61 protein-coding genes, 1 tRNA gene and 2 pseudogenes are annotated in these 57,671 nt (G+C 41.2%); 48 read left to right on the forward strand and 16 right to left on the reverse strand.

The window, feature by feature from the left end; translation table 11 throughout:
* Both H538_RS25090 and H538_RS0112395 read right to left on the reverse strand, forming a co-directional pair.
* Positions 1-560 (reverse strand): annotated as a pseudogene (locus tag H538_RS25090) (hypothetical protein); the annotation flags it as partial.
* A gap of 237 nt (positions 561-797) precedes the next feature.
* The gene (locus tag H538_RS0112395) at positions 798-1,019 is read right to left on the reverse strand and encodes a spore germination protein (protein WP_026677876.1); all 222 of its coding nucleotides are present in this window, start codon (positions 1,017-1,019) and stop codon (positions 798-800) included.
* Between the two features lie 411 nt (positions 1,020-1,430).
* Between H538_RS0112395 and H538_RS0112400 the strand changes: the two genes are divergently transcribed.
* The 10 genes and pseudogenes from H538_RS0112400 (at position 1,431) to H538_RS0112440 (ending at position 8,029) form a co-directional block, all read left to right on the forward strand.
* Complete coding sequence (locus H538_RS0112400; RefSeq protein ID WP_026677877.1) at positions 1,431-1,751, forward strand: PadR family transcriptional regulator; 321 nt, start codon at positions 1,431-1,433, stop codon at positions 1,749-1,751.
* Positions 1,752-1,809: 58 nt separating this feature from the next.
* Complete coding sequence (locus H538_RS0112405) at positions 1,810-2,151, forward strand: DUF1048 domain-containing protein (protein WP_026677878.1); 342 nt, start codon at positions 1,810-1,812, stop codon at positions 2,149-2,151.
* A 167-nt stretch (positions 2,152-2,318) separates the two neighbouring features.
* Complete coding sequence (locus tag H538_RS0112410) at positions 2,319-3,080, forward strand: ABC transporter ATP-binding protein (protein WP_026677879.1); 762 nt, start codon at positions 2,319-2,321, stop codon at positions 3,078-3,080.
* Position 3,081: 1 nt separating this feature from the next.
* A complete protein-coding gene (locus tag H538_RS0112415; RefSeq protein WP_026677880.1) occupies positions 3,082-3,831 on the forward strand; it encodes an ABC transporter permease in 750 nt (249 codons plus the stop codon).
* Positions 3,832-4,080: 249 nt separating this feature from the next.
* Positions 4,081-4,890 carry a class I SAM-dependent methyltransferase gene (locus tag H538_RS0112420; protein WP_026677881.1) on the forward strand — a complete coding sequence of 270 codons (810 nt, stop codon included), beginning with the start codon at positions 4,081-4,083 and terminating at the stop codon, positions 4,888-4,890.
* Positions 4,891-4,965: pseudogene (locus tag H538_RS27135) on the forward strand (ABC transporter permease); the annotation flags it as partial.
* Positions 4,966-5,414: 449 nt separating this feature from the next.
* The gene (locus H538_RS0112425) at positions 5,415-5,960 is read left to right on the forward strand and encodes an SMI1/KNR4 family protein (protein WP_026677882.1); all 546 of its coding nucleotides are present in this window, start codon (positions 5,415-5,417) and stop codon (positions 5,958-5,960) included.
* 133 nt (positions 5,961-6,093) lie between these two features.
* Complete coding sequence (locus H538_RS0112430; protein ID WP_026677883.1) at positions 6,094-6,501, forward strand: NUDIX hydrolase; 408 nt, start codon at positions 6,094-6,096, stop codon at positions 6,499-6,501.
* Positions 6,502-6,719: 218 nt separating this feature from the next.
* Entirely contained in the window at positions 6,720-7,199 is a 480-nt protein-coding gene (locus H538_RS0112435) for a GNAT family N-acetyltransferase (protein WP_026677884.1), read from the forward strand.
* A gap of 230 nt (positions 7,200-7,429) precedes the next feature.
* On the forward strand, positions 7,430-8,029 hold the full coding sequence (locus H538_RS0112440; protein WP_026677885.1) for a dienelactone hydrolase family protein: 600 nt from the start codon (positions 7,430-7,432) through the stop codon (positions 8,027-8,029).
* Between the two features lie 47 nt (positions 8,030-8,076).
* On the opposite strand, the gene H538_RS0112445 is transcribed toward H538_RS0112440, so the two are convergent.
* From H538_RS0112445 to H538_RS0112465, 5 genes are all read right to left on the reverse strand, one after another.
* Positions 8,077-8,529 (reverse strand): SgcJ/EcaC family oxidoreductase, encoded by a 453-nt coding sequence (locus tag H538_RS0112445; RefSeq protein ID WP_026677886.1) that lies wholly within the window; start codon positions 8,527-8,529, stop codon positions 8,077-8,079.
* Between the two features lie 14 nt (positions 8,530-8,543).
* A complete protein-coding gene (locus tag H538_RS25095; protein ID WP_051291465.1) occupies positions 8,544-9,122 on the reverse strand; it encodes a PadR family transcriptional regulator in 579 nt (192 codons plus the stop codon).
* A 423-nt stretch (positions 9,123-9,545) separates the two neighbouring features.
* Positions 9,546-10,142: a TetR/AcrR family transcriptional regulator gene (locus H538_RS0112455; RefSeq protein ID WP_026677887.1), complete on the reverse strand. Its 597-nt coding sequence runs from the start codon at positions 10,140-10,142 to the stop codon at positions 9,546-9,548.
* Positions 10,143-10,193: 51 nt separating this feature from the next.
* Positions 10,194-11,669 (reverse strand): FAD-dependent oxidoreductase, encoded by a 1,476-nt coding sequence (locus tag H538_RS0112460; protein ID WP_026677888.1) that lies wholly within the window; start codon positions 11,667-11,669, stop codon positions 10,194-10,196.
* A gap of 1,016 nt (positions 11,670-12,685) precedes the next feature.
* Positions 12,686-13,093, reverse strand: coding sequence for a DUF1259 domain-containing protein (locus H538_RS0112465; RefSeq protein ID WP_026677889.1), 408 nt, complete (start codon positions 13,091-13,093; stop codon positions 12,686-12,688).
* A 237-nt stretch (positions 13,094-13,330) separates the two neighbouring features.
* Here H538_RS0112465 and H538_RS0112470 point away from each other — a divergent pair, with 237 nt between their 5' ends.
* Positions 13,331-14,932 carry a GMC family oxidoreductase gene (locus H538_RS0112470; protein WP_026677890.1) on the forward strand — a complete coding sequence of 534 codons (1,602 nt, stop codon included), beginning with the start codon at positions 13,331-13,333 and terminating at the stop codon, positions 14,930-14,932.
* A 336-nt stretch (positions 14,933-15,268) separates the two neighbouring features.
* Here H538_RS0112470 and H538_RS0112475 read toward each other — a convergent pair whose 3' ends face one another.
* Entirely contained in the window at positions 15,269-16,228 is a 960-nt protein-coding gene (locus H538_RS0112475) for a helix-turn-helix transcriptional regulator (protein WP_026677891.1), read from the reverse strand.
* Positions 16,229-16,324: 96 nt separating this feature from the next.
* Between H538_RS0112475 and H538_RS0112480 the strand changes: the two genes are divergently transcribed.
* The 5 genes from H538_RS0112480 to H538_RS0112505 all read left to right on the forward strand — a co-directional run bounded on the left by H538_RS0112480 (position 16,325) and on the right by H538_RS0112505 (position 21,685).
* The gene (locus H538_RS0112480) at positions 16,325-16,801 is read left to right on the forward strand and encodes a GyrI-like domain-containing protein (protein WP_026677892.1); all 477 of its coding nucleotides are present in this window, start codon (positions 16,325-16,327) and stop codon (positions 16,799-16,801) included.
* Between the two features lie 21 nt (positions 16,802-16,822).
* On the forward strand, positions 16,823-17,287 hold the full coding sequence (locus H538_RS0112485) for a hypothetical protein (RefSeq protein ID WP_026677893.1): 465 nt from the start codon (positions 16,823-16,825) through the stop codon (positions 17,285-17,287).
* 612 nt (positions 17,288-17,899) lie between these two features.
* On the forward strand, positions 17,900-19,480 hold the full coding sequence (locus tag H538_RS0112495; protein WP_051291467.1) for a spore germination protein: 1,581 nt from the start codon (positions 17,900-17,902) through the stop codon (positions 19,478-19,480).
* A gap of 4 nt (positions 19,481-19,484) precedes the next feature.
* Complete coding sequence (locus tag H538_RS0112500; protein WP_026677895.1) at positions 19,485-20,585, forward strand: GerAB/ArcD/ProY family transporter; 1,101 nt, start codon at positions 19,485-19,487, stop codon at positions 20,583-20,585.
* A complete protein-coding gene (locus H538_RS0112505) occupies positions 20,582-21,685 on the forward strand; it encodes a Ger(x)C family spore germination protein (protein WP_026677896.1) in 1,104 nt (367 codons plus the stop codon). Before H538_RS0112500 ends, H538_RS0112505 begins: the two co-directional genes overlap by 4 nt.
* Before the next feature lie 271 nt (positions 21,686-21,956).
* On the opposite strand, the gene H538_RS0112510 is transcribed toward H538_RS0112505, so the two are convergent.
* Together H538_RS0112510 and H538_RS23800 are read right to left on the reverse strand one after the other, a co-directional pair.
* Positions 21,957-23,132, reverse strand: coding sequence for an MFS transporter (locus tag H538_RS0112510; RefSeq protein ID WP_026677897.1), 1,176 nt, complete (start codon positions 23,130-23,132; stop codon positions 21,957-21,959).
* Positions 23,133-23,186: 54 nt separating this feature from the next.
* Entirely contained in the window at positions 23,187-23,771 is a 585-nt protein-coding gene (locus tag H538_RS23800; protein WP_035350775.1) for a TetR/AcrR family transcriptional regulator, read from the reverse strand.
* A 266-nt stretch (positions 23,772-24,037) separates the two neighbouring features.
* Between H538_RS23800 and H538_RS0112520 the strand changes: the two genes are divergently transcribed.
* The 6 genes from H538_RS0112520 (at position 24,038) to H538_RS0112550 (ending at position 27,728) form a co-directional block, all read left to right on the forward strand.
* Positions 24,038-24,385: an ArsR/SmtB family transcription factor gene (locus H538_RS0112520; protein ID WP_026677898.1), complete on the forward strand. Its 348-nt coding sequence runs from the start codon at positions 24,038-24,040 to the stop codon at positions 24,383-24,385.
* A 28-nt stretch (positions 24,386-24,413) separates the two neighbouring features.
* Positions 24,414-25,469 (forward strand): ACR3 family arsenite efflux transporter, encoded by a 1,056-nt coding sequence (arsB, locus tag H538_RS0112525; protein WP_026677899.1) that lies wholly within the window; start codon positions 24,414-24,416, stop codon positions 25,467-25,469.
* Between the two features lie 14 nt (positions 25,470-25,483).
* Positions 25,484-25,906 (forward strand): arsenate reductase (thioredoxin), encoded by a 423-nt coding sequence (gene arsC / locus H538_RS0112530; RefSeq protein WP_026677900.1) that lies wholly within the window; start codon positions 25,484-25,486, stop codon positions 25,904-25,906.
* Positions 25,907-26,024: 118 nt separating this feature from the next.
* Positions 26,025-26,345, forward strand: coding sequence for an ArsR/SmtB family transcription factor (locus H538_RS0112535; protein ID WP_026677901.1), 321 nt, complete (start codon positions 26,025-26,027; stop codon positions 26,343-26,345).
* A 67-nt stretch (positions 26,346-26,412) separates the two neighbouring features.
* On the forward strand, positions 26,413-26,808 hold the full coding sequence (locus H538_RS0112540; RefSeq protein ID WP_026677902.1) for an ArsI/CadI family heavy metal resistance metalloenzyme: 396 nt from the start codon (positions 26,413-26,415) through the stop codon (positions 26,806-26,808).
* 560 nt (positions 26,809-27,368) lie between these two features.
* A complete protein-coding gene (locus H538_RS0112550; RefSeq protein ID WP_026677904.1) occupies positions 27,369-27,728 on the forward strand; it encodes a hypothetical protein in 360 nt (119 codons plus the stop codon).
* 212 nt (positions 27,729-27,940) lie between these two features.
* On the opposite strand, the gene H538_RS0112555 is transcribed toward H538_RS0112550, so the two are convergent.
* Positions 27,941-28,312 carry a winged helix-turn-helix transcriptional regulator gene (locus H538_RS0112555; protein WP_026677905.1) on the reverse strand — a complete coding sequence of 124 codons (372 nt, stop codon included), beginning with the start codon at positions 28,310-28,312 and terminating at the stop codon, positions 27,941-27,943.
* Between the two features lie 231 nt (positions 28,313-28,543).
* On the opposite strand from H538_RS0112555, the gene H538_RS0112560 reads away from it, so the two are divergent.
* The 8 genes from H538_RS0112560 to H538_RS0112600 all read left to right on the forward strand — a co-directional run bounded on the left by H538_RS0112560 (position 28,544) and on the right by H538_RS0112600 (position 37,880).
* Complete coding sequence (locus H538_RS0112560; RefSeq protein ID WP_407636395.1) at positions 28,544-29,716, forward strand: MFS transporter; 1,173 nt, start codon at positions 28,544-28,546, stop codon at positions 29,714-29,716.
* Positions 29,717-29,735: 19 nt separating this feature from the next.
* A complete protein-coding gene (locus tag H538_RS0112565) occupies positions 29,736-30,581 on the forward strand; it encodes an aldo/keto reductase (RefSeq protein WP_026677907.1) in 846 nt (281 codons plus the stop codon).
* 824 nt (positions 30,582-31,405) lie between these two features.
* Positions 31,406-31,993: a YdeI/OmpD-associated family protein gene (locus H538_RS0112575; RefSeq protein ID WP_026677908.1), complete on the forward strand. Its 588-nt coding sequence runs from the start codon at positions 31,406-31,408 to the stop codon at positions 31,991-31,993.
* 173 nt (positions 31,994-32,166) lie between these two features.
* The gene (locus H538_RS0112580) at positions 32,167-33,585 is read left to right on the forward strand and encodes a PQQ-dependent sugar dehydrogenase (RefSeq protein ID WP_026677909.1); all 1,419 of its coding nucleotides are present in this window, start codon (positions 32,167-32,169) and stop codon (positions 33,583-33,585) included.
* A gap of 170 nt (positions 33,586-33,755) precedes the next feature.
* Positions 33,756-34,589: an SPL family radical SAM protein gene (locus tag H538_RS0112585; RefSeq protein WP_026677910.1), complete on the forward strand. Its 834-nt coding sequence runs from the start codon at positions 33,756-33,758 to the stop codon at positions 34,587-34,589.
* A 546-nt stretch (positions 34,590-35,135) separates the two neighbouring features.
* Positions 35,136-35,843 (forward strand): DNA alkylation repair protein, encoded by a 708-nt coding sequence (locus H538_RS0112590; RefSeq protein ID WP_026677911.1) that lies wholly within the window; start codon positions 35,136-35,138, stop codon positions 35,841-35,843.
* 79 nt (positions 35,844-35,922) lie between these two features.
* On the forward strand, positions 35,923-36,438 hold the full coding sequence (locus tag H538_RS0112595) for a GNAT family N-acetyltransferase (protein WP_026677912.1): 516 nt from the start codon (positions 35,923-35,925) through the stop codon (positions 36,436-36,438).
* 152 nt (positions 36,439-36,590) lie between these two features.
* Complete coding sequence (locus H538_RS0112600; protein ID WP_026677913.1) at positions 36,591-37,880, forward strand: methyl-accepting chemotaxis protein; 1,290 nt, start codon at positions 36,591-36,593, stop codon at positions 37,878-37,880.
* A gap of 439 nt (positions 37,881-38,319) precedes the next feature.
* Here the strand turns inward: H538_RS0112600 and dinB are convergent, their stop codons facing one another.
* Positions 38,320-39,552 carry a DNA polymerase IV gene (gene dinB, locus H538_RS0112610; protein WP_026677914.1) on the reverse strand — a complete coding sequence of 411 codons (1,233 nt, stop codon included), beginning with the start codon at positions 39,550-39,552 and terminating at the stop codon, positions 38,320-38,322.
* Between the two features lie 210 nt (positions 39,553-39,762).
* Complete coding sequence (mleCBF, locus tag H538_RS0112615) at positions 39,763-40,605, reverse strand: CBF family alpha/beta fold macrolide esterase (RefSeq protein WP_026677915.1); 843 nt, start codon at positions 40,603-40,605, stop codon at positions 39,763-39,765.
* Positions 40,606-41,225: 620 nt separating this feature from the next.
* Between mleCBF and H538_RS23805 the strand changes: the two genes are divergently transcribed.
* The 3 genes from H538_RS23805 (at position 41,226) to H538_RS26125 (ending at position 42,172) form a co-directional block, all read left to right on the forward strand.
* The gene (locus tag H538_RS23805; protein WP_035350779.1) at positions 41,226-41,453 is read left to right on the forward strand and encodes a spore germination protein; all 228 of its coding nucleotides are present in this window, start codon (positions 41,226-41,228) and stop codon (positions 41,451-41,453) included.
* A gap of 238 nt (positions 41,454-41,691) precedes the next feature.
* Entirely contained in the window at positions 41,692-41,964 is a 273-nt protein-coding gene (locus H538_RS0112630) for a hypothetical protein (RefSeq protein WP_026677917.1), read from the forward strand.
* The gene (locus tag H538_RS26125; RefSeq protein WP_154657973.1) at positions 41,954-42,172 is read left to right on the forward strand and encodes a hypothetical protein; all 219 of its coding nucleotides are present in this window, start codon (positions 41,954-41,956) and stop codon (positions 42,170-42,172) included. Before H538_RS0112630 ends, H538_RS26125 begins: the two co-directional genes overlap by 11 nt.
* Before the next feature lie 90 nt (positions 42,173-42,262).
* Here H538_RS26125 and H538_RS0112635 read toward each other — a convergent pair whose 3' ends face one another.
* A complete protein-coding gene (locus tag H538_RS0112635) occupies positions 42,263-43,339 on the reverse strand; it encodes a diguanylate cyclase (protein WP_026677918.1) in 1,077 nt (358 codons plus the stop codon).
* Positions 43,340-43,467: 128 nt separating this feature from the next.
* Between H538_RS0112635 and H538_RS0112640 the strand changes: the two genes are divergently transcribed.
* The 4 genes from H538_RS0112640 to H538_RS0112660 all read left to right on the forward strand — a co-directional run bounded on the left by H538_RS0112640 (position 43,468) and on the right by H538_RS0112660 (position 47,922).
* Complete coding sequence (locus H538_RS0112640; RefSeq protein ID WP_026677919.1) at positions 43,468-44,367, forward strand: SDR family oxidoreductase; 900 nt, start codon at positions 43,468-43,470, stop codon at positions 44,365-44,367.
* A 552-nt stretch (positions 44,368-44,919) separates the two neighbouring features.
* Positions 44,920-45,735, forward strand: a complete 816-nt coding sequence (locus H538_RS0112650; protein WP_026677920.1) for an SIR2 family protein — start codon at positions 44,920-44,922, stop codon at positions 45,733-45,735.
* A 260-nt stretch (positions 45,736-45,995) separates the two neighbouring features.
* On the forward strand, positions 45,996-47,213 hold the full coding sequence (gene lhgO / locus H538_RS0112655; protein WP_026677921.1) for an L-2-hydroxyglutarate oxidase: 1,218 nt from the start codon (positions 45,996-45,998) through the stop codon (positions 47,211-47,213).
* 19 nt (positions 47,214-47,232) lie between these two features.
* Positions 47,233-47,922, forward strand: a complete 690-nt coding sequence (locus tag H538_RS0112660) for a FadR/GntR family transcriptional regulator (RefSeq protein WP_026677922.1) — start codon at positions 47,233-47,235, stop codon at positions 47,920-47,922.
* Positions 47,923-48,066: 144 nt separating this feature from the next.
* On the opposite strand, the gene H538_RS0112665 is transcribed toward H538_RS0112660, so the two are convergent.
* On the reverse strand, positions 48,067-48,987 hold the full coding sequence (locus H538_RS0112665; protein ID WP_026677923.1) for a DMT family transporter: 921 nt from the start codon (positions 48,985-48,987) through the stop codon (positions 48,067-48,069).
* 471 nt (positions 48,988-49,458) lie between these two features.
* On the opposite strand from H538_RS0112665, the gene H538_RS0112670 reads away from it, so the two are divergent.
* The 11 genes from H538_RS0112670 (at position 49,459) to H538_RS0112720 (ending at position 57,056) form a co-directional block, all read left to right on the forward strand.
* Entirely contained in the window at positions 49,459-50,358 is a 900-nt protein-coding gene (locus H538_RS0112670; protein WP_026677924.1) for an EamA family transporter, read from the forward strand.
* Positions 50,359-50,424: 66 nt separating this feature from the next.
* Positions 50,425-50,661 carry a hypothetical protein gene (locus H538_RS0112675; RefSeq protein WP_026677925.1) on the forward strand — a complete coding sequence of 79 codons (237 nt, stop codon included), beginning with the start codon at positions 50,425-50,427 and terminating at the stop codon, positions 50,659-50,661.
* Between the two features lie 230 nt (positions 50,662-50,891).
* A complete protein-coding gene (locus H538_RS0112680) occupies positions 50,892-51,350 on the forward strand; it encodes an Lrp/AsnC family transcriptional regulator (protein ID WP_026677926.1) in 459 nt (152 codons plus the stop codon).
* A gap of 36 nt (positions 51,351-51,386) precedes the next feature.
* Positions 51,387-52,049, forward strand: a complete 663-nt coding sequence (sdaAB, locus tag H538_RS0112685) for an L-serine ammonia-lyase, iron-sulfur-dependent subunit beta (protein WP_026677927.1) — start codon at positions 51,387-51,389, stop codon at positions 52,047-52,049.
* Between the two features lie 18 nt (positions 52,050-52,067).
* The gene (sdaAA, locus tag H538_RS0112690; RefSeq protein WP_026677928.1) at positions 52,068-52,967 is read left to right on the forward strand and encodes an L-serine ammonia-lyase, iron-sulfur-dependent, subunit alpha; all 900 of its coding nucleotides are present in this window, start codon (positions 52,068-52,070) and stop codon (positions 52,965-52,967) included.
* A gap of 210 nt (positions 52,968-53,177) precedes the next feature.
* Positions 53,178-53,468 carry a hypothetical protein gene (locus tag H538_RS0112695; protein ID WP_026677929.1) on the forward strand — a complete coding sequence of 97 codons (291 nt, stop codon included), beginning with the start codon at positions 53,178-53,180 and terminating at the stop codon, positions 53,466-53,468.
* Between the two features lie 159 nt (positions 53,469-53,627).
* The gene (locus H538_RS0112700) at positions 53,628-54,254 is read left to right on the forward strand and encodes an FMN-dependent NADH-azoreductase (RefSeq protein ID WP_026677930.1); all 627 of its coding nucleotides are present in this window, start codon (positions 53,628-53,630) and stop codon (positions 54,252-54,254) included.
* A 75-nt stretch (positions 54,255-54,329) separates the two neighbouring features.
* On the forward strand, positions 54,330-54,503 hold the full coding sequence (locus H538_RS26130; protein WP_154657974.1) for a hypothetical protein: 174 nt from the start codon (positions 54,330-54,332) through the stop codon (positions 54,501-54,503).
* Positions 54,504-54,554: 51 nt separating this feature from the next.
* Positions 54,555-54,631 (forward strand) — tRNA-Leu (locus H538_RS0112710).
* Between the two features lie 243 nt (positions 54,632-54,874).
* A complete protein-coding gene (locus tag H538_RS0112715) occupies positions 54,875-56,311 on the forward strand; it encodes a DHA2 family efflux MFS transporter permease subunit (RefSeq protein WP_026677931.1) in 1,437 nt (478 codons plus the stop codon).
* A gap of 268 nt (positions 56,312-56,579) precedes the next feature.
* Positions 56,580-57,056: an N-acetyltransferase gene (locus H538_RS0112720; protein ID WP_026677932.1), complete on the forward strand. Its 477-nt coding sequence runs from the start codon at positions 56,580-56,582 to the stop codon at positions 57,054-57,056.
* A 49-nt stretch (positions 57,057-57,105) separates the two neighbouring features.
* Here the strand turns inward: H538_RS0112720 and rraA are convergent, their stop codons facing one another.
* Positions 57,106-57,582 (reverse strand): ribonuclease E activity regulator RraA, encoded by a 477-nt coding sequence (gene rraA, locus H538_RS0112725; RefSeq protein ID WP_026677933.1) that lies wholly within the window; start codon positions 57,580-57,582, stop codon positions 57,106-57,108.
* Positions 57,583-57,671 lie beyond the last annotated feature (89 nt).

The raw sequence follows: 57,671 nt of genomic DNA on the forward strand, positions 1-57,671 counted from the left end.
GCTTCCGGAATATAGTCAGGCAAGTACGTCTCATCAAGCTCCGTCAAAGAAGGCGCCTTCTCCTTACGTATATATTCGTTTTTTATAGTTTTTATTGGATTAGTTTCTAAAAAAGAAGTAGTTTCCGGCTCGGATTTTGCCTCTGTTTCGCTTATAGGACATGGGATTTCGGGAGTTGGCCGATCCTTCATGTTCTCCTCAAGCGGTGCGTCATAGCGATGGAAAACAAAAACATTATGGGCATACCCGCCCTTTTGACGGAGCGCATGATGAACGGATAAAATGCCTAATTTTTTCGCTTTGCGGAGCATACGTTCGAAAGTGGAGCGGGAAATGCCGCCTTTTTCTTTATGGGATGCGGAAACAAGCGTGCCAATTTTCGCATTGCACACGCCAATCACTTTCACGCTATACTTTGTCAGCTGGTGAAACGCGATCAACTCGCTTTTTGAAAACGCCGTTCGATGGTCATCAAGAAACCGCCAAATATGTTCGTTAAATTCCTTCACCGTTTTAAACTCGCTTAATAGTTGATACTTTTCAATGTATCCAGATTTCATCGCCATCTTCCTCCCTAAATAATCTCTCATCTTGTAAGTAGAGAGTTAGGCGAAAAAAGAGGCATACGTTTTAAAAAATTTGAGGTGACCGGTGAACCGCTCTCTTTTGAAGAAGTTCATAAAATAGAGGAGTGATGTAAAAATCCCCTCGAACTTCCAGAAGGGATTACGTTCAGGAAAGCGATTTCAGGTTTTGCAGCTTTCGAAGATCTTGAATGCGCGGTGAAAAACCTCGCATTAGATGCCACCTGTAACATCAGCATCAATTACTTCATTATCTACGGTGGCTGTGGAGTTAACAAAAGAAGAGGTTTTTAGAAAATCTCCGGTTACAGCGCTACCAGATCCAAGGTAAGATTTCGCTGTATTTTTTGGATTAATATGTCTCGTATCCCCGAAATTTACGGTTCCGTCTCCTACAGTCGTAATTTTTATTTGACCTACAACAAGCGAAGGCATGTGATTCGCCCCTTTCTGAAAAATTCTTAGGTCAATGCCTATTCTAAAATATGCTCAACAATTGATTAAGGTGAAAGGGAAATCATTTGTATTCAAATGATTAGAAAATGCGCATTTTACCTGTAATACGGCAAAACCTTTGGAAGTTCTTCTTTAAATAGGTTTCAATACTTCCGTGTTATGATACCGACACCGCTGAATAAAGATGTTGCAAAAATGTTTTTAAGAAAAGTAGTTGACATCACTCCTACTCAGTGTTACGATATACATGTAATAAGCATTACTGAATAGTGTGATCCTCAAAAGCTATTCAGTAAAAATTTTCCCTGGTACTAAGTTATACAGAATATAAGTCAGACAAAATAGAGGGGGTTCTGACCATGAAAATTTAACGGAAAGGAGGTTCTGACCATGGAGAATTTAACTGAAATGCTGAAGGGCGTGCTGGAAGGCTGCGTGCTCGAAATCATCAGCCGCCATGAAACCTACGGCTACGAGATTACCCGCCGCTTGAACGAGCTCGGGTTTACCGAAGTCGTGGAAGGGACGGTCTACACCATCCTCGTGCGATTAGAAAAGAAAAAACTTGTGAACATCGAAAAGAAACCGTCCGATATGGGGCCGCCCCGCAAGTTTTACTCACTTAATGAGGCTGGCCTCCAGGAACTTGAGTTGTTTTGGAAAAAGTGGGATTTTGTATCCTCAAAAATCAACGTCTTAAAGTCCATCTAGCTTCATAAAAATAGTGGAGTGTCTGGTTGGGCTTTACAACAAAAGGAGGAAAAATAACATGATGGAATTCTTCAAAAAAATGATTGGTGATAAAAAAGAATACAAGATGATGATGGCACGGGTTGAATCCCTGCCAGAGGACTACCAGTACGTATTTAAGAAAATCCAAAACTACATGTGGAATTTCTCAGCGGGCAACGGGATGGATATGTTGCGCATGCAGTATGAATTAATCGATTTGTTTGAAGCCGGTGCGGCAGAAGGCAGACAAGTGCTGGAGATTACCGGGGATGACGTGGCTTCCTTTGCCGACGAACTCGTGGCCAACGCGAAAACCTATGTCGCCAAGTATCGAGAAGAGTTGAACGAGAGCATCATGAAACGATTGGGAAAAAAGTGAATCAATAGATCCTACCGACTGAATAGCTGGTTACAAATGTGAATGGTCACTTCGTTATTCAGTCATATTTTTAATCCGGTATTCAGTTATACAGGTTATCGGTGAAACTAAATAGCGGAGTGAGGCAACCTGACTCCGCAAGACACTTTTATAAGGAGGAAAAAAAGATGAGCAATGCGGCGATTTCTGTAAAAGGGTTAAAAAAATCTTTTAAAGACAAGGAAGTTTTAAAGGGGGTGGATTTTGAGGTGCGGCGTGGCGAAATTTTCGCGCTGCTGGGCTCAAATGGAGCGGGCAAGACGACGACGGTCAACATTCTCTCGACGCTGATGAAGCCCGATGGCGGTGAAGCCGCTATTTGCGGCTATGACGTCCAGCGTCAGCCGGAGCATGTTCGAAACAAGATCAGCCTGACAGGGCAGTTTGCGGCTTTAGACGGCATGCTTACAGGAAGGGAAAACATGATGATGATCGCCAGGTTGCGGGGAGTTTCCAATCCCGCTCAAGTCGCCGACAATCTGCTTGCAAGATTCAGCCTGCTTGAGGCGGCCAACCGCCGGGCGGATAAATATTCCGGTGGGATGAAGCGCCGTCTTGACATTGCCATGAGCCTGATCGGGACGCCGGCAGTCATTTTTCTCGACGAGCCGACAACAGGGCTTGACCCTGAAGCGAGGATCGAAGTCTGGGAGACCGTCAAGGAGCTTGCCGGCGGCGGCACGACCATCTTGTTGACAACCCAGTACCTGGAGGAAGCCGAACAACTGGCGGATCGAATTGCCATCCTGCATGGCGGAAAAATTATCACGACCGGTACCCTTGCCGAACTCAAAGAGAAGTTCCCGCCAGCGAAAGTGGAGTATATCGAGAAGCAGCCGACATTGGAGGAAATTTTCCTCGCGATCATCGGCAAAAAGGAGGAGATGTAAAATGAAAAGTAGAACAGGGGTATTACTAGGACGTTTAATGCGCAACATCATGCGCAGCCCGGATACGATTATCACGGTGGCGATTACGCCGATTATGATGATGCTGCTGTTTGTCTACGTATTTGGCGGAGCCATAGAGACAGGAACGGACAACTACGTCAATTATTTATTGCCGGGAATCTTGCTGATGGCTATCGCATCAGGCGTTGCTTATACTTCCGTGCGGCTGTTTACGGATGTAAAGAGCGGGCTGATGGCGCGCTTCATTACCATGCCTATCAAGCGCTCGTCGGTATTGTGGGCTCACGTGCTGACCTCGCTTGTTTCCAATGCGCTTACGATCGTGGTCGTGATCCTCGTCGCGCTCTTGATGGGCTTCCGTTCCAACGCCGGTATTCTCGATTGGCTCGCGGTAGCCGGGATACTTGGTCTGTTTACGCTGGCGCTGACATGGCTGGCGGTCATTCCCGGATTGACAGCAGGATCTATGGAAGGGGCGACAGCCTACTCGTACCCGCTAATTTTCCTGCCGTTTATCAGTTCGGCCTTTGTCCCTACCGAAACCATGCCAAAAATTGTCCGTGCGTTCGCCGAGAACCAGCCTGTGACTTCCATCGTGAATGCGATTCGTGCTTTCTTATATGAAGGGTCTGTCGGCAACGATATCTGGATCGCGCTTGCCTGGTGCGTCGGCATCATGGTCATCGCTTACATCTTTGCCAGCAAAGCATTTAAACGCCGGTTAGGGTAAGTGCACCATGACGGTACAGCGGATAGCAGCCTTATGGGCTGCTTTTTTTATTTACATTTGCTCTTTGGCCTTTCGAAATGTAAACCTAAACTTCCAGCCAAACGGGACACCCGAATCTTCCCGGTGAAAGCAGAATCGGCAAGACAGCCAGTCAGGGGTATGTTTGTAAAAAATAAAGTCGTTTAAGAAGGATTGTATAACTTTTTGTCGAATTGAACCAGAATCAAATAGAGAAAATAGGTGGAATTTATGAGTAAGGTGATTAGCTATTATAATCAATTTGATGAGTGGGCAAGACTTGATCGTGAACCGATAGAATTCCAGGTGAATTGGCACTATATAAAAAAATATCTGCCAAGAGCAGGTCATGTTCTTGATAATGGTGCTGGACCAGGAAAATACTCAATGGAGCTTGCTAAAGAAGGTTACAAAATAACATTAACCGATTTAACACCAAAATTAGTTGAAACTGCAGAAAATAAGGCAAAAGAGCTTGATTTAGAAGGACAATTTAATGGTTTTTATACAGCTGATGCAAGAGAACTTCATATGCTTAAAGATGAACAGTATGATGCATCATTAATGCTTGGTCCTATGTATCATTTACAGGTAGAAAAAGACCGTATTAAGGCAGTTGAAGAATTACATAGGGTGACAAAGAAGAATGGTATTGTTTTTATCGCCTTTATGCCAAGAATTAGGCACGTACTTACATCGCTTTTATTTCCTGAGAACTGGAAGCCAAACGATAATATGGATACCATTTTTGAATTTTTTCAATCAGGTTGCTTTAATCATGCAGATGAGGGACGTTTTACGGGTGCTTACTATTTTAATATTGCAGACATCAATCCTTTTATGGAAGCACAAGGATTTGAAACTTTGGAGTTAATAGGTTCTAATGTAGGGGCAATTTTGAATAAGGATAGTTGGAATTATTGGAGAAACAAGGGTGAGCAAGAGATGAAAAAAATTATCAATTTCATTAAAGAAAGAGCATCGGATCCTTATATTCTCGGAATATCCACTCACTTGCTTTATATTGGGAGAAAAAAGTAACTTGCCTGGTGCGTCGGCATCATGGTCATCGCTTACATCTTCGCCAGCAAAGCATTTAAACGCCGGTTAGGGTAAGTGCACCGCGGATTAGCAGCCTTATGGGCTTCTTTTTTTATTTACATTTGCTCTTTGGCCTTTCGAAATGTAAACCTAAACTTCCAACCGGCGGGACACCCGAACCTTCCCGGTGAAATCAGAATCGGCAAGACAGCCAGTCAGGGGTATCCTATTATGACAAATGAACATAACCATACAAAAATGATGAATTCGACAACTACAAAATGGAAAAAGTTTTAAAAATGGCCAAGTTCCAAGGAAAAGTGATTAGAAAAAATTTATCAAATGGTATGATAAGAATATGGGAAACCAAAATGGAGCTGGAATAAACTTGAAATACACCAAAACGACCACTACATTTCGGAGGAGATAACAGCATGGGTAACTTATTTCCTTTAACAAAGCTCTTGCATAAAGAAGTTACTCATTGGTGGTATGGATATTAAATGGATTATGAGAGGTGGCTCATGGGCAGTTTAATTCAATCAACTTTAAATGGTTTAAAAGAAAGATTGAGATTAGGGAATGGAAAACTAATCTTACAATCTGAAGGTGGGGAAGTCGGAGAAGTTATATGTGAATTCAATGAGTCTACTAACCAAGAAAATATCTTGTCATTTGAAAAAAACACAGGATGGAAATTACCTGATGACTATAAGGACTTCCTTCTTCTTCATAATGGAGCAAATATCTTTGATGATCCTGAATATGGCGGCGGATTAGAACTATATCGTTTAGAAGAAATCAAAAACATTCATGAAGAGATGGAATTTCCTAACCATTGGTGTCCTATTGGCTATTATCAAAATGTAACAGGATATGTTTGTATCGACACTATGCAAGCAAACGGAAGAAAATCAAACTACCTTTTGTTTGTGGATCTAATTGAGCTGGATGATCCGACTCGTCTTAATTCAAACTTTGAAATTTGGTTGGATCGATTTGTAGTGTCCCAGGGTGGCGTTTTTTGGGAGTGGCCGATTTATACTGCTAAAAACTATTATAGAGACTAGCCATTAAAGCCTGCTTTTTATAAACAAACTGGTGAAATGTCTGATGAGATTATACGGCCTGAAAAAAAGAGATATGCTTGTTCAGGACTTGGAATAATTAGATTAGTATATTTATATAATGTGAGGTTAAAAAATGACAACACCAAAACATATTGTCTCAGCGGCAACCGTTGTACTTAATGAGCAAAATGAAATGTTATTAATTAAAGGTCCCCGAAGAGGGTGGGAAATGCCCGGCGGCCAGGTTGAAGAAGGAGAGTCACTGAAGGATGCTGCAATCAGGGAAACAAAAGAAGAAAGTGGTATAGAAATTGAAGTGATCAAATTTTGTGGGATATATCAAAATGTAAGCGGTTCTATATGTAACACATTGTTTTTAGGAAAACCAATTGGTGGAGAGCTGACAACTTCTCCAGAAAGTTTGGAAGTAGGTTTCTTTCCTATTGAAAAAGCTTTGGAAATGGTAACCTGGCAAACTTTCAGGCAAAGAATTGAATATTGTTTAAACGAAAAACTTCATCCCTTTTACGTCGAATTTTAATTAAAGTTTTAGTAAAAACACCATGAAAGAACGAACGGCAACTCCATTTTTCTTGGGTGGGTGCTTACCCTTCATAGAGGGCGACTGGAGGCAAGTGCCTTAATTTTCGCTGCCAGATTTGGCGGCTTTTTTTGTCCTAACAGGGGCGGGCTATTGGAAGAAGGAATAATGAGAGACTTGTGGAATAATACAATACATAAATTAGGTGGTGAAGTTGGATGGACATACGATTGGAAAAAGCAACAAAAACAGATGCGGAGGCCATTTTTGATATTCAAGTAAAGGCGTTTAAACCGTTATTGGAAAAATATAAGGATTACGATACAAATCCTGCTAATGAAACAATAGATAGAGTACTAACAAGGATCAATCATCCTAATGGAGGATTTTATAAAATACTGTTCGATGATGTCCTTGTAGGGGCGATTTGCGTGTTTTGGAGAGAAGAGACACAATTCTGGATCAGTCCAATGTTTATTTTGCCTGAGTACCAAGGGAAGGGGATAGCTCAGAAAGCGCTCCGTTTACTAGAGGAGCTCTTTCCGCAAGCAACGACATGGGAATTGCGGACGATTTTAGAGGAAAAACGCAACTGTTATTTGTATGAAAAAATGGGTTACAAACAGTTAGAAAACTGGAAACAGAGCTTAAATGAAAAGGCAACACTTGTTCATTACAAAAAGAGTGTTACTTCTTAATCTCTAATGTTTCGGCCTTTTTTGTTTGTCGTGACAGGAACGCACTCGTGGTCGGATTTAAATAGCAGGACGGCAATTTTCCCTCCTCGTAGTTGCCAAATAAGCAACGGGAGGGAGAAAGCCCTTTGTCCAATTGCCTTTTTATATGAACCGGCTTAATGATCTTCAGGCTAGTTCACTAGTACACTATTAATGTATAATATGAGGAAACATTCATTGTGAGGTACAAGGTGTTAAACATACAGAATAATTCGGACACTGCCATCATTGTTGTTCATGAAATTTATGGACGTAACCAGCATATGAATTATATTTGTCAATCGTTATCAGAAAAAAAATTTGATGTCATTTGCCCCAATTTATTAAAACAAGAAGTCCCTTTTGATTATTCCCAGGAGGATATCGCATATCGCAATTTTATGGAAAATATAGGTTTTGACTATGCTACGGAAAAAATTAAACGATTAGTATTAGATACAAAAGACAACTATCAAAAGATTTTTATTGTCGGATTTAGTGTGGGAGCAACTGTTGCCTGGCTGTGTAGCGAGGAAGAATCTCTTAACGGAATTGTCGGATACTATGGTTCTCGAATTAGGAATTACATGGAAATCAACCCATTATGTCCGACAATGTTATTTTTTCCGCAAAAAGAGCCATCATTTAATGTTGACGAGTTAATGGTATCATTAGAAGAAAAGAAAATCGAGATACATAAATGTAACGGACAACATGGGTTTAGTGACCCTTTCTCCCCAAATTATCATGCCGCTTCAGCAAAGGCGGCTTTCAATAAAATGGCTGATTTTTTTCAAAAATATGAATCATGATAAACTGTGGATACTGCCAAAAGCAGCTTCTGGCAGTATCCGTGTTTTTACTTATTCTTTTTGCCTTTTTTCATCAGCCATTTCATAAAAAAGTTGGGCTCTTTTATCCGACAGTTGTGAAAAGAAGTGATCTTCCATTTTCCGTTTTGTTTAACTACGACATTGGTATTAATGGATTCTCTTTTCTCAGAATAATTTTTTTGGCCTGGCATTTTCGTATTTCCTATGCAGTGGACTATAGCCAGTTCATCATTAAGAAAACGAATGTTCGTGATCCGCCCCTTCATTTGTGACCCTTTTAATACGCCATCAAATAATTCTTGATGGGAACTCTCCACTTCTTTCCGTCCTTTTAGATGCTGTCCGAAAAAAGTAATATAGTCCACATCTTCCGTAAAGCAATTCGCAAATGCAGTTCCATCCCCGTGACTCCACGCCGAAAACAATTCATTAAACAAAACATTTATTTCTTCTTTTTCCGCTGTCCATACTTGTGTCATTTGAATGCTCCTTTCTATTTTCGTTTTTCAATGCTCATCATAATCTGTTCTTTTAAATGAGTTGCCCATTGCCTTTCCAGATTCCATTGCTCTCTATTCAGATGCATTAAACTCTCGATCGTCCTGTAAAACGAAGAATCTTGAATGGACTTCACTTGTTCAGGATTCTCATCAAATTCTACTTGCTGTGCTTTAATATGATCAATGGCTGTTTGGCAATAGGTTATATAGTGATTAACTAAATAGAGTTGATCTTCATCGCTTAAGAAGTCCAAGTTAATGGATTTTATGTGGAAAATTTTTTGATAATTCCCGAGATTTTTTTTGGTATCCATCATTAACTCGTAAAAACGATCTCTCCCTTTTTTCGTTATTTCAAACGTACGAGATGGCCGATCCGTCGGAAAAGGGACAGTGTCCGGGTCGGCGGCTTCTTGAATCAAACCGGCTTTTTCTAACTTGCTTAATAATGTTGAAAGCGTGCCTCTGCTTACTTGTTCCCATGGGCCAATCGTGTCATTCGATATTTTGGAGATCAAATAAGCATGTAATGGAAATTTCATTAATAACGAAAGGACAAGAAGTTCATACATCCATAATCAAGCTCCTCTTTTTAGTTTTTTTAAAACGGTTTTAATAAAACTATATGCTGCTTTTTTATTTTTGTCAACTGAAAAATGAAAAAAGTTACGCATTCTTTTAAGCAAATGAGCTTTCTTGATGTTTCTAACGTTGAAAAATCGCGGCTGTTTGGCCTGAAAAATTACAAAAAACGCTATTGTTTCCGTAAATGAATTAGGAAAAATAGCGTTTTTTTAAATAGGTGACGTAAACTTATTGAGCATGCGTTTCTCTTGCTTTTCAGAAACGGCTCATTCATTAATGTTTAGCTTGAAGGGTCTTATAACACATGTAATTGTTTAAAAAAGCGTGCCAGTGGCGGATGTAGGGAGGGTCTATTGGGCAAGGAACTTCGACCAATTGTTACCGAATCCCCCTTTTTTGTGTGCAATCTATCACGAACGGGCAATCAGCCGCAGCAGCATATCGGCTTTCGGAATCCGATAGTCATCAATCCCGCTCGAATTGATGACCATGATGCCGGAAAGTACCGATAAATAACAGGCAATTAGCTCTCTTGGATCACCTTCCAGGAATTCTCCGGCCAGTTGGCCCTCCTGGAATAACTGAAGCAACCTATCGATAAAAGTATCCATCGAATACTGTTCGAGAAGCTGCTTAACCTTCTCGGGCACACCGTCCGATGTACGCGCCTGGTGAATGAGCATGAAGTACGGTGCGCCACTTTCGTCGAGAATTTCGGCCGTCAATGCCTTAATTTTCTCGATAGGTGTGCCCGACAGTTCATAGATGCTTTGGATGGCCGCTTCCGTTTCGGCCATCGCTTCTTCAACAAGCGATATGAACAATTCATCTTTCGATTTGAAATAATGGTAAAGCAGCCCGTTGCTGATGCCCGCGGTTTCCGCTATCATGCTCATCTTCGCGCTAATGATGCCTTTACGGGCAAAAACCTGGATGGCGGCCGCCTTAATTTGCTCTCTTCGTTCATCGCGGATTTGATGCAATTGTTCGTCATTTAATGGTGCCAATGTCGTGTACTCCTTTTCGACTATAGTAAGATCTACTACCAGTATATCAAATCAGTTCAAATTGAACGGTGTTTCCGAAAACCGTGGAAGCCACTCATCCAGTATCGTCTCAACGGACCGTCGATCTTTCGCCGTAAGCCCGGACAGCAGCCGCTTTCCTTCAGTCGATGCGGACAGAACCTGGACTGCTGTCTGCGGGTTGAATATGTGGCGGGGGGATACTGACAACGTGTTCACAGCCCAATAAAGCCCGTAGAGCTTCCAATCAGGTTTAGTTATAGCATGCTTAAGGTACAGCTCCATATACTCCCGGCTAAACGCATTCCCGGCGCGAGTATCTGAACCTTCGTATTCGACGCCTTCCCACTGCAGATCGGCTGTGCAATTCAGCCAGAAGGCAGGCTCGATCGCTTCTTTAATTTTGCGAAGAACGCCGTGCTCCCAGTCGGGCTGGAAATCGAAGCCTCTTTCTACCAAACAGGCTTCCAGTATTTCTGCACTGATCGCGGCGACGGTCATGCCCTGGCCGAAGATCGGGTCGTATATACAGTAAGCGTCTCCCAGGACGAGCAATCCGGAAGGCCATCGGCTCATTTGCTCGTAGCGATGGCAGTACAACTCCGGAACCCGGAAACCCCGGGGAGCGGTGATCGGTTCCAGATCGCGCACGATTTCCGCAATGATCGGGCTTGGAAGCTGTGCTACTGCCTGTTCAAACTCGGCAGCATCTGTCGGAGGATAGATCCCGCCCGGGCGGTAGAGCAGCACTTCGGCGATCTGGTTCTCAATAAAGGAGAACACACTTGTATAAGTACCGCTTTCAGGCTGGCCTTGAAGGTTAATAACGTCCCATTTGTCGATCAAATGCGTTAGATGTGAAGGCACTTTATACCGGCGGGTGCTGTAACCGAGCGAAACCTTCAACAGATCCGGCTTCGGTACCTCGTATCCCAACTCGTTAAGCCATGCCGAAAGTTTAGAAGAACGTCCGCTTGTATCGATCACAAGATCGGCGATGAGCGTTTTCTCCTGCCCTGATTGATCGCGATCTCTAGTCAGAACGCCGGTAATCGCTGATCGATCAGGGGTCGTTAACAACCGGAGTACATCGTGTTTAGTCAGGATGTGCACGTTAGGAATAGCTTTTACGCGTTGGCGTATAACCCATTCCAACACTGCTCTGCTGAACTTTATGTCATTCCGTTCATACTTCATTTCAAGGGTCCCGTGCTGGTTCATGAAATAAACGGTTTTGTTAAAAGATGAAGGGGAACCTTGTGCTACCAAATCTTGCTCATATCCTGGAAACAGCCGTTCGGTGATCAACTTTCCGCGTGCCGTGAAACGATGTGGATGAAAAGCCTGTGGAGTGCCCGGACGAAGGTCAGGCTCAGAGGGATAGTCATCTTTTTCGACGATCAGCACCTCTTTGTAATGGTCCGAGAGTACTCTTGCGGTCATTAATCCGGCCATACCTCCACCAATGACGATGGCATTGCTTATGTTGGGATTTGTTGTCACAGTCATCATTCCTCCTGATTTTAGATTGACTTAGTCAGTCAATTGCTGTACAAAAAATTTTTTTCAGTATGAACAAAGTTCTGTAGCTAATATTTTTTTTGATTGACTCAATCAGTCAATTTAATGTTATACCAACATTCTGGTGCTGTCAACTGTATTTTCGCAAATTAGGCAACATAAAATCCATTTTGATTTGTTATTCAAGATGGATTTTTTTGTGATTTTCTAATATAGTGTGGCACCTAAGGCAGGACGATTAGGAACTTTGTGTATTACGGAACCGCTGGAATAACGATGTTCTGTAAGCGGGCCGGTTAATCAATCGAGAAGAATTCTTCTTATATCGGTTAGGTGATAGGCCTGGCAATGCATATGATAGATTGAGAGAAGGAGTAATCCTTTTTTTCAATTAGGGTGATATGATTATTGGAACTTCTTTAAAAGAACTGGTACAGTTAATAGAATTAGCCGAAGAAGGCGTACTAGCTCAGGTTTAATTTGCATGCCGCCGCTTAGGCCGTCATCGATGATTGTAGGATAATAAATGCCGAAGTGGAAAGAATTTTTTCCACTGCGGCATTTCAACGGGATAGATAACTAACTAGTGCCCTTTCAGCTTTCTAGAATTCGCTTGTAAAAAAAATAAAAAAATAGAAGCAAAAACAGGATCAAATGTGGTAGTGTGGTGCTATTTTCATGGCATTTGGACAATAAACAGTTGATTTCCGACAATAAATCGTTTCCATCGGACAATAAATGGCCTGTGTCGGACAATAAAATGAGTAGTTTTTTTGCTTATTGTCCAAAAGTAAGATGTTATTGTCTAAACCGGATGACTTATTGTCCAAATACGAGCATTTATTGTCCGAGAACGAAATCATTTTACATCATGTAACGATTCGTGATCGTTTTTCCTCATTTCACAGATCTAACGAGGTGTTCTTAAAATAACGAATACTGAAAACTATTTTTCTAGAAGGGGCACTAGTATTGAGAAGGCGATTGATAAATTGCCCTTATGGTTATCCCCTTAAAACTCTAAATGCTTCCCGAACTTTTCTAGCAAATTCTAATGGAGGCTCAACGGATTCAAAATGCATATACATCGCCCGCGGCTCTTCAAATAACCAGTGGTTGTGCAATGCAGTGACAATGATATTTCGTTTGCGAAGCTCACTCATTAAAGGATTAGCTTCCTCTTGCAACAGCACGGTTTCACCTAAGTTTAATGCCCTGCCATTTCTATCAACATCTTCAAACGAAAAAAATTGAGGAATCACTAATGGAGATTTAGCGCGGCGCCCAAGAATAGTAAAATTGATGTTGCGGAATTTTTGTACAAGACAAACGCCATTTTCATCTAAACTCCCCATTCCGCCAAGAATTCTAGCAAATTCCTGACAAAGTCTTTTTCGGCTTTCCCAAGTCATTAGGCTTGCTCACTTCCTATGTTCTTATTTTGAAGGTAACTATTATAGGGTTTCCCTTCATCATAGACTATGAATTTAGCAAGGAATCGGAAATGGACAAGGGTGTAGTAGCAAAAATTTTGCACTAGATGATTAACTAGAGTACGGCCGATAACTATAGCTTTAACCGTTTGACGTAAAATTTCTTCCTATACAGGATGACAACGTCATAAGCTGAAAAGTAAGGGGGGATATAGAATGGAACGGATTCATGAAAATAATGAAAATTTGGCATTTGATTACATTGTCATAGGAACCGGCCCAGCTGGCGCGGTGATTGCAAAGACGCTTAGCGATCATAAAAAAACGTCCGTTCTTGTTTTAGAAGCGGGAGAAAATAACGACAAAGATCAACCGATTAAGGATTCAACAGTTGCACCCGAACTTGAGGAGCATTTTTTTCCGCAATACTTTTGGCAAGGTGAAGGGGTTCCTCAGGAAGGACTTGATGACCGCTCGTTTGAATGGACGACTGGCAGGCTCTCAGGGGGCGGGTCTTCAATCAATGGTGAACAGTATGTTAGACCGACACCGTCGGTTTTACGCGAATGGGAGAAGCTCTTAGGGCCACTCTGGTCACCCCAGCAAGCAATCCGCCGTTTTAAACAATTAGAAAAATATAACGGAAAGACAAAAAAACCTGATGTCCATGGGTATCACGGAAGGATTGACATAAGGCAAGCGCCTGCTAAGCCAACCAATATGGCTAAAAAGCTTGTTTTAGCGATGGAGCGAGCAACAGGATTTAAAAGAATACTTGACTATAACGATCCTCAAACACCTCTTGGCCCTTTTACCCGTTGGCAATTATTCCAGAAGCCAAATGGCCGACGCGAAAGTTCATCTACCGCTTTCCTTTCATCCGATATCATTCATTCTAACGGTATGGGTGTAAATGGACGGAAACTTAAGGTAATCTATAAAGCTACGGCACTTCGCATTCTTTTTAAGCAAAAAAAGGCGATTGGCGTGGAATTTGTTAAAGAAGGACAATGCTTTCGAGCTTTTGCTCATAAAAAAGTGATAATATCCGCAGGGATCAATAGTGCCCAACTTTTAATGCTCTCCGGCATTGGACCTGGAAAACAGCTTAAACAAGCAAACATTCCGGTTATTTTTAATAATCCCAACGTGGGTAAAAACCTCAGAAACCATACGCTTAACTTTGCCACTTTTACTACGAATCCGAGCGATACACCACTCCCTCTTAATGACCCAGCTGCCTTATATACGGGAGGCGCCTTTTTGCCTGATCCAACACCCGGATCCGACAAAAGTCGCCGTGCGGTACAGTTGGTAGGAAGAGTTAGTTCTGATGGCTTATTGTCTATCGTCATTCTTTTCCTACGTCCCAAAAGCCACGGATCGATTAAAATCCAAACCAATGACCCTTTAAAAATTGTCCTCGCTGATGAGGGATTTCTGGAAAATCCTGCTGACCTGGAGGCGATAAAAAATATCTACAGAGTCTATATCAAAAATATTGCAGATAAGCTTTCAGCCATTGATCCCGCATATCAACTTATGTCGCCGACACTGGAAATCATTAATAATGATGGTAAGCTTGAGGAGTTTATCAAGCAGAATTTTGGGCATAATCATCACCAACAAGGCGCCCTTCGCATGGCTCCATTGAATCAAGGGGGAGTTGTGGATTTTCTTGGGCGGGTCCACGGGGTAGAAGGGTTAATCGTTGCCGACGACTCTCTTGTTCCCTTTACTGTAGACGGAAATACTACAGCCCCTGCATACCTTATCGGCTTTACGATTGCACAGCAATTACAAAAGGAGAATGGGTAAGGGGGCGGTGCCCTGGATTCTCTTTAGTGATATGGTTTTAACCCAATCTTTTTTTAAATTTTTATTTTACTAAAGCGGCGCTCTCCCATCTACAATCGGGAAGCACGATTATTAACACCACTTCACCTGCTGCGAACAACTAATAGTTTATACGGCAACAATAGGAGTAACCTGTTCCTTTTCTAAATCGACGACCAGTAAAGGAATTCGTGTGGACGGTGTTGCTGAAATAGCGTGATTTGTTCCTTTTGCTGGCTTCATCAATACTTCCATTCATAAATTTTCACATTTTCTCTTCGTATTAAGAGAAATAGAAAAAACCCGGACCCTTGCTTATTAGCAGTATAAGCGTAATCTTTCTCGCATACCTTCTAAGACTTCTTCGGGCATTTCCCTGACCTTGATATCCTTACCGAGGAAAAGCAGCCAATTGGTCATTTCGGTCAATTCTTCGGGGTTGTTAACATTGACAAACGTTTTTAGAATGGCTGTAGTCTGGTAAGGATTCGTATAGGAAATGGAAACTTTTAATGGATGGTATTTTTTGAACTGGGCAATCGCTTTTGGGCCAAGTTCAAGGACAAGATTGATTGCTTCTTCCTGCTTCCTTAATTGTTCTAAAATCTTTTTCTTGCTTACTCTTTTTTTCATAGGGAATAGTTTGACATCGATAAGATGGTCGACAGGAAAAATATGCCTTTTTTCATCTTCCAGGTTAAAGCCTTCAATTTGCCATAAGCTTTTTTCGCGATAAAGGTGCAAGAGATAAATGGGATAAGATTTGACTACTGTTTCTTCTTCGACAGTAATCAATAAATAGCGATCCAACAAAAGATGTTGAATGAGTTTTTCTAACATGGGGTGGGGCAGATCCGACAGATCCAGCAAGTCGGGATTATGGGGGTTCGTCCCTTCAAAAAGCAAGATTTGGTTTAAAAGAATAAGGTCATCTTGCTGATTTTCCGAGAGGAGACCCAGTAATTTTTCAGCTAAAGACTGACGGCTCTTTAAATAAGGGAGTTGCTGATTTCTTGTGGCCATAAAGGCAATGAAAAGAGCTTTAATCTCATTATCGGTAAAGCGAACCGAGGGCAGGACAGAGTTGTTCATGACAAAATACCCACCATCCCTTCCGACTTCAGCGACAAGCGGCATCCCCATGGCCTCTATTTCTCTGATATCTCGAATCGCTGTCGACCGAGAAATGTTAAATTCTCGCATGATTTCAGAAATGGTAAAGCGAGAGCGGTTGTTGATATACCGCATGATGACATTAATCCGTTCAACTTTTTTCATCGGGTCCTCCTTAACGGTATCATTTTTTGACATGATTTAAGGGTATTATAAACTCATCAAGTAAAAAAACAAATAAAAAAGAGGAGGCATTCAAAAATGGCAGATTACACTCTGGAACAAAAAGAAAGTTTCACCGTTTTAGGGATTGGAACCGAGCTTAAGAGCGATTACAGAGACGTTGCTGGCATCAACAAGGAAAAGGCTGATTTTTGGTTGGCTGCCAGCCAGGATGGAACGCTTGACAAATTAAAAGCGATTGCCACAAATGACTACATTTTTGCCGTGAATGAAGCGGTAAATGGCAAGATGATGTATTATGCTGGCGTAATGACAGAGGAATCGTTACCTGAAGCATCAAGAGTGATTCAATTTCCTAAGGGAGAATACCTGGTTGTAAAAGGGGAAGCGAATACGGCGGAAGAGTTGAATACTAAGCTTGCTGGTATTGCCTTTGGCCAGATCTTGCCTGAAGCAAACTTTGCTTATGTGGGCGGGCCAAATGCAACGGTTCTGATGGGGCAGCGAGACGGTTTAGTATTTGGCGAAATGTGGATTCCCGTTGTTAATCAATAATGTGATGAGGAGAGATGAAAAATGTCCTATACCGTTGATTTTAAACATGTATCTACGGTTGGTTTAGAATCTTCACCTGTGGCAGAAGCGCTTGCTGGTTTGCGTGCGAATGAAGCCCGCTACTTCATGAACAAATACAAGCACGAATTTACGGTAGTGCCTGCAAGCGAAAGTCAGGAGACCATTGATTATGTGAACCGGATTTTGAAAGAAGAACGTGATCTTGAGTTTGCGGCCAAACCTTTAGAAACATCGCGTTTTCAAGTGGAAAATATCAAAATCGCCTACGTCTTTTATGAGGATGGTCTTGTGGTCAACGTCATGTATACGGTTGATGACCCTAAAAAGCGAGCTGTTGGTTTCAAGCTTTCCGAGGGGATGGACATACCAAAAGAGTTAGAAGGGAAGTTTAAGTTTGCCAGGCAGAAGTCTAAACTGGCCGGAACCATTCGGGGTTCATATTTTGTAATTAAAAAAGAATATTAGGGAAAAGAAGAAAACACTTGAGAAATCCAGCTATTTTCTTATATTTGGTCCCTCTTTTCCTTCATTGAATGAGAAAAAGCCTAATTTCTTCGCATTAAATTTACAAGTGCCCTATTGGTAGACGTTTTTTGGTGTCTGCTTAATAGGGTGCATTGTATGGAGAAATTCAGGCTTTTTTATCATTTGTTTAATGTTGTCAATCCCCGTTTTGCTGGCGGGAAAATCAAAAAAATGGAATTATTCACCATCTTTCAATGTTTGATTGACTTTTGATGTTGGGGCGGGAGTTTCATAGAATGCTTTTGCCAGGTCGGGCAGGGCTGCCCATTCTTCATCGGTTAATAAAATTACAATTTATCAATATTAATTTAGTTAAATAAGTATACCCTCTGGATCATTAGGTTTAATTCACAGCGCCACCCTTCCTTTTTTGGATGTTGTTTCCATCTGATGATCAGCAGTTGGAAAAAACATGTGAGTTAAATCACGGGATAGGTGATGAAGGTCGTCATTGTGTAGAGGGGAGATGAAAAAGATTCTGGATCGTAACGAAGGAAAGGGAATAAGCGGTCCATAAAAACTTGCATAATGAATTGGCGTATGAGAAACAATATGGTAACCAATGGGGAAAGAGGTGAATTTTCCATTTTTTTCTTTCGTTTTTTGAAATATAAACGTTACTCAAGTTATCAAAAAACACAACCATCCGATCATCAAGTTCAACAGGATTCACGGAAGGATCGTCCGATCTCCTCTCAGTTATCCGTGAATATCGAGGAACTTCACCGTCTTTTCCACCAGGCGCCCGACCTGGTCATCCGAAATTTCAATCTTGCCAACAGCAAGGTGAAAGCGGCTTTAGTTTACCTGGATGGCTTATCTGATAAAAATTCAATCAGTAATAACGTTTTGCGATCCTTAATGCAAATCTCTTTCGATCCTGAAAAAGAATTGCCGACAACCGTTGGGGACGTTAAAGTCGCTCATACATGGAATTTTGTTGAAAATTCGCTTTTTGAAGGAGCCAGCGCCCTATTTATTGACGGTGAAACGAAAGTGTTTCTTTTGGATACAAAAGGATGGGCGGAACGAGCAATTGAAGATCCACAGCTTGAAACATCGCTGAAGGGCGCTCACCAGGGATTTGTAGAAACTGGAAGTCAGAATGTCGCCATGTTGCGGCGGTATATTCCGAATCGTGAACTGGTCATAAAGGAAATTACCGTTGGCGTCCGCGGGAAATCCAAGGTCTATATTGCCTATCTGGCTGATGTCGCCAGTCAAGAAGTTTTGCAAGAGCTTGAAGACAGAATTCGACAGATTCAAATGGACACGATCATAAATACAGGAGAGCTGGCGGAGTTCATTGAAGATAATCCATTTTCCCCGTTCCCTCAATTTATATTGACCGAACGGCCGGATGCCGCTGCCTCCCAAATTCTTCAAGGGAGATTTACGGTGATTGTCGACCGTTCTCCTGCCGTATTAATTGCGCCGGCGACATTGATGTCTTTTATTCAAAGCGTTGATGATTACAGTACCCGATGGATAGCGGCTTCTTTCATTCGTCTTCTTCGCCTTTTTGCTTTTATGATCACTTTGTTCCTGCCTGCCACATATGTGGCGGTTATATCTTTTAATTATGAGGTCATCCCTTTGCAGCTTTTTTTATCGATTGCGGAATCAAGATCAATGGTCCCCTTTCCGCCGATCTTAGAAGCACTGTTAATGGAAGTAACCATTGAAATGATGAGGGAAGCTGGAGTGCGCCTTCCAGCGCCAATGGGGCAGACGGTTGGAATTGTTGGGGGAATCGTAGTCGGGCAAGCGGCGGTTCAGGCAGGGGTCGTGAGCAATATCATGGTGATTATAGTCGCCGCTACCGCCATCGCTTCTTTCATTATTCCTAGTTATGATATGGGGACGGCGGTAAGGCTATTGCGATTTCCGATGATCATGTTAGCCGCGCTCTTCGGCATTACCGGAATCATGATCAGCTTTATGACAATATTGGGCCATATCATTAGCCTTGAATCTTTAGGTACGCCATATTCAAGCCCATTGGCCCCATTCCGATTCTCTGATATGAAGGACTCCTTCATTCGGTTTCCACTATGGAAAATGGTTATAAGGCCAAAAAGCGTCAGAACGATTCAGGCAAATCGCCAGGGGAACAGCCGTAAGCAAAGGTGAGATGATGAAAAAATATACGTTTAATGAAATCACTTATTACCAATTTGTGTTTTTGATTATGGGAACTCAAATAGGGGCGGGTTTTTTGGCTCTGCCGAGAGTTCTTGCTGAGAGGGCTGGTACAGACGGTTGGATGGGTGTTGTGATTGGCTGGTTGCTCAGTGTTGCTGCAAGCATTTTTTTAGTGAAGACTGCGGAAAAGTATCCAAATAAGACCGTCACTGACATACTTACGCATTTATTTGGCCGAGTGCCTGGGAAGTTAGCTACTTTTATTTACATGTTATACAACATCTGGTTCACATGGATTATACTGATCAACGCCATGCTATATATCAAAGGATGGTTTCTTCCCAATACCCCTGATTATCTCATTATGTTTTTATTTTCAATTCCAACGTTCCTTATTGTAAGAAATGGCCTGAGAATTATTGGAAGGTACTCGGAATTGGTTTTTTACTTGACAATATGGGTTCCGGTTCTCTTTCTTGTCTTATTAAAGGATGGGAGTTTCCTGCATTTGTTTCCATTGTTTAAAGTGGAGTGGAGCAAAATGGCAGCTTCCGGACTCCCGGCTATTTATTCATTTTTAGGGTTTGAGCTCGCCTTTTTCTTTTACCCTTTTTTACAGAAAAAAGAGCATGCTGTTCGCGGCATTGTCATTGCAAATACCTTAACGATGCTCTTTTATCTAGTTGTTACTCTCGCCTGTTTTATATTTATAAGCCCTGATGAAATTACAGGCTATAATCAGCCTGTACTGAATTTGCTGAAAGTCATTGAATTTCGTTTTTTTGAGAGAGTGGATATGATCATATTGAATATTTTGCTTCTTATCGCTTCTACCACCTGGATCCCGTATTTTTATTGCGGGGTATATTGTTCCAGCCAGTTGATGAACAAAGCGGATCACCACTCTCACGTCCCTATTTTTTTAGGCCTGTTCATTGCGGGGACATTGATCATTCATCCAACCTGGGAAGAGTTTGAAACGTGGCAACATTGGATGGCAAACGCTGGAATTGTGTTTGCCTACTTATTTCCGGCTTTTTTATGGATGTACAGTTGGGGATATGAGAAATATAAACGGAGGAAAGCCCTATGAGACGGAAAATCTTCTTATGCCTTTCACTCATGTCACTGGTGATCAGTGGATGTTTTGACCAGACTGCAATTGAAGATATTAGCGCCGCGCTCGTTTTAGGTATGGATTTGGATGACCAGGGCGATTTGCTAGTTTATATGTCCAGCCCCGTATTTAATAAAGAGGCGGAAACTAAGGAGGAAGTGTATCAGGTTAAAGCAGTCTCGTTGCGCAATTCCAGAAATAGTTTTGATGAAAGGGTGATGGGCTTATCATCAGGAAGTAAAACGCAAATTTTTCTGATCGGCAAAAGGCTTTTAAAAATGAAGAACTGGGACAAATATCTCGATCCTTTCTACAGAGACCCTAAAAATACGGTAACCTCTCGTGTAGTCGCTGTTGATGGAGCCGTTAAGGATATTATTTTTGATAAACCGGTAGATAAACCGCGCCTTCCTTTGTACTTAACAAAGTTAATTGATACAGCTGCGCAAAGAAATCTTATTAGAAGGACGACTTTGCAGGAGTTTCGCGGACAAATGGTAGACAAAGGGCGAACACCGTGGATTATCGAATTGGCTAAAGGGAAAAGGATCGAATTAAAAGGCTCCACATTACTTACAAAGCAAGGGCAATATCAATTATCCATCACGCAATACGAAACTGAATTATTGCGCATTTTAGAAGGAAAAAGGGAAGGGGATTACTCTCTCACACTACCAGTTTCTTCGAAAGCGGCACATGATAAGAAAACGTACGCTAGCTTCTCGATTCCGGTCTTGAAAGTGAAGAAAAGGGTCCGGTATAAAGGCCGTTTTGTCTTCGATATCAATGTAAAATTAAAATTTGGGCTAGGGGAACAGGTAATTCCATTGGGAGTGGAAATAAATTCTAAGGAACTTGAAAAAAACATTCAAAACCAACTTGAAAAAGATCTCAACCAGTTAATTCATAAATTGCAAAAAAATAAAGTTGATCCTTTAGGGCTTGGTCTTTATGCGCGGGCCTACACTTATCCCGAATGGAAAAAAAACCAGGATCACTGGGTAGATTCCCTCGCAGCATCAAAAATTAACATACATGTGGATGCCAAAATCAAAAGTATGGGAACCATGAGATGATTTTGAGAAATCACTTTTCATTCGTTGATCAGCTAAAAGACAAAATTTAAAGGTTGGCACTAATTTTTGTCCAATAGCGGGTGTCTAAAGGACACCCGACAATTGGAACTGTCTCATTAGATTGGCCAAAACCCAGGCAAGTGCAACGTTTGCTTCTTTTCTCCGAGTTCAGCGCACACAAAGCAGAAAATTTAATTTGTCATGTTCATCAACGTCATCAGACAGAATGTTAGTTATCTGTAACTAACAACTGGCGCAAAAAATTTGCTACTTAAGATGTCAAATGAGAATTCTCACTTTTATCTGCCTTCTTTCTAAGTTGTAATGTTCGTTTGACAAAAAGTACAAAAATCAGCAAAGAAATGAATCCTGAAACAGCACATGCCGCAAATAAGAATGGGTAGCCCAGGTACTGAGAAACCAATCCGAGAATGATCGATCCGAGCCCGATCCCTAAATCTAAGGCCGTGAAAAAAGAAGCATTGGCCACCCCTTTTTTTGCAGAAGAAACAAGGGAGAGAATGGCCGCTTGAAACGTCGGCTGCGCTGACCCGAAACCAATCCCATACAAAATTGCAGAAACAACGATTCCTTTTAATCCAGTGGATAAACTCAAGAGGAGCAGGGCGATAATTGTAATAATCAAGGACGGGATAATGATCGAGCCTTCATTATAACGATCCGAAAGCTTTCCCGCAACAGGACGGGTGACGGTCAGTGTGATGGCATAGATCAAAAAGAAAGTACCTGCATTGACTTGAATGGATTCGGCGAACAGCGGCAGGAATGTGGTAATACCGCCATACGTAAGGGCCAAAAAGAATATTGCTGCAGATATAGGCAGGACAGATTTGTCGAAAAACACCACTTTTCTTTTGGCGTCCGATTGTAATGTCGGTACCTTCGTTGCCAGGGCGATAAGGATGGCAGCCACAGATAAGCCGAAAGCCATAAAGACCAAATGACGGAAAGAGTAGCTTTGGATCAACCATACACCGATAATGGGCCCAATAGCCATAGCTACAGTCATTGACATGCCATACCACCCCATTCCTTCACCCCGGCGGCGGGTAGGGATCACATCGGTAATCGAAGTTCCGATAGATGTGGTCGAAATGGCCCAACCGCATCCATGGAGTGCTCGCAAAAACAGTAAAAAAACAATTCCGCTTGCCCAGTTGTACAGAAACATAGAGATTGCGAAGATAATAAGGCCCGCAATTATAAAGAAGCGCCTACCGAAACGATCTAGAAGTCCCCCGATAATAGGACGGGCAATAACTGCGGATAACGTAAAGCCTCCGATGATTAATCCGAGTTGTGATTCACCGATGCCTATTTTTTTGATGTAAACCGGTAATGTTGGAAGGAGCAAATAAAACCCGAAGCATAAGAAAAACAAAGTCAACGTAAGTCCGATAAACGATTTAGTCCATAGGCGTTCCATACAAAGGCCTCCTCAAATATTAGTTATTACTAACTAACTTATAGATGAAAAAAATTAAGTTCTTAAACCCCTGGCAATAATGGATACAGCCTCTTCAAGGCCATCATCCACTACATCTGGCACAATACCTTCAAGCAGTGTACTGGCAACAAACTTCCCATAATTATACTTCATGATCGTTAATGCCTGGTTTTTAGGATTGCCCTTAACAACCTTTCCTTTTTGCTGCATGACTTGAAGATAGTCAGTAACAATTTTAAAAAACTTTGAAGCGTTATTGTGTACACCTAGATGGATTTCAGGCATTGTTTTTCGTTCCATGACAGAAATTAAATAAATTTTTTTATTTTTCTTCAGAACTTCATGGTACAGCTTACTGATCATTAATAAATCTGTTTCTAACTCATATGTGAGGTTCTTTTGGATAATTTGCTCAATAGGTACAGAATAAAGATAATTATCAATAACGGCTTCTAGTATAGCTTTCTTGGATCCAAACGTCCGAAACACCGTCATTTCACTAACGGATGCTGCTGCAGCGATTTCCTTAATCGTTACCGCCTTATATCCCTTTTCAGACATGAGGTCAACGGTAGATGATAATATTTTATCGGCGGTGTTTTCTTTTTTGGCACTCAAACGACTCACTCCTAATGTTAGTTATCAGAAACTAACATTTTTGTTTTAAGTATACTCCTTCCTTAAAGATTGTCAAGCGGGTACGTTATTATCTTATGTCACTCCTGAGTAAGTTGGAACGTGAATGTTAGTCATCTCGTAATTTACATAATAAGTTTTGCAGAAGCCATTTTAGGGATAGACTTGGATGATCTCTATCTAACCTTGATTATTTTCATTGGATAATATAAGTGAATAGCTATATATTTATATACGGAGGTGTACAGATGAAATCAACAACTTTTGAGCTTGACAAAGTGGCACAAGTTTTAAAATTACTCGGCGATAAAACACGATTAACAATGGTCGCCATTCTCAACCATCGGGAATGTTGCGTTTGTGAATTTCTTGAAGTGTTTACGATGAGCCAGCCTTCCATTAGCCAACATCTTCGTAAACTTAAAGATGCCGGACTCCTGAATGAAGAAAAACGAGGCCAGTGGGTTTATTATTCTATAAATACAGAGAGTGAGTTATATGAATTGGTTGAAGATTTATTGCAATATGTACCAGACCAGGTGGAGCAATTAAACAAAATCGATGCGAGCAAGGTTAATGCTCGTTGCAATTGCTAATTACAGCATGAAAGGGGAGCTTTAGAAGGTGAGTAATTCAGGAAAAAAACGTTTGTCTTTCCTTGACCGTTATTTAACGCTTTGGATATTCCTTGCGATGGCGGCAGGAATCAGTATGGGATTTGTTTTTCCGGGCTTTATCGACGGTCTCAACCGTTTACAAGTAGGCACGACATCGCTTCCACTTGCCATCGGATTAATTTTAATGATGTATCCGCCTTTAGCGAAAGTTCGTTATGAGGAAATGGGAAGAGTCTTTAAGGATGTAAAAGTGCTTTTATTATCTCTAGTCCAAAACTGGATCATTGGCCCCATCTTAATGTTTATCTTAGCCATCGCTTTTTTGCCGGATAAACCTGAGTACATGGTTGGATTGATTATGATCGGGCTGGCTCGCTGTATTGCAATGGTCATCGTATGGAATGATCTTGCTAAAGGAGATACAGAATACGCCGCGGCATTAGTGGCATTTAACTCTGTCTTTCAGATGCTTTTCTTTTCCGTCTATGCCTATGTATTTGTCACGATTATTCCGGAATGGCTCGGCATTCAAGGGGCAATAGTCAACATTACGATGGCAGAGGTCGCTAAGTCTGTGTTTATTTACCTCGGTATTCCATTTATCTCTGGCATGCTGACACGCCTCGTGCTTGTAAAAGCAAGAGGCAGGCAATGGTATGAAAAAGTGTTCATTCCAAAAATCAGTCCGATTACACTTATTGCATTGTTGTTTACAATTATCGTCATGTTCTCCTTAAAAGGAGATGTCATTGTCAGCTTGCCGCTGGATGTCGTTCGAATTGCGGTCCCACTCTTAATTTACTTTATCGTGATGTTTTTTGTTTCATTCATCTTAGGAAAGAAAATGGGCGCCAACTATCCCGTAACAACTACACTCGCATTCACGGCAGGAAGCAATAATTTTGAATTGGCAATTGCTGTAGCCGTTGGCGTTTTTGGGATTCATTCTGGGGCGGCGTTCTCTGCTGTTATCGGGCCACTTGTAGAAGTTCCTGTCATGATTGCTCTGGTCAACGTAGCCTTATGGTTTCAACGAAAATACTTTAAAAATCAATCAGCATAAAGGTGGAAACAACGATGGAGAACAAGAAAATCATCTATTTCTTATGTACGGGAAACTCTTGCCGCAGCCAAATGGCAGAAGGATTCGGAAAAAAATATCTTGGTGACCGTTACGATGTATATAGTGCCGGCATTGAAGCACATGGACTGAATCCCAATGCAGTTAAAGCGATGAAAGAAAAAGGCATTGATATTTTGAATCAAACGTCAGATAGAATTGATGCTGAACTATTGAATAAGGCGGACTTTGTCATTACTCTCTGTGGTGATGCGAATGAGAAATGTCCCATGACTCCGCCTCAGGTCAAACGTGCTCACTGGGGTTTTGACGATCCTGCAAAAGCCGAAGGTACAGAGGAAGAAAAATGGGCAGTATTCCAACGGGTACGCGATGAGATCGAAAACAGAATAAAACAATTTGCTAAAACTGGAGAATAAAAAGGGGAACCAATTCGGCTCCCTTTTTATATATCAAATTTTTTTGATTTTTCAGTTGCAAAATGATGGTATACAGGATATAGTATAAATAAATCAAATAATTTTGATGTATAGAGGAATGAGATCAATGAAACTAATCCCTGCGAATGACGAAACATTTGAACATTATGCGAGTGCTTTTAAAGCCTTAGCTGACCCAAAACGTTTAAAACTAATGAATGAATTATGTACCCGGGGGCAAGTATGTGTATGCGATCTTTGCGAGATTATGGAGATGCCCCAATCAAAACTTTCTTACCATCTGAAAATCTTAATGGATGCTGATCTCATTACACAAGAAAAGAAAGGAAAATGGAACTACTATGAATTAAATCAAAGCCGGATGAATCATTTATTGTCTCCTGAATTATGTTGCCTGTTTCGCCCTACTTCTTGGTAACAAATTTTTTTGGACAATATATCAAAAAAATTTGATATAAAATACCCCCTTAGGAGGAATCACGTATATGAAAATTCACGTTGGTTTAAATGTAACGAATTTAGAAGCGTCCATTTCCTTTTATTCAAAACTATTTGGCACTGAACCTGTTAAAGTGAAACCGAATTATGCAAAGTTTTTGTTGGAAGACCCGGGGCTAAATTTTACGCTGCGTCCCGTTGAACGAGTCGAAGGAAACCATATCAATCATTTCGGTTTCCAAGTCGCCAGTATAGAAGAATTAAATAAGTATAAGGTTCGACTAAATAAAGAAGGGTTTTTCTCCCGGGATGAAAACGATACAACATGTTGTTATGCAAGGCAAGATAAATTTTGGATCACTGATCCAGATGGCCACGAATGGGAATTTTTCTTCACTAAAGAAGACATCGAGGTAGACACGATCAATTCTTGCTGCAGTTAAGCCAAAAAGGAGAGTTCACTTATGAATGATAACGAGTTTCAATCTATCATGGAAGATGAAAAAAGCAAACTAGACCTTATCAATCGGGAAGCATGGAAATACGAGTCTTTTTATCGATACCAAGTGCCTTTTTCGATTAAATCTATTCAATCATTATTTATAATAAAATGGTTTCGGAAAAAGCAGCAATGTGTACCTTGTTGCAATTGTTAACTTAAAAAGCCAACACTTTTGTTGGCTTTTATATTCTCTAAAAGAAGTGGACTTGAATTTCCCACTTCGGCTTAATAGAAGATTGCCAACTTTATATCAAATTTTTTTCAAAAGGTTGAACGATGGACACATTGAATGTGAAGAAATAAGTGAACCTCAAAATGCCTGTTTAAGAGAAGTCGAGGAACAAACGGGCTTAAAAAGGGAATACATAAATAACAGGTTCAACTGACGTGTTTAAGTGCGTAATTTCAGCTGCCATAATTGGCGGCTTTTTTCGATTAAGAAGGATTAAAAATCAAACAGGAAGAATAAGTAAACTAAAATAGATTTTTTAGGAGGCCACAATGAAAAAACTTTTATTATTTTTAATTCTTCTTGTTTTAGCGGGGTGTAATGAAAAATACATTTTTCTTTCTGGTGATGGCGATCACTGGAAAGGGGAATACTCTGCAAACATCGAAGGGGATCGTGAAGATGGTAAATACACTTTTCGGTTTAAACACGGTGGAAGTGATACAAGGTTTAGAAAGCTAAACATCGTGATTAATAATGGTGAAACGGTCTTGAAAAAAAGTGATTATAAAGGAGCAACCGTTAAAATTCCCTCTTCTTGTTCTGGGTGTTCCGTAACTGATGATGAAAAATCTATTGAGGTTACCATTAAATGGGGAGATCACAATGAAGAAACCTTTTATTTAAAATAACTTCTTAAACCAAACGTGTGCAAGTCCTTTAATTTTTCAGCTGCCATAATTGGCGGCTTTTTTTATAGCTAACGAGGTGATATGGATTGATCCAGGCGAGTTTAAAGAAATGAGGCAACCAATCAAGCCTATTCGTTGCCTCAAAAAAATAGATGAAACGAGCTGCTAATCAAATTAAATCTTCAAGAGAAGGCCCTAACTCCGAATCCTCCTTACTTAAGCTGTTCGTTCAACACGCTATCTTCTAAAACAGAAAATTTATCTCCGTATACTTTCGTTAAATGTTTTTCACCCCATGCACATAGTGAATGTAAGATATCTTCTAAGCTTCGTCCATATTCACTAAGCTCGTATTCAACTTTTGGTGGAACTTGATTGTACACGATTCGATTGATGACCCCGTCCTCCTCAAGTTCGCGCAACTGTTGGGTCAGCATTTTTTGCGTGATATTTGGCATAAGGCGCTTTAATTCGCTTGTTCGTTTTTTTCCGTGAATCAAATGGCAAAGAATCACACATTTCCACTTTCCACCTATGACTTCTAATGTCGCTTCAACAGAGATATTGTATTTCTTTTTCTGCATCTTTGTCCTCCTCTATCCTATAGGCACTAAAAAGTACCTATATTACTTTTGGGTAACTATATAACTTTAAAGTGCGTACTTTTCTTTATGGGTGATATATCTCATAATAACATTTGCCGGCCGGTTCATACTATACTTTCTTTTAAAATTTATTATTCGCTAAAAAGAAAGTTTCCATTTATGTAACAGAAATAAGGAGGAGATACTGTGGATCTAAGTAAAAAGCAAAGCATGTTCGCTTTGCTTGCCCTGGCAGTAAGTGCTTTTGCAATCGGGACGACTGAATTCATCAGCGTCGGATTACTGCCTCTTATTGCAAAGGATTTAAGCATTCCGATGACCACGGCAGGGTTAACGGTTTCTTTATATGCCTTAGGGGTAACATTTGGAGCTCCTATTTTGACATCTTTGACATCGAGAATGCCAAGTAAGACGTTGTTGCTTTGGATTATGATTGTCTTTATTATTGGCAATACTCTTGCCGCTATTTCTACGACAATCGCGTTATTGCTTGTTGCACGTGTGATCTCAGCATTTTCACACGGTGTCTTCATGTCAATCGGATCGACAATCGCTGCCGATTTAGTTCCGGAAAATCGCAGGGCCAGTGCGATTTCCATTATGTTTTCCGGTCTTACAGTTGCTACGGTAACTGGTGTTCCATTTGGCACTTTTATTGGCCAGCAGCTAGGTTGGAGAACAGCCTTTATTACTATTGTTCTCATTGGTATCATTGCCTTCATTGCAAATAGCATTCTTGTACCATCTAATTTGCGAAAAGGAGTCAAAACAACCTTTCGTGATCAGCTTCAACTTGTGACAAATGGCCGGTTATTGCTTTTATTCATTATTACAGCATTAGGTTATGGCGGAACATTTGTCGTGTTTACCTTCTTATCACCATTGCTACAAGATATCACCGGGTTTAAAGAAGGAACTGTCGCTGCCATTTTATTAGCTTATGGAATAATGATTGCGATCGGAAATATGGTTGGTGGAAAGCTATCGAATCAAAATCCAATACGCGCATTGTTTTATATGTTTATTGTCCAGGCAGTTGTCTTATTTATTTTGATGTTTACAGCACCATTTAAAATGGCCGGATTACTAACGATTCTTTTGATGGGGCTGTTAGCTTTTATGAATGTGCCAGGCTTGCAAGTTTATGTTGTGATGCTGGCAGAGCGCTATGTTCCTGGTGCGGTTAATGTAGCATCGGCCATAAATATTGCTGCATTTAATGCCGGGATTGCAATAGGTTCTTATTTAGGCGGTCTTATTACAGACTCTATCGGACTTATTCATACGTCATGGATTGGAGCACTTATGGTTTTAGTGGCTGCAGCTTTAACTGGATGTAGCAGAGCTTTGGAACGAAAAGATCAAGTAAGTAAAGCATCTTAAAATTTTGGAGGTATTAAAAATGACGGCTAAAAATTTACAAGATACAACAACTTTGCATAATGGTGTGAAAATGCCCTGGTTTGGAATTGGAGTTTTTAAAGTCGAAGAGGGTCCGGAATTAGTAAACGCGGTAAAAACAGCTATTAAACATGGATACCGGAGTGTGGATACAGCGGCGATTTATGAGAATGAAGAGGGCGTTGGTAAAGGAATCCAAGAAGGCTTAAAAGAAGCAGGTATTTCAAGAGAAGAGCTATTCGTTACTTCAAAGGTTTGGAACGCGGATTTAGGATATGAATCAACGATTGCCGCTTATGAAACAAGCTTAAAGAAACTTGGCTTAGAATATTTAGATTTATATTTGATTCATTGGCCGGTTGAAGGAAAATATAAGGATGCTTGGAGAGCGTTAGAAACTCTTTATAAAGAAGGCCGGGTAAAAGCAATTGGTGTAAGTAATTTTCAAATTCATCATTTGGAAGACGTAATGAAGGATGCCGAAATTAAGCCGATGATCAATCAAGTAGAATATCATCCTCGATTAACTCAAAAAGAGCTGCAAGCATTTTGCCAGGACAACGGCATTCAACTTGAAGCATGGTCACCATTAATGCAAGGCCAGTTGCTAGACAACGAAGTTTTACAGGAAATTGCGAACAAGCATAATAAATCGGTCGCTCAAATTATTTTGCGTTGGGACTTGCAAAACGGGGTTGTTACAATTCCAAAATCAACAAAAGAGCATCGAATTGTTGAAAATGCAAATGTGTTTAATTTTGAACTGACGAAAGAGGAAATGGAAACCATTGATGGATTAAATCAAAATCTTCGTGTTGGGCCAGACCCGGATCATTTTGATTTTTAAATGTAAAAAATTCGAGTTCTCAGAGTGTAGAGAAAGGGGGATTGTATTTCTGGAAGCATTTTTGCGATGCTTCCTTTTTTGTTGCGCTAATGGGGCAGGCTAGTCCCCTTTTAGCTAATTTTCGCCTGTAAAAAAGATAAGAAGACAGCACCAAAAATAGGATCAAACTTCTCCAGTGTGGTGCTTTTTTATGGCGTTTGGACAATAAACAGTTGATTTCCGATAATAAATAGATTCCATCGGACAATAAATGGCCTCAGTCGGACAATAACCTCTTACTTATTGTCAAAAAGTAAGAGGTTATTGTCTAAATCGGATGATTTATTGTCCCAAAAAGAGCATTTATTGTCCGAGAACAAAATAATTTTAGATTTGTGATCGTTTTTCCTCATTTCACAGATCGAACGAGGAGTTCTTAAAATAACGAATGTTCGATTACTGAAATCCAAACTATTTTCTAGAAGGGGCAGGTTAGCTATAGAAAAGAAACTTAAAGAAAAATTGCCTTTTCAAAAAAGGAACAGCCATCGACATAGCGAATAATAGTTTAGTCAGCACAGGGACTACTCGTAGGAGGAGGAAAACTGAAAGCATGATTAGAGAGGCTGCAACCACAGATAGTAAGGATTTAGCGCTTCTAATGGGAGAGTTAGGTTATCCGACAAATCCTGATGATATTTAACTATTAAGATATCCCGGCGAAAGAGCAAGGAAGTTTTCCAAATGAGTATGAATTTTTATATAAGGTTGATGCTAATAAATAAATGGAACATGAATTATTCCTGGCCGTCAGCTGATTGAAATAGTGGAGAGAGGGTGTTCTGATGACAGATAGCAGAAAAAGTCGTAAGGTTGATGGATTTATAAAAAAATCCAAAAAGTGGAAAGAAGAATTTGAGGCGTTAAGAAATATCGTTCTTGATTGTGGCCTGACCGAAGATATTAAGTGGATGCATCCTTGTTACATGTATGAGGGCAAAAATATCGTTTTAATTCATGGGTTTAAAGAATATTGCGCGTTTCTGTTTCACAAAGGCGCTTTGTTGAAGGATCCCCATGGAATTCTAGTCCAACAAACGGAGAATGTGCAGGCGGCGCGCCAGATTCGGTTTACCAATGTTCAAGAAATAGTTGAAATGGAACCCATTTTGAAAGCCTATATTTATGAAGCTATTGAAGTTGAAAAGGCAGGTTTGGAAGTGAAAAAGAATACAGAATGGATCATTCCTGAAGAACTTGAAACTAAATTCGAGGAAATTCCTGCCTTAAAAACGGCTTTTGAAGCGTTGACGCCGGGACGGCAAAGAGCATACATTCTTCATTTTTCGGGGGCGAAACAATCCAAAACCCGACAGTCAAGGATTGAAAAATGTATGGAGAAAATTCTTGCTGGAAAGGGATTAAATGATTAGTATATTCGAGGTCATTAAGAAAATACTGACACAAAAGTGTACCTTTGGCTTTTTGCTAAAAAGGTACATTTTTTTAATCTAACGGGTTCAAGTTATGTCGTCCTGGTTTGCTACTAATAGAATCGTTTCAATCATATTCTTATAAAAGAAAACAATGAAAGGGTGTAAAGTGGTTGATAAAAGTGAAAGTTCGGCTGCAGCCCATTGTTAGTCAGATCAATTTGCCCACTGTTTTGAAAACAACTATACTTCCGGGCGATTCAATTGAAAGATTATTTATTGCAACACAGGTAGGAGAGATTTTTTACATAGGAAACGGAAGTGTAAGGACCTTTTTAGATATTCGCCCGCGAATCATCAAACTAGGCACTTCTGAACCAGGTGTTTCTAGTGGCGGATACGATGAAAGGGGATTGCTGGGCCTGGCGTTTCATCCAGCATTTTATTATAACGGTCTGTTTTATCTTCATTATTCTGTAGCGGGAACACAGGGTCCCGGTGCTCTTTCTGAACATTTTAAGCCTGACCCGTGTGATCCGAGAACATTAAACATGAGGTGGACAAATAGAGAAACTCACTATGACCATATTGATACCGTTGAAGAATGGATGTTACAAGCCAATGGCCAGCCTCAAAAACGGAGGACATTGCTTAACATAATAAGGCCATTTTTTAATCATAATGGTGTCAATAGCTTAAACTTTTCACCTGAAACGGGAAAACTTATTTTCACAACCGGAGATGGGGGATCAGGATATGATCCATTTAATTTAAGTCAGGATGATATGGAAATCGCAGGCAAAATCATTGAAATAGATGTAGAAAAGAATACATTTATCGATAATCCTTCTGTAGTCACACGTTTTCATGAACTCCCCGAGCCTATCCAGGAAACGCTTACGGTCATTGCCAAAGGGGTACGGAATATACCTGGCATTTCATTTCAAAGGTTTTATCATCAATACATCAAATATGTGGGAATAGTCGGACAAGATTTGGAAGAGTCGATTTTTTCATTTATACATTATCAACCAATCCCGGTTCCTCGGCTTATTCGAGAATATTCAACAGGATCTAACGAAAGATTGGTTAACTTTGGCTGGCGAGGCTGGGAAGGTTCTTTTCCTACTTCGTTTATAAGGGGCTGCTCTTCAAATCCGGCTTTGGATGAGAAAACTATTGCCTATTATGATGAGGCGGTAAACACTTCAGCGAGGCGTCTTCAGCCTTTAACCAGTTATTTTCATAAAGATCAAAGACCCGATAAGTTTGGCGGAACTGCACTTACAGGAGTGCAGGCTTATATGGGGAATAGCATCCCCGATTTAGCGGGAAGTGTTGTGTTTACCGATTTTGCCCGGAAGGAATCCGGACCTCCTGTTCGAGGAGTTTTAGCTTATACGAGGGCAAGTGCAGATGGTCAGCGAAACGATTATAGTATGATTGAAACCGATGATCACTTTGGATCCGGGTCCGCTTATTATGTTAGTTTGGGAACGAATCTGGATCAAACCAGGCTATATTTAGGAGTTTATGGCTCTATGAAAGTGACTGATTTCAATCAAGGTACTGTTTTTGAAATTGTTCCATGAATGATACAATGCATTGACAAGACATAGGCATGATCCATTCTTCTTTCGGTCATGGCAATGTCCAATTGCTTTCTCTTTTGCTGCGGATCAAGCATAATAAAAAACAATATAGAAGCCTTTCTCTATTTTTTAATGATTGAGGTGAACGATGAAGAGAGGGAGCGTTCCAAATGGGGATTGAAATAAAAGAAATACTCGCAAAGAAAATCCTTACTGAAGCAAAGGGCTATTTGGATGTTGGATTTACTCATTCGCTAAATCCGTATAGCGGTTGTGCATTTTCTTGCATGTATTGTTATGTGAGAGAAATGCCAATTCAACGATTCAAGGAAATTCCGTGGGGAGAATGGGTGGACATAAAGACAAACGCAGCAGAAAATTACCAAAAAGAAATGATAAAACTTCGCAAGAAAAAGAATCCTATAAACATCTTTATGTCTTCGGCAACAGACCCTTATCAGCCAATTGAACGGAAAGCAAACATTACACGAGGGATATTAGAAGAAATGATTGAAACACCGCCTGATTTTCTTCAAATCCAAACACGAGGCCCACTTATTACAAGAGATATTGACTTGTTAGTAAAATTAAAAGAAACATGCGATGTCCTTGTATCCATAACGGTAGAAACAGACAGGGAAGATATCAAGCGGATATTTGCTCCATATGCGCCTGGAATTAAATTACGGACAAAAGCCTTAAAGGAAGTTCATGATGCAGGAATACCAACCCAGGCTTCAATTTCTCCGGTTCTGCCATTTACCCCTGATTTCCCAAAAATATTGGATGGAATCGTAGACCATATTTGGATTGATACGTTAAACATTGGTGATGGCTTAATGGGTAAACGTTCAGAGAGATTAGGAATGCCGCAATTATTCCAAGAACACGGGCTATCCCGGTGGTATCAAAAAGAAATCCATGTAAAGGTGGAAAACTATTTTAACAAGTATTTTCCTCGTGAAATGATTCGCGTCTCTAAAAATGAGGCTTTCCCAGGATAAAAAGATTAATTTTTAAAAGCCCCGATTCGGCGACTTTTTTATGGCGGTAACGGGACAGAATGAACATGATGAATGGTAAAATGAAAAAATATAAACTAGTGCCCCTTCTAGAAAAAAGTTTGGATTTCAATAATAGAACTCCCCGTGAGATCTGTGAAATGAGGAAAAACGATCACAAATTGTTACATCATTTAAAATGATTTCGTTCTCGGACAATAAGTGCTTTTATTTGGACAATAAATCATCCAGTTTAGACAATAAAATTTTACTTTTGGACAATAAGTAAAAAATAGACTCATTTTATTGTCCGACTGAGGCCCATTTATTGTCCGATGGATTCGATTTATTGTCGGAAATCAACTGTTTATTGTCCAAATGCCATGAAAATAGCACCACTACTGGAGAAGTTTGATGTGTTTTTTGCTTCCATCTTCTTATCTTTTTTACAGGTGAAAATTGATTCTTGAAAATAAGATCTTTCTTAGCTGAAGGGGCACTAGTTGCTTTCAATGGGGTCTATATATTAAAAAAGGAAGTGCAAAAACTATGGATTTCGAAACAGTTATGCAGGAGCTTGAAGCCCTTGGTAAGGAACGAACTAAAAAAATATACATGTCCAACGGTGCGCGTGAGCCGCTTTTTGGTGTGGCTACAGGTGCGATGAAACCAATCGCAAAGAAAATAAAAATAAATCAACGTTTGGCCGAAGAGCTCTATGCGACAGGTAACTACGATGCCATGTATTTTGCAGGTATTATTGCAGATCCAAATGCTATGACTGAATCGGATTATAATCGTTGGATGGATGAAGCGTATTTTTATATGCTTTCTGATTATGTAGTGGCAGTCACTTTATCAGAATCAGATATTGCACAAGATGTTGCTGATAAATGGATAGTAAGCGGTAATGAGCTGAGAATGTCAGCGGGATGGAGTTGTTACTGCTGGCTTTTAGGGAATCGCAAGGACAATGAATTTTCCGAAAGCAAGATTTCCAATATGCTTGATAGCGTGAAAAATACGATTCATGAATCGCCAGAACGAACGAAATCCGCTATGAATAATTTTCTATACACTGTTGGGGTTTCATATTTGCCGCTACATGAAAAGGCAGTCGAGACCGCAAAGGAAGTAGGTACAGTAGAAGTCAAGCGGGATAAGAAAAAAAGCAGTTTCCTGAACGCTTACGAAAGGATTCAAAAAGAAATTGTTAGAGGGAGGATTGGTTTCAAACGCAAATATGTAAGATGTTAAAAAGAAATAATCTAAATGAATTAGTAAAATAAGCGGTATGAAAGAGCAGATTCAATGCTGAAAGGATCGTGAATTTATTATGAAAGTTCTTGAAACGGAACGACTGACCCTTCGTTTACAAACAACTGATGATGCAGAGTTTATCCTTGAGCTAGTTAATGATCCTTCCTGGCTGCGGTATATAGGTGATCGCGGCTTAAGAACAGTAGAGGACGCATGTGCCTATATCGTAAATGGACCGGTTCGCATGTATGAACAATTCGGCTTTTGTCTATATTTGGTTGAGCGAAAGGAAGATCAACTGCCGATCGGAATTTGCGGACTTGTAAAAAGAGCCTCCTTAAAAGACGTGGATATTGGATTTGCCTTTCTCCCGAAGTATTGGGGAAAAGGTTACGCTTATGAAGCTGCTTCTGCGGTAATGGCATATGGGAAAGATACATTGGGCCTAAATCGCATCGTAGCAATCACGACTCAAGATAATCATGCTTCGGCCAGGTTACTCGAAAAAATAGGCTTGAAGTTTGAAAGATTCATCCAACTTCCCAATGATCCTGAAGAGCTAAGACTGTTTGCCTTTAACGTAAGTACCTAAAAAGGGTATAAGGAAGCAATGTTTAAATTGTTTCCTTTATATGGCGAAATGCTGACAATTGCTTTTTGGAGTAAAAAAGGATTGGAAAACTAGTAAACTTCTCCGATATAAAGAGTGAGCGGCTATTGAAAAATGAAAGGAGACAACTGTGAATGTTGGAGAAGAAGCGTTATACGTTGGGCTTAAGGAAGAAACTATTGATTTTCGTATCCATATTGGCGTTAATTACATACTCGACAAGCATCTTTTTTATTTATGTCATCCATCCTTATTTTTTTCCAAATACGAATGAAACGGCGTTTACGATTGCTACATTAGCTCTTGGCATCCTCTGGTCGGGAATTTTGGCTTTCCTTGTGGCCGGTTTCATTGTAAAACCGCTAAAGCGTTTAGAGCAGGCCGCGATTCGGGCGAGCAATGGAGATATTCGAGAAGATGTGGAGCTTCATAAAACAGATGATGAAATTCGTTCATTAGGCGTCGCTTTTAACGAAATGTTGGCCAACTTGCGGGAAATGGTGCAAACGATTGAAGAGAACTTTGAAGAGACGAATGAGAATGTCATCATCATTTCGGAAAGGGCTACAAGGGCGGCCGAACAAGCGGATACGGTCGCAAAAACGATTAGTGAAATATCGGCAGGAGCGGAATCGTCAGCCATCGCCATTCAAACGACCGCTGAATCGGTGGAAGACATTACACGAATCGCCGAAGAAGTGCAAAGCAAAGCAAGGGACTCAGAACATGTTTCAGCTACGATGCTGGACGAGCTGCACGAAAGTAAGGAAGTCATCCATTCGCTTGTGGGCGGAATTGAACGGCTGGCAAAAGGCAATCAAGATTCGTTGGAAGCGGTCAATCGCTTAAAGGAACATGCGAAAAAGGTGGAGCAAATTATCCAATTAGTCGGGGATATCGCGGAGCAGACGAACTTGCTTGCGTTAAACGCATCGATCGAAGCGGCCCGGGCAGGTGAACACGGGAAAGGATTTGCTGTCGTAGCCGAGGAAGTGCGCAAACTTGCGGATGAAAGCGGAAAAGCGGTTCAAGGCATTACTGAACTCATTCAAAATATCCAGCTAGAAGTGGAAAGTGTCGTTAAGCAAATTAAGGAACAAGTGGAAGCGGCCAATCTTGAGGCAGAAAAAGGGACACAGACGAATCAAGTGATCGATGAAATGACAAAAACGATCCACGAAGTTGCGTCTAAAGTGAAAGACATTACCGGCCTCGTTGATAAACAAATGGATGGTATTCATCAAACCTCCCGCCAATCCCAGGAGGTCGCGGCAATTGCCGAAGAAACTTCTGCTGGCGCTGAAGAAGTGACAGCAGCAACCCAGGAGCAGGCCGCCGTCATGGAAAACGTCGAACAGCTCGCCTTGCACTTGAGGGACCAAGCGGAAAAGCTGAAAGGAACCATTGAGCGGTTTCGGGTATGAGCCTTCACGTTATAAAGTCATTGTTGTTCAGAATAAACGGATCTTCAAAGGTATACATTTTTGTATGCCTTTTTTCATTGAATCTATATGGGTAATATTGGATGATTAGGCTAATAAAGGAAGCGGAACAAGTGAAGCTACCGGAAACGGAATCATGATGAGGGAAAGCAGATGGAGCGAATTTCATCATTCATCATATTTTGATATGACAACTTAAAAAAAGGAGAAGGGAAAATGATATTTCATCCACTTTGGCGGTTAGAGGAATTACGTCAATTCTATCCATTCGCCTTTTCGTTTCCTGCATGGTATCCATGGTACCACTCCCAGCCTATTCCACCAGTGTATGTCACGCTGATCTCCTAAAAAACGGCAAATCGGAATCGTCCATTTAACGATTCCGATTTCATCTTATCGTTCATTCATTGTCTCATCTTTGTTATTTATAATGCCCGCCGATTTTTTTGGCCCGATGAAATGCCTGCCCGGCTGCAAGCAGGGAGGAAGCGCGGACAATGGCCGTTTTTCCATACTTTGAATACACCATATCCAATGCCCGGTTGAGCTCTTCTTTGTTGAGATGATAATCAAACAAATTCAACTGGACGTTCTCGGAGGATTGCAATTGCGACAACGTTACCCCGAGGCTTCGAATAGGTTGGCGGTCCCAATGGGTAAGCAACAGTTTCTCGGCTGCATGATAAATGTCTAAATCAAAATTCGTTGGTGACATTAATTTAATCTGCCGGTGGAAGCCGGTGGGAAAATCAAAGCTTGTGCCTCTGACGCCCATTGAAACAGTGCTTCCCATGTATCCTTTAAAACGTGCGCGCCGGGCAACTTCAGTGCAGAGTTCAAGCAAAACGACTTTAATCTCTTCCAGCGTTCCATAATCTCTTGGTAGGGTCATTTGGTGGCCGATCGCTTTTTGCTGGTCATGTGTCTTGACGGTGACTGGCGAATCATCGATCCCGTTCGCAATTTGCCATAATACTTGGCCGTTGATCCCCCATTTTTTCTTAAGCAACTCTAAAGGGAAATTCGCCAAATGCCCAATCGTCCGAATCCCCATCCGCAAAAAATGATGATTCATCCTGCTTCCTACACCGAACATTTTGCCGACCGCCAGCGGCCACATTTTTTCTTTCATGTTGGAATGGTTAAGTTCGAAAATCCCATCTTTATTTTTCTTTGCAAAATTGTCGCACGAAATCTTGGCCAGCACTTTGTTTGGGCCCATGCCGACCCGAGCATTAATGCCGGTTTCATTCATTACCGCAGTTCTAAGTTTTTGCGCAATTTCCCGTGGCGTTCCAAATAATCTTTGGCTTCCGGTCACATCTAAAAATTGTTCATCAATGGAATAAGGTTCAACGAGATCAGTGAAGCGGTTGAAAATTTCAGTGATTTGCAGGGAGACATCGATATATCGCTGCATTCGCGGCCGGACGATAACCGCATCCGGGCATTTTTGCTGCGCTTCCCAGAGCCGGGTTGCATTCTCAACGCCCCATTTTTTAGCGAGCGGGCAGGCGGCGAGAACAACGCCGCTTCGCCTTTCGGGATCCCCGGATACGATGACGGGTTTGTCTTTTAATTTCGGGTTATCCGCCTTTTCAACAGAGGCGTAAAATGACTGCATATCTACGAGGAAAATGACCCTATCCCTCATCTCACACATCTCCTTACGACAAATTAAGAACTCTATCTGTATTATATGCGAAAATATGTTCGTTTAATACTGGAAAATAAAACATATGTTCTGTGTGGGATGGAGGGATTTCATGAAAATCGTGAAGGCTTGTAACAACAAAACCCCGAATTCAGCCATTACAGCCGTTTTTCGAGGTTTTCTATGGAAGTTAGATTTCCGCTCATTCGTTTATCGTGAACTAAATTTTACAACCGAGTTGATGATGGAGTCCCAGTCTTCACTATGAATCTCATGCCCTGATCCATCAAGAGCCATTAATTCAGCGTGGGGAATGGCTTTTGCAAGAGCAAGCCCGTGCTCGAATGGCAGGGCCGGATCTTCTGTGCCGTGAATAATGAGGCAAGGTACGCTGATCTCGCCCATTCTATCGTAGTACTCTTCTCCGCCTTGCAGCATAGCATGATTAAATCTGCTCGGCAGCTGTCTGGCGCGGGATGCCTCTCTTTCCGCCAATTTATACATTCTTGACTGCTCATAAGGTTTGGAGCCGCTTAACGTTTTCCATCCGCCTGCCAGATAGGAAATGACCGCCTCCCGATCGGTCCAATCTAAAGAAGCGCTTTTCGCATGGTAATCCAGTATGCGCTGGTCCATTGGAGGAAGCTTTTCCATCTCTGTTCCGAACACGCTTGAGGCAATTAGAGTGAGCGTAAGTATGCGCTCCGGGTATCTTAAGGCAAGAATCTGGCCAATCAAACCGCCCATGGACATTCCAACGATATGAGCCTGCTCAATGGAATAAGCATCCAGGACTCCAACCGCATCATCAGCCAGGTCTGTTATGGTGTAGTTGGAAGTGCCAGGATCATAAGTGACGGATCGTCCAAGATCGCGATGATCGTACCGAATGACAAATCTTCCCCGATCAGCAAGCCGGAGGCAGAAGTCTTCATCCCACCAGTCTAATGAAGACATTGCTCCCATGATTAAAAGCACAGCAGGGTCCTTATGGTTTCCAAAGCTTTCTGCACAAATATCCACTTTATTGATTTTCAATATTTGTTCACGCATAGTTTTTGCCTCCTTTTAGCAATAGGAAAATCGTTCCTATATTTATTTCGATCACCGCAAGTCATTCCCTCCTGCCAAATGCGCATATTGCTTCTTTTTAAGTTACGCTTTACGGAGAGGTTGGAGAAGGGGTTGGTAAATGACTTACAGAATAAGTGTAGCTTTTGCTTTATTGGGATGGGTGTATGGATTTATAATCTACATACTTCTTACTCAAGGAACAATTACAGATACAGTAGAAATCACATCTGCAATTGGGATCGGGATTTTTGGCGCAATTGGATCGTTGGTATTTGATAAAGTAAGAACATCCAATGGTCACCCGGGTTCCAGGAACAGTATATGATCAGACAGGAACATTTGTTCGTAAACATTTTAGCTGCGACTAACTGAAATTCATCTCCCACTTACCGTTGGGCAAATCCTTCACACACTTGAAGTGGGAGACTTCTTTCGGAAGGATATTAAAAAAGCTTTTGTGAAGGTAGCGTTGAGGAAGTCGGGTCAATCATCAGGCAAAGGATTGCCGAACTATAGTCATTTAGCGGATACACGAATTATGTTCGTCCATATATTGATAACAGGCAATTGAATAAAAATGAAAACGGGAGAGGAAAGAAATGGCTTCGGATATTAGAGCTCCAATACAAATTTCATCTGTTGGTGATGGAACAGTAATTTTCGGAAACACGCTTGTCATCGATCCAAAGAGTACGGCTAAATCTTATTTAGGAGCTGCAGCAGGAAATATAGGCGATAATATACAAACCATCTCGTATAAGAGTTCAACCAACACATATGATGTTGACGCTTTTGAGGAAGTAGCACCATCAGAAAGGCTCTGGTAATCCGGGGCCTTTAATTCCTCAGCTCCATTGCAAAACTAAGAACATTGGAAAAGGAACTGAGGAGGCTAAAAATGATAGATGGTACGCTAAAATAAGCGCAAAAAATATTTATAATTTCTTAAGGGAGATAATTTGAATGGTGCTTCAGTTGTGACATTCGCCCAATTCTGTTCATAAGATAAAGCGAAAGAGAACCGAAAGAAAATGAAGACAGAATGATGTGGCAGGAGGGAATAGGATGCGATTCATGGTGGAATATATACCTCTGAAAAAAATCAAGCTTGATGAACCAGTGAAGCTTACAGACCGTCTCAAGAAGCTCCGGAGTTTGATGTGGGACTGCATGCATGTTATAGTCGTGAAAAAGGATCAAAAAGACAACCGTTTTATTATTGTAAGCGGACGCGACAGGTACGAATACCTTCGAAAACAGACGAAACATCAGTATGCTCCTTGCATTATCGATGAAAGCAATGCTTCATCTGGATTGGATCACCCGCTTGTGGAATAGGAACTTGCCTCCTGACATTCCATCTATTCATTCCGGTCCATTCCATCCGACAAGCTTATCCATCATCCGTTCATTTATAAAGAAGGAGCCCCGCTTTGTCCAATTGTCCCGCTCACAGCAATTCAAGATACTCATCCTCGGGATTCGCTACAAGAAAACGGTGGAGTCTTCCATGCGGGAAAAGATCGATGAGATCCTTTCAAAATAAAAAAACTTACCGTTGAAAACGACGAACAAAAACGCACGAAATCTGGAAACGATTTGTGCGTTCATTTCTAATTTTCCAGGACCGTGTTCCTCAAGCGGCGGCCACCTGGTTTCGGCCTCTTCTTTTTGCTTTGTAGAGAGCTTCATCTGCCAATCTGTACAAACAATCGGTATCCGCTGTTGAGTCCGGATACGTAGCCGCTCCGATGGATACAGTAATTGAAATGCGTTGCTCTCCGTTATGGAGCAGGAATGGGCGGTTTTCAATTTTATTTCGTATTCGTTCTCCGACATTCACCGCATAATCAAGGGGGCAATCGATCAATAGGACTGTAAATTCTTCTCCGCCATTTCTTGAGACGATATCAAAAGGCCGCGCCACTTCTAAGAGCAGTTTCCCAACCTGCTTCAAAATTTCATCCCCTTCAATGTGGCCATAGGTGTCATTGATCTTTTTGAAAAAATCGATATCGATCACCAACATTGAAAGTTTCTCGTTATTTTTCATCACTCGATTGACAGCATTGTTGATTTCAAGATCAAAACTTCTAACGTTATTGAGACCCGTTAACGGATCCTTCAACGAATTTGTCTTATATTCTTTAAACAATTGATTCATTTTTCTTAAGTAGTTGTTCATATAGACAGCTGTTAAACCGCCAATACCCGAAACGACCCAAAAAACGATATTGATATAAATGTAGGTTCGAATGTTATCCATCGCCACGTACATAAGAAGGCTAAACCAAAGATTAGAGTAGATGATCATGTATAGAGAGCTACTAAACACATTTTTTACTTTTGTTGGGATAATTAGATACCCGATCAATGAAAAAGTCATGATGAAAAAGGCAATGAGCGAAGAAGTGTTTATTCCAATTGCGAAGCGGGCAAGCACAATAAGCGCTCCGGATACAAGTGCGGGGATCCATCCTCCATATAACGCGACTAGCATGACGGGAATTTGTCTTAAATCGATTCTCGTATCTGTACCTACTTTTATACTAAATTGCATAAGAAAAATGCCTAATAACCCACATAAACAACCGATGGCAATTTTCTTCTTTAATGGCGAGTTTCTCGATAAAAAGGACTCACGGAATAGCTGATGATAAATAAAGAAAAACGAAATCATGATGGCTAAATTGATGAATAAAGTCCGAATCAATTATGTTCACTCCTTGCTAGTTTTATATCGGCATTTTATCGGGAAATTAAATCGATTTTTTTAATAAGGGCAATCGTCCGGGAAGTTGAATAAAATAACACACTTCATTTTGGAAGGGGGAATCAAGTGTGTTTCCTGTGTATCCTTATTATTCGTACCAAACCGAATGCAAGACAGTTCCGATTTCTTTTCCGCCTCAACATCAAAACGTGCAGCCAGGGCTCGAGTATGTAATGAATCCGCGGCCAATTTCTGAAAATCCGCATTATCGGGGATCTGATAAGCTTAAAAATAAAGTGGCAGTCATTACAGGAGGCGACAGCGGGATTGGAAGGGCGGTGGCCATTGCCTTTGCGAAAGAAGGAGCCGATGTAGCGATTGCCTATTTAAATGAACATCGGGATGCTGAAGAAACGAAGCAGCGAGTAGAACAATTAGGGAGAAGATGCCTATTGATCCCCGGCGACCTTCGCATCGAACAAACGTCAACAGATGTTGTTCGAAATGTGATGGGCACGTTCGGGAAAATCAGCATTTTAATCAATAATTGCGCCGTCCAATATGTGCAAAAAAGCATTCTCGATATTTCCGCTGAGCAATTAGAAAACACATTCCGGACGAATATCTTTTCCTATTTTTATATGACAAAAGCCGTTCTACCACATCTTCCATCGGGCAGCTCCATTATTAATACAGCATCGGTCACGGCGTATAAAGGGAGTAAGCAGTTGATCGATTATTCGGCGACAAAAGGGGCGATTGTGACATTTACCCGTTCTTTATCGCAATCTCTGGTCCATCACGGAATACGGGTGAACGCTGTCGCGCCGGGTCCGATCTGGACGCCGTTAATACCGGCCACGTTTTCTAAGGAAAGTGTCATGAAGTTTGGGGGCGATGTCCCAATGAAACGGGCGGGCCAGCCATTTGAATTGGCCCCGACCTACGTTTACTTAGCTTCAGATGATTCGAGCTACGTCACAGGACAGGTGCTGCATGTAAATGGAGGGACGATGGTGGATTCGTAGCATTAGATAAAAGGCAAGGTTTCTAAGCCGCATTTTTTATGTGGAAATACGGCTAACTTTTGAAAATATGAAGCAGGTTTTCTTAAAGCCTATTTCTTTTTAAGTTTCTCGATTTCTGTAGAAGTTAAGCCGGTCGCCTTAATGAAGCTTTACAAGTTTGTCTGAATTTCTCTTTTTGTTTTTTGATTTCGGAAATAATTTGTGAAGTTCTTGTTCTAAAAATTGTGGTTTCTGTCTGAAGTCGACTTGTTCATAAAAATGCGGGGCGAAAAACAAAAGGAATTCCTCAAATAACGTTGAAATGACATCTTTCCAAAGCCGATCAAAATCTGGATGGGCAGTCATGTACATCACCATCCTGTAAAAAATAAATTTTCAACACTTTTTGGGAACGTTTGTTCGTATGATAATTATAAAATATTCTCCAAAAACATGCAAGTAAATTTTTAAGTTTCTGAACAGGAAGAATGAATATATAAAAGAAATGAATATAGATTAAAGAAGATAAATCAGGTGGATTGATCAGTAATAAAACGAAAAAGGGGTAACAGAATGCTCGATGAATTAGCCGTATCCATTAAAAACAAAAATGTCATTCTTTTTGTCGGGGCGGGTGTGCCAAGGAATATCGGGCTGCCGTCGCATTCGGAATTGATTGATAAAATGGTAAAGGATCTGGGATACGAACCGACAGAATTCAACCAATTAGGAAATGGAAATTATCTCGAGCTTGCCGAATATTATTACCTGGAAAAAGGCTCATTGCGATCGCTTAGAAGCTGGATGGATCAATTATGGGATACGAAAGACGTTGACATCGGCCAGTCGGAAATTTATAAGCATATTATCGATTTGGACATTCCTTTAATTTACACAACGAATTATGATCGATGGTTAGAATGTGCGTTCGATTACTACAAAAAGAAGTATATTAAAATCACCAATGTAGCTGACATCGTAAAAGCAAGAAACAATGAGCCGCAAATCGTGAAATTTCATGGCGATCTTGATGATGATGCTTCAATTGTTTTGACGGAGTCGAGTTTCTTTCACCGGTTAGACTTTGAAACGCCTTTAGACATCAAGCTGCGGTCGGATGCGCTAGGAAAATCGATTCTGTTCATCGGCTACAGCCTTACCGATATTAACATTCGATTCATGCTTTTTAAGCTGCAGCAGCAATGGAAGTTATCTAACTGTGAAAACATGCGGCCAAAATCATATATTTTTTTGACGAAATCCAATATGGTCAGGGAACGAATTCTTGAGGAGCGCGGCATCACCCCGATCGTCTCAGAAATTGACGATCCCGGTGAAGCGCTCAATGTGTTTTTGAAAAATTTAAAAGAGCAAGTGTTAAGAAGCTGAAGGAATTGAAAAGGGGAGCGCTCCATCATGTAATGAGGTCAGAATTGTTCTGGCCTTTTTAGATTGTAAGGCGCTCTTTACACCGAGTACGCTTTTGTGAAACTTGTAATACAAATCCCCTTGTTTTTTTAAGAGGAAGAGAGTAAGATGAAGATGAATTAAAAAATATTCTTAAAATTAGCATGCAAAAACGCATTTGTTTTGTCTGTGTTTTTTTGGTGATTCATAATTTGTATTACATATTGGAGAGGAGTAGAGGAATGTACGATTATATCATTGTCGGCGGGGGGATCGTAGGGCTTTCAACCGGTTATGCGCTTAGCGAGAAGTATCCTCATGCGAAAATCGCGGTGATCGAGAAAGAGCAGACCCTCAGCTTTCATCAAACGGGGCACAACAGCGGAGTCATTCACTCCGGTATTTATTATAAGCCGGGCAGCTATAAGGCAAAGTTTGCCCGGGAAGGAAATGAAGCGATGGTCTCCTTTTGCAGAAAATATGGAGTCGCCTATGAGGTGTGCGGCAAGGTGATCGTCGCCACAAGCAAAGAAGAGCTTCCGCTTATGGATAACCTTTATCGCCGCGGCTTGCAAAACGGATTAAATGTAAGGAAAATTGGAGTTGAGGAACTTAAAGAGATTGAGCCGCACGTAAATGGTCTTGGGGCGATTCATGTTCCGAGTACAGGAATTGTCGACTATAAAGGGGTTTCCCATACTTTTGCTCGCCTGATTCAAGAAAAAGGCGGGGATATCATTCTTGCCACGAAAGTTGAAAAGATTAGCGAGAGAAAAGACAGAATCACGGTTGAAACGGACCGTGGGACCTTTCAATCTTACTACTTAATTAACTGTGCCGGATTGCATAGTGACCGGGTCGCTAAAATGAGCGGCTTGCAAACGAAGGCGAAAATTGTGCCGTTTAGAGGAGAATATTATGAGCTGGTTCCGGAAAAGCGCCATCTTGTCAACCATCTTATTTATCCGGTGCCGAATCCAAATTTTCCGTTTCTCGGCGTTCACTTCACCCGCATGATTAACGGTGAAGTCCATGCTGGTCCGAACGCGGTGCTGAGCTTTAAGAGGGAAGGGTATACGAAAACAGATTTTAATATAAAAGACTTTTTGGAAGTAATGACATACTCCGGTTTTTGGAAGATGGCAATGCCGAATATAAAGGAAGGGATTCATGAAATGATCCGGTCGTTCAGCAAACAGGCTTTTCTGCGCAGTTTGAGGCGGCTCATTCCTGAATTAACGGAACACGACATCGTGCCAACACATGCCGGGGTGAGGGCCCAGGCGATTATGAGAGATGGCAGCATGGTGGATGACTTTTTAATTGATGCAAGCGGACGTTCCGTTCATATTTTAAATGCGCCTTCACCAGCAGCGACTGCTTCCATATCGATTGGTCGGGAAATTAGCGTTCAAGTTCCAGAGCCGCCGGGGGTGCACAATTATTCGAAATCGATGTAATAGGGAAGGATAGAATCTTGTGAAAAAAGAGAAAGTCTCACAAAAAATTTCACGTGAATTGCTTGTGATGATTGATAGAGGGGAGTTCCCGCCGGGTTCGAAACTCCCAACGGAAAAGGAGCTGGCGGACTTATTCAGTGTTAGCCGGATGCCGATTCGGGAAGCTTTAAGCGTTTTGCGGGCGATGGGCTTAATTTCGTCTCAGCAGGGAGGCGGAAGTTATGTGGAAGAAAGGATCCCGACTTCAATTAGCCAGCATTTTCACATTCAAAAAGCGGATGAAGAGAGTATCCGAAACTTATTTGAAATGCGGAAAATATTAGAGCCTGAAGCGGCTTACCTTGCTGCATTGAGAAGAACGCCCGACGAATTGACAAAAATGAAAGAAGTATTGAAGTGGATAGAAGAAGATTTTATTTTAAAGGAAAAGACGGGACGGGAAGCCGATTTTGAATTTCATCGGACCATCATGCAGGCCACGCATAACCCGGTGATGATTCACATGTTTGAAAATCTGTCTTCTCTTTATCATAAAGTGTTGGAAATTACCTTGAAACAAAATGTCGGGCTGGCAAGAAAAAGAGAAATTGTCTATAAAGAACACGAGAACATTTATTTAGCCATCGAAGCGGAAGAGCCAGAACTCGCCAAAGTGCAATCCATCATTCATTTGAAAAATGTGGAAAAGAAAATGGATCTAAGCTTATAATGTTTAGCTCGGTTAGGCGAATAAATGCCTGCTTTGGATGGATAAGTGGCCCGGTTAGACGAATAAATAACCGCGCTAGACAAATAGCAGCAAACTTTACACCGAATTGACGAAACGAGCAGAAGATAAATGCCCTGCTCGTTTTTATGCGCCGATCTGATGTTTGCGTTTTGAATGCCGCTTTAATTCTTCAAAAGCGCCGGAACCGAGAATGACGCCAAATAAGATGAATAGGAAGCCGATCATCTGGGCCATCTTGATTTTTTCGCCTAAAAAAAGAACAGCGCCGATTAGAGCAAAGAACGGATTTAAGTTAATGAAAATAGACGCCTCCGCCGCTCCAACTTTCCCTATCGCATAGTTGTAAAGCATGTGGCCAAGTGCGGTTGCAACAATGGCGGACGTAAAGAACACTGCCCAAATCGAAGGAGAGCCTTTTGTCATCGTTTGGAGTCCGTTCGGTTCAAGGAATGCACTGATGGCAAATAGGATAACCGATCCAATGAGCAGCATATAGCCTGTCATTAAGCGGGGATCCAGCGTTTTTGAAATTTTTTTAATCAGGATGAAGCTTGCGGCCTGGGATAAAATCGCAAAAAACACATACAGATCACCAATCGACACTCCGTGAATAGATCCGTTTCCTTCCAGCACGATAAAAGCGACCCCGGTGAGTCCTAATACAATTCCAAGCGCCCTGGTTACCGTTATGATACTGCCTAAAAAGAGGATGGCTAAAATGGTCGTTAAAAGAGGTCCCATTCCTAAAATGAGCCCGCCATTGGAAGCGGAAGTTTTAGAAAGCCCGATCGATAAAAAATAATGATGGCCGACTACATTAAACAACGCAGATATGAAGACATAAAGAAATTCTTTTTTAGTAAGCCAGCGCACCTTTTTCAGCAAGAAAAGAACGATAAATACACTGGCCGCGGCCGTCAAAATGCGAAAGGATGTCATTGTAACCGGCGCGAACTCGGCAACTAACAATTTTGTCATAATGACATTAAATCCCCATGCGATCATAATGCAAAACAAAACAAAATAAATTTGCTGTTTTTTCAAAAGTTCCACTTCTTTCTTTATGATAATATTGGTGAGAAAAGACGGGTTCAAGCCGTGCGGAAAAACTTTGAATGGAGAATTCATTTTAGATTGTATTTTAATACAGAAGTGGAAATTCGCAAAAAAATATGCTTATCGTTTTGAAATTTATGATGGGCCGCACGTTCTTGTTTTGTTCTTGATTTTAGCTAAAATCTGTTGCTTTTTTTTAATGCATTTTGCTAAAATCGTAGTGAAAATCGATTACTCAAACTCACTGATTTGTGAGAGGTGAATTTTGCAGGGCTTGGCTCTGTTTCGTCGCCTGTTGTCCATTCACGGACAGCAGGCGTTTTTTATATAAAGGACAAAATTCGGGACAAGGAACGAGAAGTGTCCAATAGAAGAGCTCTAAAAGACAATTTTCAGTCGAGGCGTCAAAAATAGGCTTAATAAAGTTGGCATGGATTTAAGAAAGAAGTGAGGGATATTATGGGGAAATTAAAGTATTCGTTATTGGTGCTTTTAGGAGGGTTTAGTTATGGACTTTTATCAACCGTCATTAAACTCGGGTTTGTGGATGGATTTTCAATCCAGGAGCTAATAGGTGGGCAATATCTATTCGGCTGGTTTGGCTTACTATTCATCGTCCTTTTCTTTTCCCGGCATCAAGTATCGAAAAAGCAGTTATTTACGCTTTTGGCGGTAGGGACGACAATGAGCATGACGGGCATATGTTACGGGCTCGCTGTTGAAAAACTTTCTGCATCAATTGCAGTTGTCTTTTTATTTCAATTCACATGGATCGGGGTGCTTATTGAGGCGATTGCGAACAAAGCTTTTCCAGGTCATGACAAAATACTGTCGATTATTATTTTATTTATTGGAACTTTGCTTGCGGGCGGCCTATTGGAAGGGCTGGCGAAAAACTTTTCGATAAGCGGAATGTTGTTCGGGCTTTTAGCTGCTGTATCGTTCGCTTTTTATATCTTTGCAAGTGGCCGTGTGGCTACAAATGTGCCGACGTATACAAAAAGCTTTTTCATGACGACAGGCGCGAGCGTTATCATTTGCATCGTCTTTCCGCCAACATTTTTAACGAATGGCGTATTGCAAGCAGGCCTCTGGAAATATGGGTTATTTCTTGGCTTATTCGGCGTTATCATTCCCATTGTTTGTTTCTCGATTGGCATGCCAAAAATCGATACGGGGCTTGGCGCTATTTTAGGGGCATTTGAACTTCCTACCGCCATTGTTGCTTCCATTACGTTCTTGAATGAAGCGGTTTCCGCTATGCAATGGGCAGGCATCGTCCTTATTTTAATTGGAATCATCACACCTCACTATTTATCGTTGCGAAAAGAGGGGCAAAAACGTCGGAATGTGGCATGAGGCGATCCGAAAGTAAGCTGCATTCCACCGAAAACGAATGTTTCATTTACTTGTTATTCTAGATAAATGAAAAAGAGGGATGAAGTTGGAGATTTCGGTTGCATTTTTTCCATTGCCATGATGACCGTCATGATTGCGATTGGATGCTTACTGGCGAGGAAAGTTCCGTTCACGGCAGAGCGGCGTGAGCTTCTCATTGCGATTATTGTCAATGTGGCAATGCCATGTATTATTTTAAACAGCATTTTTCACCACGAAAATGGACCAACAATTTATGATGGTTATCTTTTTAACGTTTCTTAGTTCTGTTTTAATCAATTGCTTTGGGGTCTTTTTTTAAAAGGGCAAACGAGGGCTGTCCCGGATAACCAATTGCCGGGGCAGCTTTTTTATACGTTAGGATCCGAAAATTGGCAGCAAAAGATAAAGGGAAAAGTCACTCTTAATAATTGAAAAGATAGGCGATTGCCTTATTTGACATTTATAACAAAGGGATTATAATGAAATTGATTACGAAATGAAGGTGATTAAGTATGGATTCATTGGATATAAAGATTATAGAACTTTTGATGTCCAATGGTCGAGCTACCTGGGCGGACCTGGCAGGGAATCTTGGAATGTCCGCGCCAGCTATCGCTGATCGGGTGCGCCGGCTTGAAGAGAAAGGCGTAATTAAAGGTTATACGGCTATTATCGATCCGGAATCGGTAGGTTATGAAATGACCGCTTTTATCTTTTTATCCATAGACAAAGTTGAGCATCGCGAATTATTTTTGGCCCGGGTGTCCGAGTTGCCTGAAGTGCAAGAGTGCCATCATGTTGCGGGAGAAGAAGATTATTTGCTGAAAGTTCGATGTCAGGGGACGAAAGATTTAGATCGGATCATTAGCCAGGAATTAAGGAAACTGCCGGGTGTTTTTAAAACCCGGACGACCATCGTACTCAATACTTACAAAGACGACCAGGTCATTCCTTTGTCTGCTGATAAATAATGCGCAAAAAATAGAAATAAAATTGGAGGGGAAAGTATGAAATATAAAAGTGTTTTTGATATTATCGGTCCCGTGATGATTGGGCCATCAAGTTCACATACAGCAGGAGCAGCGAGAATCGGAAGAGTGGCCCGGCATTTATTTGGAAGAAAACCGAAATATGCCAACATTTCTTTTTATGGATCGTTTGCGAAAACGTATCGCGGGCACGGCACGGATGTCGCAATCGTTGGCGGAATCCTCGACTTTGACACATTCGATACAAGAATTGTGAATGCGCTTACGATCGCGAAAGAAGAGGGAATTGCCATTAAAATGACGGAAGAAGATGCGGTGACCGACCATCCGAATACGGCAAAAATCGTTCTTGGCGATGATCAAGGCCAGCTAGAGCTTGTCGGGATTTCTATTGGAGGCGGCAAAATTGAAATTACGGAACTTAATGGGTTTGAGCTAAAGCTCTCCGGCAACCATCCCGCTCTTTTAGTCGTTCACAATGACCGTTATGGCGCGATTGCGGGAGTGGCTAACATCCTTGCGAAATATCAAATCAACATCGGCCATATGGAAGTGTCTCGGAAAGAAAAAGGCGAGGAAGCATTAATGGTCATTGAAGTGGACCAAAATATTGACCAGTCTATATTGGATGAATTAGAAGGGCTTCCGATCGTACAACAAGTTGTAAAAATCCATGAATAAAAGAACGGAGGTTTATGTATGTTTAGAAATGTAGCGGAATTAGTAAAGCTGGCCGAATCAAAAGGCTGTAAAATATCAGACATCATGATTGAACAAGAAATGGAGGTCACCGGCCGATCGCGGGAAGAAATCTTAGCGCAAATGGACAAAAATTTGAAGGTGATGGAAGATGCCGTTGAACGAGGGATCACTGAAGACGTAAAGTCTCATTCCGGGTTGACTGGCGGGGATGCGAAACTTCTTCAGGCGTATATGAAAAGTGGCAAAAGCCTTTCTGGCGAACTGATGATGGACGCCGTTAGCAAGGCGATGGCGACAAATGAAGTAAACGCGGCAATGGGAACGATTTGCGCGACCCCGACCGCCGGTTCTGCAGGCGTGGTGCCAGGTGTGCTTTTCGCATTAAGGGAAAAATTAAACCCGACGAGAGAACAAATGCTTGCTTTTCTTTTTACTTCAGGAGCATTCGGCTTTGTCGTTGCCAATAATGCATCCATATCAGGCGCTGCAGGCGGCTGTCAGGCGGAAGTTGGATCAGCGACGGGTATGGCTGCGGCTGCAGTTGTAGAGCTTGCGGGCGGAACTCCATCCCAATGCGCGGAAGCGATGGCGATCGCTTTGAAAAATATGCTCGGCCTTGTCTGTGATCCAGTTGCCGGTTTAGTGGAGGTGCCATGTGTGAAGCGGAACGCGATGGGCGCAAGCAATGCCATTGTTGCGGCAGATATGGCGCTTGCCGGAATAAAAAGCCGGATACCATGTGATGAAGTTATTGACGCGATGTTTAAAATCGGGCAAAACATGCCATCAGCCTTAAGGGAGACGGCAGAAGGCGGGTTGGCGGCTACACCAACCGGCCGAAAATTAGCGGAGAAAATTTTCGGCATGCCTTTAAAAGCCCAGGAAGAGAACCGATAAGGGCAGATGTTTTTATGGGACGTTATCTTTTAAAAAGATGCGTCCTTTTTACTTTTTTGTAAATCTTGAAAGGTTCATCAGATTGCCATCTTTGTTCCGAAAAAGGGCTAGTTTCCTATGGTAAACTTCAAGTGAAAACAATCACAAAGAAAAAATCACGTTTGAAAAAGTTGAACAACAGAGAGTAGACACGGAATGGAGATGGAAACCATGATTGAAAAGCAAAAACAGGTTTTTAAAGTCATTACACTTTTATTGCTCTGCTACTTAATGATTTCTTCGCTTGCTCTAGCTGTAAGCGTACCAGATATGGCGATGATGCTAAGAGGAATTTCTGCATTGCTTGGATTGATTGGAGTAGGTTCCCTCATTTATTCGAAAGAATTTGTTATAAAAGATGCGTTTAAAAGTTTCCCGCGCAAAATGAAATTAATGTGGTTTGTCGCGTTAGCCGTAACGATGTTTATGGCAGTTGACGGGATCATGAATTTTATAAAATAAAAATGACTTCTTTAAAGCCTCCCGCTTTATATGCCATCTTATGCATATGCCGGGCGGCTTTTTATTTTTAAAAATCGTGCTATTTTTATGTCATCTGTCATTTCGTTTATGGACAAACTAAAATGTAAAAAATTCTATAAAAGAAAGGAAAGGATTCGAATGGCAAAACTTTTGTACATTACCGCCCATCCGCTTAATGAAGGAGCATCTTTCAGTATGGCGGCGGGGAAAGCGTTTATCGATACGTATAAAGAAGTCAATCCAAATGATGAAGTCGAGCATATTGACTTATATAACGAAAATATTCCATCTATTGATCTTGACGTCTTCAATGGATGGGGAAAACTAAAATCCGGAACAGAGCTTTCGGCTGATGAAAAAGCAAAAGTAGGCCGGCTTTCAGAGTTATGCGATCAATTTATTTCCGCGGATAAGTATGTATTTGTCACGCCCATGTGGAATTTTTCGTTTCCGCCAATTATGAAAGCATATATTGATGCGGTTTGTGTTGCGGGAAAAACCTTTAAATATACTGCACAGGGTTCGGTCGGCCTTTTAACCGATAAAAAAGCGCTCCATATTCAGGCCCGTGGCGGGATCTACTCAGTAGGACCAACGGCTGAGATGGAAATGGGACACCGTTATTTAAGCACGATCATGCAATTTTTCGGCGTACCGTCTTTTGAAGGCTTATTCATTGAAGGTCATAACGCCATGCCGGAAAAAGCCCAGGAAATTAAAGAAAGCGGCATTGCCCGGGCAAAAGATTTGGCACATACTTTTTAAATAAAAAGAGTCAACGCATGTTGACTCTTTTTTTGGTATGATTAACGATAAATACATATTTAAAGGGTGAATCCGTTGCTTATCATTAAAGTAATCCTTTCCATTGTTCCAATTATCATAGTTATTGCTTCGATTGCAGCATGGTTCAATACACAAGTCATCTTAAGGGAATTGGCTGAAATCAAAAACAAGTTAGGTATTAAAGAAGAGAAGAATCCTTCGTTTCTTAACAGGGATCTTGATGACTAGCGAATCATTTTTTTGATGCATAAGAGAAACCGCAATGGAAAAAATAATAAACGGGTCTGTAGCTCAAATGTAGAGCAGCCAGTTAAGAGCTGTGCATTTTACGGGTGCCAATCCCGTCGGACCAACCATCAAAAGATCCTGCATGAATTGCAGGGTCTTTTTTTAATAACTGAACTCTCGGCCCCTCTAGATTGGATAAATATCAATCATTTAGGCGGAATTATCGATCAATTTCGTTCATATATCAATCATTTTAAAGGAAATCTCTTTTACAAAAATTTTCAGGCAGATGATTAGATAATTCCTGTAATATCGTGTACTCTGTAAAAAGCATATGTGCGATAAAATAGGGGGAGGGAGTAATTGAAACGATGGTAACACAAGGCTACAAAAAGTCTACCATTGTCGCGCTTTTGCTTGCTGGAGCTTTTATATCCATATTAAATCAAACACTCATGATCACAGCGATACCGCCGATTATGAAAGAAATGGATGTCACAGCGAACAGCGCGCAATGGCTAACAACCGTCTTTATGCTTGTGAATGGGATTATGATTCCTGTAAGCGCCTTTTTATTGGAACGCTTTTCAACCAGGCAGCTTTTTATATCCGCAATGAGCATATTCGCCTTTGGAACATTGGTCGCAGGCTTAGCTCCCAATTTTGAAATGATATTGCTCGGAAGGGTGATTCAATCAAGCGGGGCTGGCGTCATGCTTCCGCTTATGCAAACCGTCTTCTTAATGATTTTTCCTGTTAATAGGCGCGGTGCGGCGATGGGCCTGGTTGGGCTCGTCATGTCTTTTGCGCCGGCGATCGGCCCGGCTTTGTCAGGATGGGTGACATCAAATTATTCCTGGCGTCTCCTCTTTTTCATTATTTTGCCGATTGCGCTTATCGATATCCTCGTCGCCTTTTTTAAAATGAAAAATGTGACAGAGGTAACGAAACCAAAAGTGGATGTCCTGTCGATCCTATTATCTTCTGCAGGGTTTGGCGGATTGCTTTATGGATTTACATGCGCAGGCAATAATGGCTGGCAGGCTTCCAGCACGCTTATTTCACTTGGCATCGGGATATCTGCGCTTTTGTTTTTCGTCATAAGGCAGCTGCGCCTGGATCATCCAATGCTTGAATTCAGGGTTTTTAAAAATTCCATTTTCCCGCTTACCGTTTTCACTGGCATGATCACCTTTATGGGATTGATTGGAGCGGAGACGATCATTCCTTTGTTCATGCAAAATATGAGGGGATTTTCAGCGTTTGAAGCAGGCCTTGCCCTATTGCCGGGTGCGCTCATTACCGGTTTTATGTCACCTATTACGGGAAGGATTTTTGATAAAATCGGAGCAAGATGGCTGGCCCTCACTGGATTGACGATTATCACTGCAGCTTCTTTTGCCTTTTCGAATCTAGGTCCATCGACTTCCTTTGCTTTTATAACGATAATGTACGGGATACGGATGTTCGGGCTGTCAATGGTCATGATGCCAGTGGCTACAGCTGGATTAAACCGGCTTCCGAAACGGCTGATTCCTCACGGCGCGGCGATGGATAATACGATGAAAATGATCGCGGCATCGGTCGGGACGGCGATTCTTGTCACTGTGATGACAACGACTGCAGAGACCGCAAGCCGGCATCCAGAAATCTCCCATCCAGATATGTATGGGGCAAATCGGGCCTTTATCGTCATTTCAATTCTATCATTATTAGGCGTCATCATTTCTTTTTTCATTAAAAACAAGAAGTTGACGGAAGAAGAAGTGAAGAAAGAAGAGGTTAGAAAAATAACTGTAAATGAGTGATTAATTTTTAATGAGTTTCAACAAAGTAGTCTGGAATAATTCAGGCTACTTTGTTTATCCCTTAAAAAAAAGCGAAAAATAAATTGATATCGACTGCAAAATGATTGATAAAGTGCCCGAACTGATTGATAACTATCCTGAATTAATTGATTTGTGTTCCGATACGAGTTAAAAACGTCATTACCACATAGGAGCTCTATATGTATTGCATATATATTCATAATTATGTATATTTATTATATGTAAACAACGGATAAGGAGATCGGTTATGGAAATTTGCAATGCAGTGATAAATGACGTAAAGGAAATCTATGGTTTGATTGACACGTACGCCAAACAACAGGTCGTTTTGCCTCGTTCGTTATCCTCACTTTATTATGATTTGCAATGCTTATATGTCGCAAAAGTTGACCGGAAAATAGTAGGGGTCGGAGCATTGCATATTCTCGGGCCAACGATTGCAGAGGTGCGGTCTTTGGTGGTGAATCAGGACTATTTTGGAATGGGAATCGGGCGCAAGTTGGTGGAGCGCATAATAAGCGAAGCTTCCCGGCTTGGGGTCGGAAAATTAATTTCGCTCACTTATCAGATTGAATTTTTCGAAAAGTGCGGATTCCAAATTGTCGCAAAAGAAATGTTGCCGGAAAAAGTATGGAAAGACTGCATCAACTGCCCTAAGATTAAACACTGTGACGAAATCGCAATGGAGATTCACCTCGCGCGTCAAACGGAAATGGTGTTATAAGCTGACGGCCTGAATTCTATTCAACTGAATTCAGGCCGTTTGTCTTAAATTAAATTTCAAGAGCTGTTGGAGAAAGCACAATCCCGTCTTCATCCACGTAAACGTAATGCCCCGGATGCCATTTTACATTGGCGAACTCGAGAAGTATATTTTCTGTTCCTTTTCCTTCCTTTTTGCTTTTTAACGGGAAGCTTCCTAATGCCAAAATCCCTATATCGATCGTCGCAAGGTCTGCTGTATCCCTGACATAACCATTGACAATCATTCCAGCTAATCCTCTTCTTGCCGCAATTCCCGCAAGATTGTCGCCAAGCAAGGCACAATTGGCAGATGCCTTGCCGTCAACAACCAACACCGTTTTAGGCGGGAGCGTTTCAAGCAATTTGCGGATGAGCACGTTATCGTCATCGACCTGCACTGTAGCAATCTGGCTGGAGAACGACTTTTTCTTGCCAAAACTTTTAAAAAGGGGAGCTGCAATGCTTACATCAGGATAAAATTCATCACACAAATCGGTAGTTTTCATTCGCCATCTCTCCTTTACATATCAATTGATAGTTTGATCATAATCGTTTATATCAGGGAATTCTATTAATTTGACTGAAGAGTCAAAAA

It is taken from the genome of Fictibacillus gelatini DSM 15865 (genome assembly GCF_000430745.1).
In the GTDB taxonomy this organism is placed as follows: domain Bacteria; phylum Bacillota; class Bacilli; order Bacillales; family Fictibacillaceae; genus Fictibacillus_A; species Fictibacillus_A gelatini.

Bases quoted from the DNA above. Each gene is read 5' to 3' on its own strand.
- H538_RS0112435 (WP_026677884.1), top strand. From the start codon at position 6,720: ATGGACATACGATTGGAAAAAGCAACAAAAACAGATGCGGAGGCCATT.
- H538_RS0112560 (WP_407636395.1), top strand. From the start codon at position 28,544: ATGTTCGCTTTGCTTGCCCTGGCAGTAAGTGCTTTTGCAATCGGGACG.
- H538_RS0112410 (WP_026677879.1), top strand. From the start codon at position 2,319: ATGAGCAATGCGGCGATTTCTGTAAAAGGGTTAAAAAAATCTTTTAAA.
- H538_RS0112475 (WP_026677891.1), bottom strand. From the start codon at position 16,228: ATGAAAAAAGTTGAACGGATTAATGTCATCATGCGGTATATCAACAAC.
- H538_RS0112510 (WP_026677897.1), bottom strand. From the start codon at position 23,132: ATGGAACGCCTATGGACTAAATCGTTTATCGGACTTACGTTGACTTTG.
- H538_RS0112590 (WP_026677911.1), top strand. From the start codon at position 35,136: ATGGATTTCGAAACAGTTATGCAGGAGCTTGAAGCCCTTGGTAAGGAA.
- H538_RS0112420 (WP_026677881.1), top strand. From the start codon at position 4,081: ATGAGTAAGGTGATTAGCTATTATAATCAATTTGATGAGTGGGCAAGA.
- H538_RS0112650 (WP_026677920.1), top strand. From the start codon at position 44,920: ATGCTCGATGAATTAGCCGTATCCATTAAAAACAAAAATGTCATTCTT.
- H538_RS0112565 (WP_026677907.1), top strand. From the start codon at position 29,736: ATGACGGCTAAAAATTTACAAGATACAACAACTTTGCATAATGGTGTG.
- H538_RS0112520 (WP_026677898.1), top strand. From the start codon at position 24,038: ATGAAATCAACAACTTTTGAGCTTGACAAAGTGGCACAAGTTTTAAAA.
- H538_RS0112700 (WP_026677930.1), top strand. From the start codon at position 53,628: ATGGCAAAACTTTTGTACATTACCGCCCATCCGCTTAATGAAGGAGCA.
- H538_RS0112675 (WP_026677925.1), top strand. From the start codon at position 50,425: ATGAAAAAGAGGGATGAAGTTGGAGATTTCGGTTGCATTTTTTCCATT.
- H538_RS0112680 (WP_026677926.1), top strand. From the start codon at position 50,892: ATGGATTCATTGGATATAAAGATTATAGAACTTTTGATGTCCAATGGT.
- H538_RS0112695 (WP_026677929.1), top strand. From the start codon at position 53,178: ATGATTGAAAAGCAAAAACAGGTTTTTAAAGTCATTACACTTTTATTG.
- H538_RS0112575 (WP_026677908.1), top strand. From the start codon at position 31,406: ATGACAGATAGCAGAAAAAGTCGTAAGGTTGATGGATTTATAAAAAAA.
- H538_RS0112400 (WP_026677877.1), top strand. From the start codon at position 1,431: ATGGAGAATTTAACTGAAATGCTGAAGGGCGTGCTGGAAGGCTGCGTG.
- H538_RS0112555 (WP_026677905.1), bottom strand. From the start codon at position 28,312: ATGCAGAAAAAGAAATACAATATCTCTGTTGAAGCGACATTAGAAGTC.
- H538_RS0112720 (WP_026677932.1), top strand. From the start codon at position 56,580: ATGGAAATTTGCAATGCAGTGATAAATGACGTAAAGGAAATCTATGGT.
- H538_RS23805 (WP_035350779.1), top strand. From the start codon at position 41,226: ATGGCTTCGGATATTAGAGCTCCAATACAAATTTCATCTGTTGGTGAT.
- H538_RS0112500 (WP_026677895.1), top strand. From the start codon at position 19,485: ATGAAAAAATATACGTTTAATGAAATCACTTATTACCAATTTGTGTTT.
- lhgO (WP_026677921.1), top strand. From the start codon at position 45,996: ATGTACGATTATATCATTGTCGGCGGGGGGATCGTAGGGCTTTCAACC.
- H538_RS0112495 (WP_051291467.1), top strand. From the start codon at position 17,900: ATGGTAACCAATGGGGAAAGAGGTGAATTTTCCATTTTTTTCTTTCGT.
- dinB (WP_026677914.1), bottom strand. From the start codon at position 39,552: ATGAGGGATAGGGTCATTTTCCTCGTAGATATGCAGTCATTTTACGCC.
- rraA (WP_026677933.1), bottom strand. From the start codon at position 57,582: ATGAAAACTACCGATTTGTGTGATGAATTTTATCCTGATGTAAGCATT.
- sdaAA (WP_026677928.1), top strand. From the start codon at position 52,068: ATGTTTAGAAATGTAGCGGAATTAGTAAAGCTGGCCGAATCAAAAGGC.
- H538_RS0112540 (WP_026677902.1), top strand. From the start codon at position 26,413: ATGAAAATTCACGTTGGTTTAAATGTAACGAATTTAGAAGCGTCCATT.
- sdaAB (WP_026677927.1), top strand. From the start codon at position 51,387: ATGAAATATAAAAGTGTTTTTGATATTATCGGTCCCGTGATGATTGGG.
- H538_RS0112395 (WP_026677876.1), bottom strand. From the start codon at position 1,019: ATGCCTTCGCTTGTTGTAGGTCAAATAAAAATTACGACTGTAGGAGAC.
- H538_RS0112445 (WP_026677886.1), bottom strand. From the start codon at position 8,529: ATGACACAAGTATGGACAGCGGAAAAAGAAGAAATAAATGTTTTGTTT.
- H538_RS0112550 (WP_026677904.1), top strand. From the start codon at position 27,369: ATGAAAAAACTTTTATTATTTTTAATTCTTCTTGTTTTAGCGGGGTGT.
- H538_RS0112535 (WP_026677901.1), top strand. From the start codon at position 26,025: ATGAGATCAATGAAACTAATCCCTGCGAATGACGAAACATTTGAACAT.
- H538_RS0112465 (WP_026677889.1), bottom strand. From the start codon at position 13,093: ATGACTTGGGAAAGCCGAAAAAGACTTTGTCAGGAATTTGCTAGAATT.
- H538_RS0112425 (WP_026677882.1), top strand. From the start codon at position 5,415: ATGGGCAGTTTAATTCAATCAACTTTAAATGGTTTAAAAGAAAGATTG.
- H538_RS0112460 (WP_026677888.1), bottom strand. From the start codon at position 11,669: ATGACTGTGACAACAAATCCCAACATAAGCAATGCCATCGTCATTGGT.
- H538_RS0112430 (WP_026677883.1), top strand. From the start codon at position 6,094: ATGACAACACCAAAACATATTGTCTCAGCGGCAACCGTTGTACTTAAT.
- H538_RS0112405 (WP_026677878.1), top strand. From the start codon at position 1,810: ATGATGGAATTCTTCAAAAAAATGATTGGTGATAAAAAAGAATACAAG.
- arsC (WP_026677900.1), top strand. From the start codon at position 25,484: ATGGAGAACAAGAAAATCATCTATTTCTTATGTACGGGAAACTCTTGC.
- H538_RS0112415 (WP_026677880.1), top strand. From the start codon at position 3,082: ATGAAAAGTAGAACAGGGGTATTACTAGGACGTTTAATGCGCAACATC.
- H538_RS0112505 (WP_026677896.1), top strand. From the start codon at position 20,582: ATGAGACGGAAAATCTTCTTATGCCTTTCACTCATGTCACTGGTGATC.
- H538_RS25095 (WP_051291465.1), bottom strand. From the start codon at position 9,122: ATGTATGAACTTCTTGTCCTTTCGTTATTAATGAAATTTCCATTACAT.
- H538_RS0112600 (WP_026677913.1), top strand. From the start codon at position 36,591: ATGTTGGAGAAGAAGCGTTATACGTTGGGCTTAAGGAAGAAACTATTG.
- H538_RS0112670 (WP_026677924.1), top strand. From the start codon at position 49,459: ATGGGGAAATTAAAGTATTCGTTATTGGTGCTTTTAGGAGGGTTTAGT.
- H538_RS0112715 (WP_026677931.1), top strand. From the start codon at position 54,875: ATGGTAACACAAGGCTACAAAAAGTCTACCATTGTCGCGCTTTTGCTT.
- H538_RS0112595 (WP_026677912.1), top strand. From the start codon at position 35,923: ATGAAAGTTCTTGAAACGGAACGACTGACCCTTCGTTTACAAACAACT.
- H538_RS0112470 (WP_026677890.1), top strand. From the start codon at position 13,331: ATGGAACGGATTCATGAAAATAATGAAAATTTGGCATTTGATTACATT.
- H538_RS0112485 (WP_026677893.1), top strand. From the start codon at position 16,823: ATGTCCTATACCGTTGATTTTAAACATGTATCTACGGTTGGTTTAGAA.
- mleCBF (WP_026677915.1), bottom strand. From the start codon at position 40,605: ATGCGTGAACAAATATTGAAAATCAATAAAGTGGATATTTGTGCAGAA.
- H538_RS0112630 (WP_026677917.1), top strand. From the start codon at position 41,692: ATGCGATTCATGGTGGAATATATACCTCTGAAAAAAATCAAGCTTGAT.
- H538_RS0112480 (WP_026677892.1), top strand. From the start codon at position 16,325: ATGGCAGATTACACTCTGGAACAAAAAGAAAGTTTCACCGTTTTAGGG.
- H538_RS0112585 (WP_026677910.1), top strand. From the start codon at position 33,756: ATGGGGATTGAAATAAAAGAAATACTCGCAAAGAAAATCCTTACTGAA.